The following is a 40692-nucleotide window of genomic DNA, read 5'->3' on the forward strand; positions in this document are numbered from 1 at the left end:
GAGTTTTTATCTTTTTGTAAGGAAGAAAGGGGATAGATAAAATGTTGGAAGCAGGGAGCTTGAAGATGGGAGTTACTGTCAGCCTACATATTAATTAATTTCCAGCTTCAGCCGTTCCAACAAAGGCTTATGCTACTCCTTTTATTTTTACACTAGTTTTAGCGGCCTCGATTTTCTTATTATTTCTAAGCTCACGCTTCATTTTACGGTAATCCCAGGGTGCAACAGCATTTACATCCTGCCAGAGACCAACTTTTCTATATTGTGCATTTTCCTGAATTTTACCTAAAGAAGCATCTTTGGAGTAAGTAAAATACCACCATCCCATTCCTGCTTTGATAAGTTCTTTGGAAAGGTATTTGCCGTCATCATAATAAACCTTTGCAATAGATCTCCCATAACGGTCCGTGTTCGTCTCAACAAAGCTTACTGTTTTCCCAAATACCTGGGCAGAAGTAAACTGTTTTGCATTTTTCCCAAATGCCTGTCCACTTTCAGGACAATCGACTTCAGCCAGTCTGAGTTTTTTTTGCTGGTTCCCTTTTAACAGTAAAGTAATGGTATCTCCGTCTGAAATTTTGATCACTTTTCCGGTAGTCTGTGAGAATAGGAATACAGGGAAAAGCAGGTACGCCAACATTAATCGTTTCATTCGGCAAATATAGGGATTAGTCGTCATTACAAATTAAAAAACCTCGCGTTTTGCGAGGTTTTTTTAATATTGAATTAAGTTATTTGATTTTTTTTCACCTCAAAGTTGGGAGACTTTGTGGAGCGGAATATTAAACAAGAAATTATTATTTATCTAAACCAAATTTATCTTCATAATCAAATCTTTCAATTTTATCAGAATTTTTAATAACTACCTCTAAAGAGCCTTTTGGTTTTAATATCGAATCTCCAACAGAAACCTTATCCCACCAGTCTCTATAAACCACTATACTATCTTTATTGCCATACACCAAGAATGGTATATTGTGATTTTCATGATTTACATACTTTTTGCTAACTCTTGATTTTATTTCCTTATCTCTAATTTCATCTAAAAAACTACCTTTGTCTTTTGACGAAAATATCAATTTATATAAAAAGACTAATGCAGCAACGATTAAAATCATTAATAAATTTTTATTTCTACTCATTATTTCGAACTTTTTGTAACCTCTTTAACAAACCTTGTTTCGGTTCTTGACAATGAAACCCCAAATCACTGCCTATTTTTCTGGACAATCGACTTCAGCCAGTCTTAGCTTTTTTGATGATTGTCTTTTAAACAATAAAGGTTATCTCCCTCTGAAATTTTGATTACTTTTCCGGTAGTCTGTGAGAATAGAAATATCGGAAAAAGTACGTACAGCAGCATTAATGTTTCGTGGGGCAAAGATAATAGTTATAAAGAATAAAATACCACAAGCATCCTCTCTAAAAGGTAAAACACTCATCATCAGAGGTAAATTTTATAGTAATCAGAATTTCAATTTTCACCAGTTAAACGGCATCGCTACATAGGTGTTTTCAAAAATATTCAAAGGTAAAGTTTCTGCTGTTTTTAAAAAGCCTTCACTACTCCTAACAATACATATTTTAATTAATTCACGCCGATGGTGATAGCCATTTAAGATTAATGCATGAATTCCTTCTCCATATAAAATCTTGATAAATGCTCTAAATTTATCAACTCTATTTGCTAATTCCAGAAAGGCCAAATCGAAATCAGCAAAAGATATATTTTCATCTGTCACAATTTGAACAAAACGCTGCCCAGTATCATACGCTGTGAGATGATTAAATTTTTCATCAGCAGTAACAAGATCCGTTTCAAGGCAATCTAGATACACTTTTCTATCAGTTGATAGGTAGTTCTGAATATGCAGCTTCGCTTCCTGTAAGATCTCAATATCATTTCTCCTGAACGCCCTTTTCCACTCATCAATTTTTATTAAAATATCTGTATTTGCATATTCCCATAAAAACGAATAAACTTTTTGATCAGGAAAAAAATTCCCCATTTGAATTTCATCTTCGCGATTATAAAACAACCAGAAACTTTCGTACTTCAATTCACTATGCTTAAAAAAACTTGACAGGTAATAAGCATTGATATCTTTATATTTCTTCATAAAAATTTAATGGAATTTTTCTGCAAACCCTTTTGGTAGCAACAATTATACTTCCCAATAACCAATATGTATCGGCACTGATGAATGGGTCTTCTTAAAATCATCATATTCAAAAGAGTGAAAGTAAAAATCTTCAATATTGACCTCAATTTCATTAATTTTAATTTCCAGATGTAAAAAAAATGTGAAAAATTCTTTTATAAAATCATTGATATTAATGTCTTTACTCTCATCAGTATATAACCCTCCATTTATTTGATTTTCAGAATAACCACCTCCCCAAGACACTGATTTATTTTCTATAAAAGCAATAAAACCGTCGATGATACTCTCCGACAGATTTTCATGAAATAAAATTGTAAACTCAAATATATCCTTCATTATTATTTTGATCAGTATATAAAGTTGAAATATCAAAAGGAAGCTTAATAGATCTGATATCCGAATTTCTTATTTTCCTAAAAATAATATCAGAGCCAATGAATAATGATTCTGTTTTCAATAAAAAAACATGATCATTTTTATTATTCTTTTCAAAAATCAGATTAACAATGTTCCAATCATTTGTAGTGAGTTTCTTTTTCTCTATTACATATCGAATCTGCTGAGACGATACTTCATCTATTTTTACACAGTAATATGTTTTTTCTCCATTATTAAAATCTTTTTGAATACAATTAAAAATATAAATATCATTTTCAAATAAAGTAACTGATGTTATAATATCGTCATACCAGTAAAGTATATATAATTGAGTAATAATCATTTCGCTTTTTTTCACCAATATTAATGTTGTACAGAATTGATTTTAATAGTTTTAAAGACTTTTAAAAACAGTTCTTTATTCTCTTCACTCAAATCATTGACAATAATTGCCATTTTATTTTTGTGGACATCTACACTGTCAAAATGGATTCCGATAAATCCTTTATCCATTTTCTTAGGCATCATAATCTGAGCCCTGTGCCGATTGATGGTATCGTAGTAATAATAATTAACGTTATAGATCCCGTTTCTATAATCCCTATCGGAATTATCAGACAAATAAGCATTCAGTTCTACATTGTTCTTAAATTTTTCAAAAATTTCAGGCTCTGCAACAACCATATAATTATCCTCTTCAAAAGGCTTATAATCACCATAATAAATATATCCAATGTGCTTATTCCGTGTGTTGATACTAAACACCTGAGAATCTTCGGCAGGTTCTTTCTTAACTATAAATGATTGGGGCAAACTAAGGGATATATTGGCGATTTTATGGGTTACAAATTCCTGATTTTTACAACAGGAAAACAATATAATCAAAAGACAGTTTAGCAGAAAAAAAACATATCCGGTTTTTAGATTTACATTTTTAGAACTCATTGTATAATTTTCTGTTCAGTGTATTGAAAATTTCTTTTTAATCAGTGACATTTCATCTATCAGATCTGCTTTATATAAGTCAATAAGAACATTTTGAACTGAAGGATAATTGTGGGATTTTGCATCAAAATAATAGGCGATTTTTTCAAGAAATACATCTTCATGTTCTTCTAAATACTGTTCAATTTTATCAGTCAGTTCATCATCTAGATAATTCTCCGGAGATTTCACATAAAACCCCCAATTATTGGAATCATTTTGAAAAGTCTTTTCCAATACGGGAATATATATTTTATAAAATTCTTCTTTTTTCATTTCCTCTTATTTTAAAACGAACTACCATAAACAAACGGTTCACATCTTAAAAATGAAATAAAGGAGAAAAAAAATGAAAATTTTTTCATCATTTTTAAAACAATATAAGTCAATGGTTATTAACAGGGTAAAGGTAATTAAAAAGTTTTTACAAAAATTTAATTGAAAATTATTCTTCATTTTATTTTTTTATTTGAAAAAATATTATACCTTTGCAACCGCAAAAACGAAGTAAATATCGTTACTGATGACACCCTCGGGGCGTAGCGTAGTCCGGTCATCGCGCCTGGTTTGGGACCAGGAGGTCGCAGGTTCGAATCCTGCCGCCCCGACTGTTTTAGTAGTTTTCTCAAAATTACTTAATGGGTGCGTAGCTCAGCTGGATAGAGCATCTGCCTTCTAAGCAGACGGTCAAAGGTTCGAATCCTTTCGCGCTCACTTAAAGAGACAACTATTTGATAGTTGTCTCTTTTTTTATACCCATAAAAATCTTGACCCAAATTTTACTATTAGGACATTTAGCAATATCTATCTTTAAATAGCCGCGCTGCATTTAGCCACAAATTGCTCAAACTTCCGATCCGTATTTCTCATGACCGGTCCATGACCGAAGCAGATAATGGCTGGGTTCAGTTTTGCTAACTTCTGGAGCGATTTGATGTTGAGCTGCTGATCCGAGGTGAATATATTTGGCGGAAGCCACAGACCGGTCGCTGTCGTGAGCAAGTTCATATTTGTCGCCACATCTCCTATTATCAGTACACCATCTCGCTCACGGAATAAAGAAATATGACCTGCCGAATGTCCGGGTGTCTCTATTACCCGAAAGTTTTCGATTCTATCGTTTTCAACGATTGTCCGTTCGACTTTATGTCCCTGACCTGCCCAGTATTTTTGCTGAAGCTTTGCTACCCAATGTTGCGGAGTTGGATAGTCGTTGGTTACCATACCCGTTTCGGTCCTAAAAACTTCGTCGGGATGCAGAGTAAGGGTATCTCGAACTCAGCACATATCTGATCGCTGCAGCCCTGGTGATCTGCATGCGCATGCGTCAGTATATGTTGATAAACGGGGATTTTCTTGAGAGATTTCTTTACAGTGGTATACGAACTTCATATTCCGGAGTCTACCAATACACCTTCGATAATATAGCAGTTGATACTGTTTCGTGGCATCACTGAAATCTGGAACACTTCGGGAGCAATTTGACGTAACATCGTTTTTTTTGTTTAAAAAAATATTGACCGATGGGCAATGGAATATATTACATTTCACTGAATGATTTACGACACACGTATCAGATGTCTGATTATTTTGATAGGAAAATATTTTAATGAGGAGCTGAAACAGAATAAAAGTGATGACATTTCTTAAAAAAATCCGGATATACCACACCTGGTTGTCAATAACAACCATAAATAACGTCAATACAACTATAAGTTTTGTGTTTTTTTCGATTCTGTAAATGCATCTAATATACCTTTGTAATACCAAAAAAAGAAATATAGCAGCTATGTTAAATACAAAAATAATTGGCAATAGAATTGCCGTAGCTCGAAAGAAAATGAATATGTCTCAAGCCCAGCTTGCCCAGCGCCTGTTCATTAGTCCTCAGGCGGTCGGAAAGTGGGAACGCGGAGAATCAATGCCTGACATCATTACTTTAAGCCGTCTCGCTGAAATTCTAACCGTTGATCTTAATTATTTTTCAGAAGGCTTAGAACCTATGACTGATGAAATAACACCCGTTGAACTTTCAGAAAAAGAGCCGGCTGAATTGGCGTCACCTGTTGCTGTACAGTCATCTCCCGAAACGAAGGAGAAAAAACTTAACTGGGATATGTCAGGTGGAAACTGGGTGGATGCTGACTTTTCCGGATTGAAAAATCTTCATGAGAAATTCAGCTCTTCCAATATGCAACGCTGTAAGTTTATCGATTCAAATCTATCAGGTCTTCTTTTAAAAAATAATCATGTTGATAACTGTGATTTCTCAAGTTCTGATATCAGCAACAGTCAGTTTCAGAACTCCCACTTAGTGAGTAATCTGTTTAATGACACCTTACTTAAAGAAGCTGAATTTTCAAAGAGCTATATAAAGGGTTGTGATTTCTCGGATGCCAATCTTACCGGGATGAGACTTCAAAAAAGCAGTCATGTTGAAAGCAGTGGATTTTCAAATTCCGACATCAGTAGCGGACATATTCAGAATTCCAGCTTAGCCAGCAATATATTTAATGACTGCTGTCTGGAAGAAGCTGAATTTTCAGGAAGTCATATCAAAGGCTGCGATTTCTCTGGATCGAAGTTTACCGGAGCGAAATTTAAATCCGGATCCTTTGTGGATAATACCATAGAAGATGCAGTTTGGAACCGCACTTCTTTTATTGGAATGCAGCTTGAGGATATAATTTTCGAAGGTTCTTTGGAGGACTGTTATTTTGAAAACTGCACCTTTAAAAAGGTGACATTCCAGAATTCAACTCTTATTAACACTTTCTTTAAAAACAATAGTTTGAAACGCATCCAATTTATGGGCTGTAAAGTGGATAAGATAACATATGCTTTTTTGAAAAATGGGAAAGCAGATATGGCTGAGATCACATTGTTAACACCTTAAAAGGAAATAATTATGTTACAAAATGAAATTGCCATCTCGGTGCAGGGATTGAAAAAGTCCTATAAAAATATCCCTGTATTGACAGGAGTAGATTTTGAAGTAAAAGCAGGCAGCATTTTTGCCTTGCTTGGCTCCAACGGAGCAGGTAAAACAACAATGGTCAAAATCCTCACAACGCTGCTAAAACAAGACGCCGGAACTGTTATGGTAAACGGATTTGACGTTACCTTACAACCAGACAACGTGCGGCATTCCATTAGTCTGACGGGGCAGTCTGCAGCCGTAGACGAAATATTGACCGGACAGGAAAATATGGTTATGATCGCCAAGCTGAGACATCTCAAAAACCCACAAAAAGTTGCAGGCGATTTGCTTAAACGCCTCGGGCTGACCGATGCTGCTAACCGAAGAGCATCAACTTATTCGGGAGGTATGCGCCGCAGACTTGATATCGCCATGAGCCTTGTAGGAAAATCAAAAATTATTTTCCTCGATGAGCCAACTACCGGACTTGACCCTGAAGCCCGTATTGAAGCGTGGAAAATTATAAAAGAGCTTGCGGGCAGCGGTACTACGATATTCCTTACCACCCAGTATCTGGAGGAGGCTGAACAGCTTGCAGATCATATTGCCATTCTCCATAAAGGTCAGATCATTGTGAGCGGAACTCTAGATGAGTTAAAAAAGCTCTTTCCACCCGCAAAAGTTGAATATATTGAAAAACAGCCCACATTAGAGGAAATATTTCTTTCAATTATCGTATAAAAAAGAAAATAATGGAAACGAATAAGAACTATTTTTTCACAGATATGAGTGTTATGCTTGGACGGTCTATGCGCCATGTGACCCGAAGCGCCGATACGATCATTACAGTCACGATCATGCCGATTGCGCTAATGCTGGTGTTCGTCTATGTGCTGGGAGGCGCCATAAAAACCGGGTCGGATAATTATGTAAATTATCTATTACCAGGTATCCTGATTATTGCTATTGCAAACAGTATAGGATATGTATCTTACCGCTTGTTTAATGACGTACAACGGGGAATATTTGAGCGATTTCACTCCATGCCTATAGCATGCTCGGCTGCAATATGGGGACATATAATGACTTCTTTAGTCTCTAACCTGATTTCACTTGCTGTAATTGTTATTGTAGCGCTCATTATGGGCTTCCGCTCGCCGGCAGGAATATTGTCATGGCTTGCCATAGCTGGCATACTGATATTATTTATGCTAGCCTTGGCATGGATTGCAGCGATTGCCGGATTATCTTCAAAATCGGTGGATGGTGCAACTGCAATTGCCTATCCCATCCACTTCCTACCGCTAATTAGCTCCGCATTTGTACCAACAGAGACTATGCTGGGGCCAGTACGCATTTTTGCGGAAAATCAGCCCGTGACATCAATAGTGGAGACTATCCGCGCTTTACTTTCAAACCAGCCGGTAGGTAATAATATATGGATTGCCCTTGCCTGGTGTTTAGGAATTATGGTCGTAGCTTATTTCCTTGCGATGCGAGTGTATAAAAGGGTATAAAAGATTGTTTGTAGTTTATTTCATTCCAGTCAGTTAAATACTGTTAGCAGCATGGTAAAAAAAAATACAATTTACTACGCCTTTAGTAATTACATTGTAAAAATTGACTTATTTTGCAGTAAAACATATTATGACCGGACAAAGCAGCTCAGATTTTCATAAAAAGATCACTCTCGCTGGATCATTAATTGCCATAGGTATTGTATTTGGGGACATTGGGACCTCGCCTTTATATACCTTAAATGCTGTTTTTCACCATAAAATTATAACTGAAGTTATTGCGCTTGGCAGTTTAAGTTGCATTTTTTGGACGCTTCTTTTCCAGACCACGATAAAATATGTACTCATTACTCTGCAGGCTGATAATAAGGGCGAGGGAGGGATTTTTTCTTTGTATGCTTTAGTCAGAAGATACAGCGGAAAATGGCTTGTATTTATTGCTATGGCTGGGGGTGCCTTTTTAATGGCAGACGGAATTATTACCCCACCAATTTCTGTAGCATCTGCAATAGAAGGTGTTCAGGCTGTTGTTCCCGGTTTTAATACGGTTCCTGTAATTATTGGGATTTTAATTGCATTATTTATTTTTCAGCAATTTGGAACGGATAAAATTGGTAAAGTATTTGGGCCTGCAATGGTTATCTGGTTTGGATTTATTGGTATTCTAGGCGCAATGGCACTCAGTGATAATTGGGGTGTTTTAAAGGCATTAAACCCTTATTATGCTTACCAAATGCTGGTCAATGAACCAAAAGGATTCTGGCTTTTGGGAAGTATCTTTCTTTGTACTACCGGTGCTGAAGCGCTCTATAGTGATATGGGACATGCTGGGAGAAATAATATAAGAATTTCCTGGATCTTTATAAAAATTGCTTTGGTATTGAGCTATGCCGGGCAAACAACCTGGCTTTTAAATCACGTGGGTGAAGAAGTCGGAAACCTAAGTCCTTTTTACCATATTGTTCCACCATCCATATTCTGGCTGGCTTTAGTAATTGCAACCCTTGCAACTATTATTGCTTCACAAGCCTTAATTAGTGGTTGTTTCACTTTAATTAACGAAGCAATAAGATTGAATATCTGGCCAAAACACTTAGTATTATTTCCGAGTAATATAAAAGGTCAGTTATACATTCCGGCAATAAACTGGTTTCTGATGTGTGGTTGTGTAGGAATGGTATTATACTTCAAGGAAAGTACTAAAATGGAAGCTGCATTTGGGCTCAGCGTTACCCTTACCATGCTTATGAGTACGGTACTGATCAATGCTTATCTGAGGATAAAAAGAGTTCCTATGATACTGAATATCCTTATTACAGGTATCTTTTTAACAGTAGAAATAAGTTTCTTAATCGCCAACCTACAGAAAGTAAAAGACGGCGGTTGGATTACTTTGATCATTGGTTTCTCATTATTCAGTATTATGTATATCTGGTGGAGAGGAAGACAAATAAAATCAGAGATACAATCTTTCGAAAAGTTAGCGGATCATATTCCTACACTTAACAAACTGAGCACGGATGAAAATATACCAAAATATGCTACAAATCTTGTATATCTTACAACAACGAATTCCGAAAAAAAAATCGAAAAAACGGTTATTGATTCCATATTAAAAATTGGCCTGCCTAAACGTGCGGATATTTATTGGTTTGTTCACGTCAATATTCTAGATGAACCTTACGCTCAGAAATATTCTGTTGATACTATTATTAAAAATGATGTTTATTTTATTCAGTTTGACTTGGGATTCCGTGAGGAACCAAGAATTGGTTATTATTTCAAACAGGTAGTCAATGACATGATTGAAAAAAATGAAATTGATGTCACAGATTCTTTAGAACAGGTATATCAACAAAATAAAATAGGTGATTTCAAATTTATCATGATGGATAGTTTTCTTTCTTATGATAACAAAATGCCCCTGTGGAAGAACTTTGTCATGAAATCCTATTACAATTTAAGACATCTGTCTATAAAAGATCATATCAATTTTGGACTAGATAAAAGTCATTTAGAAGTAGAACAATATCCACTGGTTGTGGTTCCTTTTGTTCAGAATCATTTAGAAAGAAAAGAAAATTAATTTATCCAGCAGGAAGACCATTGCGACAATAAAGCGTATTTGAAATGAGGGTGAGAAATTAACAATTTCAATACTATCAAAATGTAAAAAGAAAGCTGAATATATTAGAAGACCAACTTCTGAAAATAGAATTGAATGAAACTACTTCCCTCTGATAGAAAGTTATCACAGATAAGGATGCTGATTTTAGCTTTACCATAACGAAAATTCATAAAACAAAGTTCATTATGTAGGTTTACCTATTAGTTATTTCCACCTCTATAAAAACTATTTATTTTGGTAAGTAGCAACTAATAGTTAACAAAACAAAAAAGGCACTTTTTAAAGTGCCTAAATTTTTCTTCTTTAAATTCATCTATGTTTGTAGAATACGCTTTCGCTGAAATGGCTTCTGTTTATTTGATAAAACATCCCTACAAACTACAAAGCTTGTACTATTTTTCACCAAGGAAAAGCATTTAAATTAAATCATTTGTTTATTAAAATAATAGCTCTACAGTTGTACCAACAGGAATACCCTGAGTGACGGGAACTACCGCACCATTAGAATAGGCATCGTGTAATGTATATTATGCAGGAGCCGATTTAGCAAATGTTATCCAATTGGGACTTGAAGGAGTGCCATAGTTTACATAGAAACCTATATCCATTGGCGTGCTTACATTGGTATTAAACACTATTAAACTCAGCCAAAAGGTTACATAGTTAGTTTTAATTAGTAGTAAAGAAACATTGATTAAGAATCAATAAAAATCTTTTTGTGCTTTAATTCCTTGTAGCCTTTATGGCTCAACTATACACTTAATCATGTTTGGGTAGGATTGGATTGTTCCAGTCCTATTTTTTATACCCTTTTTATACAATAAAAAAACCGCTGCTGCTGCAACGGTTTAATTTATTTTAAGGAAATAGTATTATTTTAACTTATAAGAACTTCCGTTCCAAAGATAAGTTTTAAAAGAGCTTTTCTTCTTCTCTCTGTCTTTCTCATCCACTTCCATGTCTTCCACTTTTAGGATAAATGCGTTAGAAATTCCTCCTTTATCATTAGGAAAAACATATTCTTCACTGTGATAAAAAGCTCCGGCATCACCTACATTCATTAATTGTGGAAGGGTAATCAGTTTTTTATCCTTAAAAAGAACATACTGATCATAGCTTGCGATTCCGCAGGCTTCTCCGGAAACCATTGCTTTCAGGGTAAATTCAACATTCTGCAGTTTGTGGCTGCTTTCTATATTGAATGCCGCTGAACTCAACTCCTCTCCTCTTCCTGTATCAAAATATACCTCATCAATGAGTGTATTTCCTTCCATTACTTTTATTCCGGCAATGTTCTGTTTTTCGGTCTCATTGGATTCTTTATTCTTCCTGTCAATCGTTTTGGAAAGTCCAAAGAGAAAATCATATCCGTTTTTATTACGGTACCCTACACAAAGATTACCACCCCAGATATATCCTTCCAATATATTCTCTCCTTTCTGATAAGAGATTTTATACCAATTGGCCGCTCTTTCTCCCAATTTCAGGACAGTTTCTTCTTTTTTAAGAATCACCACCTGCTGATTGGTCTGCAATGAATCTACAATCTGAGTATTGACTCCTGGATACAGCCTCACGCGGGTCCAGTCTGTAAAGATTTTCTGCGTCTTATTTTCTTCAAAACCAAAGATTCCATCAGCATATACTTCATTTTCCTGCGCTGTAAAAAACTGCAGCATCAGTAAAAATAAAGCTGTCCATAAAGTTTTCATATTCGTATTTTGTTTTTTGTGTGTTATTTTTCAAGCAGAAGACTTACCCATTCTTCACGCTGTAGCTGCTTTTTCAGTTCCAGTCCGCTTTCTTTACATACTTCAAGAATATCATCTACGTCAAAGAAACACAGTCCTGAAAGTAATAGTTTTCCACCGTCATTCAATACTGAAACATAAGTCGGGATATCTGAAATAAGGATATTTCTGTTGATATTGGCTAAAATAACATCAAAATTTTCTTTTCCTAAATTTTCAGCAGTTCCCTGTTCAATATCTAATTCAACACTGTTTCTTACTGCATTTTCTTTTGAGTTTTCTACCGACCATTCATCAATATCGATTGCTTTTGTATCTCCTGCTCCCTGCTGTTTCGCATAGATTGCCAGTACAGAAGTTCCACATCCCATATCCAATACCTTTTTACCATGGAAGTCAATATCCATCATTTGCTGGATCATCAGGTGGGTGGTAGGGTGATGTCCTGTTCCGAAAGACATTTTAGGCTGAATGATAATTTCATGCATTCCAGGTACCGATTCATGGAATTCGGCTCTGATCAATACTTTATCATCAATATTGATTGGAGAGAAATTCTTTTCCCATTCTTCATTCCAGTTGATATTAGGCATTTCTTCGAAAGAATATTCGATTTTTACGTTTTCATTTTCAAAAATCGGAAGTGCTTTCAACTGCTCTTCCTGAAACAATTCTGTCTGGATATATCCTAAAATTCCGTCAATTTCTTCTGTAAAGCTGTCAAAACCTATTTCTATAAGTTCCGCCATTAAAATCTCATTCCAAGGCTGCAATGGAGAAATTTTGAAATTGAATTCTAAATAATTTTGCATGTGACTAATTTGCTGCAAAAATACTAATGTTATTACGGTTAAAAAAATGATAGCGTAATTTTTGGCTGAAACCGGGGATTTTTATGCTTTTTATCCCGCAGATAATACAGATTTTTTGAATTGCAGGGAAATTCTAAGTTTTGGCTAATGCCTAAAATGGAAACGTAAAAAAAGAAAGCGGGCTCCCTTCGTCTACGCTCAGGATAATAGCCCGCTCCTATTGATTTTTATTATTCAAGGTAGACTAACAATGCTCTGCTGATAACATTAAACTCTAAACCTTGAACTTTAAATTTTTAACCTCTTATGGATTCGTAGAGAAAATTGATCCGTTTGCAATCAGTGCTCTTCTGTTCATTTTAAGAATATCTCTTACCCATTCTGCGAAGTCTTCCGGCTGTAATACTTTATCAGGATTTCCATCTGTAAGACCTCCCTGGATGCTCATATCTGAAGCGATGGTACTTGGAGTCAAAGTAATTACACGGATGTTTTGTTTTCTCCATTCTGCCATCATAGATTGTGATAAAGATACTACTGCAGCCTTTGAAGCGGCGTATGCAGACATATTCGGACCACCTTTCAGACCTGCTGTAGAAGCTACATTTACGATATCACCTTCTCCTTTAGCTTTCATAAACGGATGAGCTGCTTTCGCTGCGTAATATACTCCAAACAGATTGGTTTTAATCACCTGCTCCCATGTTTCAGAAGGCATTTCTTCAATACTTCCGAAGTCTCCGATCCCTGCATTGTTGATTAGGATATCAATACCACCCAATTGTTCTGCTAAAGATTCAATTCCAGCTTTTACCTGAATTTCATTGTCTACAGAAAAAACTGCGTATGCTGAGTTTACGCCTAGTTTTTTGATTTCTTCAACCGTCATTTTTAGGTTTTCCTCATTTCTTCCTGTAATGGCAACGTTTACTCCTTCATTGGCCAAAGCAAGTGCTACAGCTTTCCCCAATCCTCTTCCACCACCTGTTACGATGGCATTTTTTCCGTTTATATTCATAGTAATAATACTTTTCTTTATACAAAGTTACGAAAGAACATTTTTATGAAATGGTTAAAACACGGATTTAATAGTTTTTTAATGGTTTGGAAAGGCAATTGAAACTTATATTTTCTTAAACCACAAAAGTCACAAAAGTTTTTAGACACTTAAGTTTTTAAGCTATTCGCTTTAAGTATAAGAAGTACACTTAAGTTTTATGAAAATCTACGATTTTCATTTTATATAAACTTTTATGCAGGATCATTACTCTTTTAAATTATTCTAACCATTAATAACCTTTTGTGACTTTTGTGGTTTCCATGAACCTCAGCAAAATAGAAGCCGATCTGTTGGATCGGCTTCAAAATCTAAAAAAGGTATAGTAAAAAAAATAAAAACTTAAGGAATCTGAATTGAATTCTGAACTTCAAATTCTTCTGAAGCGGTAAATTCGTTTCCATACATATCAACAGCCTTCACCTCAACTTTATGTTTTCCTAATGATAATTTTTTAGGAAAGTCTGCTTCCCAGATGTGCTTTGACATTTCAGGATTGGAAGGTCTTCTTCCCGGAAGAATTTTCTCTGTAGAATCCCATTTGAAAACAGAAAGCGCAAAATTCGGGTCTATGGTTTCATCATATTCCATTGCTTCCCATTTTCCATTATCTATTCTGTATTCTACTTTGTCTTTTTTGCTTCCCATGAAGAAATTGGCCAACACTTTTGCAGAAGTTCTTGAGGAAGGAATTACTTTTGGGATATATAGCTTAATTTGATAGTCTTCCGGTTTGCCGGCTGTTCTGTATTTAACTTTATATTGATTGTCTGTAAAACTGATGAATGAATATCCTTTTGCTGTTCCGTCTCTCATGGTAGAAGTAGGAAGGCCGGCATCATCCGGTGTTCCAGAATACCAATCGCCGCAAGTAGTTCCTACGTTATATTCATGCAATTCCTTGATTCCATTCCAGCCTGCTTTTTTCCCATAGAAAATCTGCTGTTGGATGTGTGTATGTGCTGATAGAAGCAATACATTCTGGAAAGGATTTAAGAAATCAAATAGTTTCTGACGGTCCGCATTTCTGAAGCTGTCTTCATTGCTATGTTCCAACGGAATATGGAAAGAAATGACAATCAGTTTACTTTTATCAACCAGTTTCAGATCGTTTTCAATGAACTGAAGCTGATCTTCACGGAATCCTCCCCAATATCCTTTTCCATCTCTCGGATCCGGATAAAGAATATCATCCAGAATGATGAAATGTACATTACCATAGTTGAAAGAGTAATTGGCCGGACCAAAATTCGACTCAAATGTTTCATCGGAAAGACGGTCTTCTTTCGCATCATAATTCATGTCATGATTTCCCATTACATTATACCAAGGAAGTCCTACTTCTTTCATAACGTCTGCATAAGGTTTCTGAAGACTTAAATTATCTCCTACCAAATCTCCCAGACTGATTCCCAACACTGCATTTTTCTTAGTGTTCTTCACTTCATTTACAATTCCTCTTTTGAAGTAATCAAGTTCTTTTTCTGTGTAAGGCTGTGGATCTCCAAAAACAAGGATATCAAAGTTTTTATTTTCATTTTGCTTATAAAGTGGGAAGTTGAGTTCTTTGGGAAGATCTCCTGTAGCAGCTACTCCTTTGTATTTGAAATCTGCAGGAGAACCTTTTGGTTTATGATGGTAATAAAACTGAGGTAAGTTGTTCGCATTTAAAGCAGTCTGATACCCTGAAGGTTTGATCACAAAAATAGTCTGATCTTCCTGAACCAGCAGGCTGTATCGTCCGTTTTTATCCGTAAGAACTACCTGAGCTCCGTTAGAAACGGCTACACCTTCAATTCCTTTTTCGCGGTTTTCTTTCTTTTGATTTTTGTTACTGTCTTCGTATACAAATCCGGAAACAGAAGTTTGTGAGAATGCCATTGCTGAAACAAACAGGCAAGGCATGATACATTTTATATTGATACTCATTATCTTTTTAATTTTTAAATTATTTTAATCTTTAAATCTCAAATTATTTATTCCACCACATTTTTACGTTGATATTGTCACCTCCCATAGATTGTACGGCTGCGTTATAATTATCCGTATTCATCACTTTTGTGGTGGTAGGATACATAAATCTTACAGGCATCTGTCCTCCGTTCTGAAGCCCTCCGTTGTTAGGAAGTACCGGCAGTTTTGTACGTCTGTATTCGTACCATTGCTGATGGTCTACAAAAAACAGGGAAATATATTTCTGAAGCATTAGCTTTTGTAAAGAACCGTCGTAAGCTACGTTTGCATTGCTGAAGTAATTGGCTGGAACTGTTGCTCCCCACTGTTCAATAATAGATTTTACTCCGGTTTCATAATAGGTCTGCTGATTTCCTGCAATAATTCCTTTGTTAACCAATTCTGCCAGAATAAACTGAACCTCAGAATAGGTCATGATTAATATTTTTAAAGGTGCTTTCGCCAGATTCTGATTAAGGTTAGAAGGCTGGTAGTTGAAAGCTGTTCCTAAAGCATATCCTGACGGAGCTCCTTTATATCCAAGATCTTCCCCGGTAGTTGCTTTCGCTTTCGTAAAAAACATACTCAGCCTTGGATCATTATTATCTTTCATAGCATTTACAAAAAACTCACCTGCTGATCTGTAAGCTGTAAAATCCTGAGGGCGGGCAATTGGCGGCAAATATGGAGATACTCCTGAAAGTGGCAGCACTGCACTATCCGTATTATTTTGAAAAACAGGATATTGTGCAGGATTATTGATAATCTCCTGAATTCTTTCATGCACATTTACTTCACCGTTTCTGCTTAAAATTCTCGTTAATAATCTCAATGAAAGAGAATTACAGAATTTCTTCCATCCTAAGATACCGGTCTGGCTGTTGGTATTGGCATTGTAAAACAAATCTGTTTCTGCTAATGCCTGGTTTGTGTTGAATAGTGAATTGGCTGTTTTCAGATCATTTAAGAGCTGAATGTAGATGTCCTTCTGCTTATCATATTTCGGTCTTAAAATATTTTCTTCAATCTTCACTGCTTCAGATAAAGGTACATCACCGAAAGCATCAGTGAGGTTGGAAGCAATCCATGCATTCAGGACCATTGATATGGCCAGATAATTATTATTCTGTTCTTTCTCAGCATATTTCCTAAGATCACTTACCTGCTTAAGCCATTTATAAGAGGTATTCCAGTATCCGTTACCACTTTTTTCGTCCATATAATATCTGCTGTAGGTATTTCCTTCATTCGGAAAGTCTAAAGCAATCTGCATGATATCAAAAGTGAAATCATCTGCTCTGTTATAGCCATAGCTTCCCATTTCATACTGGATGGGAGCAAGAAGACTTCCCACAGAAGGATCTTTTATTTTGCTGGTATCTGTATTGATTTCTTCAAATGTTCTGTCGCAGGACTGAAGCATAAAAACAGAAACAGCCAATGTCAGATTTATGATTATTTTTTTCATTTTTAACGATTTTAGAATTTAAGATTTAACTGAAACCCAACTGTTCTTGCAGTTGGAAGCTGCCCCATCTCTACTCCCGGAGTAATGGTTGCATTATCCAGCGTAGCGACTTCAGGGTCAAACAATGGGAACTTCGTCCACATCCAAAGATTTTTTCCGAAAATAGCAAGAGTAAGATCATCCAGACCCAGAGATTTTATGGTCTCTTTCGGGAAAGAGTAAGCGATTCTTGCATCTCTCAGCTTAATAAAATCTGTGCTGAAGCTGTTGGTTTCCACATTGGCTCTTCTATAGTAATCTCCATAATAAGAAGATACCAGTACTCCTTTTATATTCGGGCTGAAAGATCCGTCAGGATTCTGAACAACACCGTCTCCTACAATCATTCCACCAGGATTATCTCTTCCCGGAAGAGTAGATTTCAGTTTACCCTGTTCGGACATTTTATGATGCGACTGAGAATAAGCAATTCCACCATACTGACCGTCAAACGAGAAGCTGATCGTAAAGTTTTTGATCTTGAAATCATTCTGAAGACCGGCTCTCCATTTCGGGAATGCATTTCCTACTTTTTCAATATCTGCAGGTCTTCCCGGAAGTCCGTTGTCTCCGTAAATTACTTTTCCGTCCGGAGTTCTTAATAATTTAAATCCATACATGTCTCCAAGAGAACCACCCACTTCCATTTTATAGAAGACAACATCTCCTACGTTGGACACGATTCCGTCAAATCCTTCAGGTAAAGTCATCACCCTGTTTTCGTTGGTAGACCAGTTCCCGCCTACTTTCCATGAGAAGCTTTCACCTTTCACAGCTAAGATATCAGCTGAAAGTTCAAGTCCTCTGTTTCTGATTTTCCCTGCATTGATCACTCTTTTGGAATATCCGCTTTCAGAAGGCAGTGAAACAGGAATAATCTGGTTTTCACTCATGTTCTGATAAGCGGTAAGATTAATATTCAACCTATTCTTGAAAAGGCTGAAATCCATACCTGCTTCAATATTGGTATTTTTTTCAGGTTTAAGGGAAGGGTTATTGAAAGTAGTAGGCGCCACCACACTTCCGGTAATATTACTTGCTGTATAGTAGTTATCCAAAAGATAAGGATCACTGTCTATCCCTACTTTCGCCCATGAAGCTCTCAGTTTCCATAAATTCAGATTATTACTTTTCAGGTTAAAAATATCTGATAGAATGAAACTGGTACTCACTGAAGGATAAAAGAAGGATCTGTTTTGCTTCGGAAGTGTAGAACTCCAGTCATTTCTTCCGGTAACGTCCACAAATATTTTATTGTCATATCCCAGCGTTAGTAATCCATAAACACTGTCTACATGTTTGTCTCTTGGTGCCGGATATTTAACCGGAATTGAAAGCGCATTGGTAAGGCTGTATTCGCCGGCTGTTTTCAATCCTATTGCCTGATAATCTGTCATCAGGTATTCATTATAACGGATACTTCCTCCTGCAGAGGCAGAAATACTGAATTTATTCCAATCTGCTTTGTAAGAGAATAAAAGGTCGTTGTTATATTCCTGATTTTTGATAAACTGTTCTCTGTAGAAACCTTTCAGATAGTTTGCAGAACTCCATGGTCTTTTGGTTGTTCTTTTTTCATTCAGAATTTCAATACCTGACCTCAGCATTACACTGAAATTCTTATTAAACTGATAATCTGCCGTAATGTTTCCTGTAATGGTCTTTTTTCTGACCCCATTCAACATTTCGTAAGCGATCATATATGGATTGTCAATAAATGAGCTGAAAGGATGGATTTGGTCAACCTGTTCCTGACCCGGTTTCCAGATGGGCTTATACCATTCCAGATCCACATTGGGATTTTGGAAGATCATGAAATAAGAGATCGACTGGTTGTTATATCCCGTCGCAGGAAGGTTATCACTGGAAGTAGTATTATAAGCAAATTTTGTAGAGATTTTTAATTTTTGGGTAAGCTGATGGGCAAAAGACAGGGCAAAATTGAATCTGTCAAAGCCTGTATTCGGCATCATCCACTCATTATTAAGATAGGTAAGTGAAGATCTGAAACTTGTTTTGTCATTTGAGCTTTCTACTGAAATGCTGTTTGAGTAGGTAGAACCTGTTTGCCAGAAGCCTTTAATGTTATTTTCATAAGGTCTCCACAATTGTCTTTCCTTACTTTGTCCCAATACATTGGGGTCATATTGAAAATAATACTGTCCGGCGAATTTAGGTCCGAAAGCACTACTTGTACCTCCTGTACTTGGTCCGTCTGCGGAAAGGCCATAAGAATAGTAAAAGTTTCCTGCCGTATTGGTTGCCAGAGTTCCCTGTCCGTATTCATACTGGTAGTCCGGCCATTTCAATACGGAATCAAAGCTTGAGGAAGAATTGAAGGTTACTCTCAGTTTTCCGTTTTTCGTTTTTCCGGATTTTGTAGTGATCATTAAGGCTCCGTTGGCGGCACGGGATCCGTATAATGCGGCTGCAGAAGCTCCTTTTAATACCGTTACAGATTCAATATCATCCGGATTGATGCTGTTTAATCCGTTTCCGAGATCAATAGGAACATCTCCTCCGGAACCTGCTCCGTATGCTGCAGTACCAGAACCTGTGGTAGAATTCCCCAATGGAACGCCATCCACTACAATAAGAGCATAGTTATGATCCATCATAATGGATTTTTCTCCTCTCAAAGTAATTCTGGAAGTTCCAAGCGGCCCTGCTCCTGCAGTCTGAATTTTAAGACCTGCCACTTTCCCCTCCATAGATTGTGCCCAGTTGTTATTTTGGGTTTCTTCAAATGTTTTGGCATCTACTTTCTCGGCAACATACCCCAAAGCTCTGTCATGTCTCTTGATTCCCAAAGCAGTTACTACTACTTCATCAAGTCCTTTAACTGTGTCTTTTTTAGCTTTCTGCTGAGCTGCCAGATTAACACTGACGAATCCCAACAGTGACAAAACTAACAGTTTTTGTGTCTCTTTACGCATTTCCTTTTTGTTTGCGCAAAATTAAAACGACATTATAAGGATGACCTTAACACAGTTTTAACGTTTCTTAAAAAAACATTAAACCATATATTAATTCAGCCTTAATAACATTACATAAGAATCTAATTAATAAACACTTAAGTAATTAAGTTTTTTTAATACCAGTTTACAAGCCTATTTACGTATCTTTATTGTCTTTCCTTGAGATAATACCACACAAAATACATATTTATTTGATTTACAATATAATAAATCAAATTTAATCATACTGTTTTTTATTTACCCCTTAAAAAAGAACAGTCTGTCTCTTTATAAGGGACAGACTGTTTAAATTGTTGATTACTGGCGAATGGTTGAGAAGGTTTTGTAAACCACCCCTTCAAAAATTCTTTGAATTTTCACCACCCCTCCGGAAGAGGGGAATATTTTGCCCTTCATTTGTACTATTTGTGAAGGATTTTCAATTACTATTTATTCTTTAACTGATCAGGAATATTGGTTGTTACAAACCCGATTCCTTGTTTTTTCAACTCATCGTATACAGCAACATCATTTACTGTCCATGAATTGGTAATTAATCCTAATGCCTTTGCTTCAACAATCCAGGTAGGGTTTTTCTGGAAAACACTATAGTGATAATCCATACCATCCAATCCTTCTTTTTTGATCTGTTCAGGAGACAGCTCACCGTTCAGGTATTGTACTTTAAAGGAAGGTACCAGCTTTTTGATCTCTTTACAGATATTAAGGCTGAAAGAAATAAACTCACTCTGAGATTCCAGCTTCATATCCTTGATCATCTTGATTGTTTTCTGTGTGATCTCATTTTCAATTTCCGGAGTCTTGGCTGGTTTGATCTCAACGATCAGCTTCAGAGCTTTATCTTTTTTTCCCTGTTTCAAATAATCTTTTAACGTAGGAAACTTTTCTCCATTGGATAATTTCAATGCTTCCAATTCTTTGAACGTAGCTTCTGAAATTTCCATCTTACCATGATGTTCATCGTGATTGATCACCAATACACCATCTTTTGTCATTCTTACATCAAATTCAGACCCATAAATTTTTAATTTCTGAGCATTTTCCAATGATTGAAGCGAGTTCTCCGTTGTAGAAGGCTGTGTCTGGAAATATCCTCTATGGGCAATGATCTGGGTTTGTGCTTTCATCATAACTGTACTTAAAACTGCTAACCCTAAGATAAAATTTTTCATAATATAATTTAGATAATTTAAAAAAGTCCTGAAACTTTCTGATAAAGGTAGGTATTAAAATATGGAAACCACAAAGACATAAAAGATTTTAAACTAATAGTAAGAAGAGTCATTTATATATCTTTTATGTCTTCAGTGGTTAAAAAAGATAATTGTTTAGAAGGAATACTTCGCACCAATCTGGATCTGATATGGATTTCCGGACATAGGAACCAAACCACCTCCACTTACGTTTTTGGCATACTCATACTGCATGGTATCCTTATTAAACCTGGTTACTTTATACAAAGATGTGTTTGTGTATGAATTGTTGACTCCCCATTCTTTGTTAAGTAGGTTCGCCACATTGAAGATATCTACAGAAAGTTCAAAAGCTCCTACTTTATCAAGTTTTATTTTCTTCGCTACACGGACATCCCAAACTCCATAGAAACCATTCTTACCTCCGTTACGTTCTGCAATTTTACCATTATACTCGTTGATATAATCTTTCAGAGCCTGTCCTACCTGCGGATCATCCAAAATAGATTTGGTAAGATTCGGGAAAATAAAAGCAAGGTCATTGGAATCTACGAAGTCACCATTGATATTTCCTCCTGTTGTAGCAGAAAAACGGGTACCTCCAATTCCTGAATATCTGATTCCTAATGTAAATCCGGCAATGGTAGGAGAGTTACCATAGATCACCACTTTATTACGAAACTGGTTGTCAGAATAAGTCATTCTTAAGTCTCTCGGATCACTCTGAATCATCGTAGATAATGTTGCAGAGTTCGCTACATTTCCGTTGTAAGAAGTATTGTCTTTGATATCAGACCATGTATAACTTGCCGTGATTTCTCCATCTTTCCAGTAACGGTAACTCGTATCTATTACGAAGGAGAACTGGTTTACTTTACCATCACTTGCCAATTCCAATACTCTTCCAAAGTTGTTATTGATTCTTCCTTGTTTCCAGTCGAAACTTACACTGTTATTGGCATTATTGGTAATAGCACCTGTAGGAATGAATACACCTCTTCCTCCCTCATTAGCTAATGTAAAGAACGGATTCGCCACCATGTTTCTGTCATAGTAATAGTAATTATTTCTACCTAATGCCATATATCCTGCAATTCCGGCTCTGAATCTTTCATTGAAGAAATGGGTATAAGAGATATTCGCTTTATAAACGATTGGAATTTTTGCATCTTTACCGGTATAGTTGATGGTTGGAATCTGCTTCTGAGAAAGTGAAGGCACCGAATTGTAATCGTTTCTATAACTGTTGAAATCCGGGAACGGAACATCTTTACCCGTTACATCCACTGTAGCCAAATGTTTCCCATCAAATACAAGATTGTTGATGATCATGTAATTGTTGATATCCGAAGAGAAAATTCCGGCACCGAATTTAAGGAAGTCTTTATTTCCTTCATTGATATTCCAGTCAAACTGAAACCTCGGCTGGATCACAAATGATTTGATCTGATTATCAGTTCTGATTCCCATTTCATCAAACAGTTTCTGATTGAATTCCGCTTTCGGGTAACCTCCGTAATCTAATCTTAAACCGGCCATTAAATCAAGACCTTTTGCCACTTTCGTCTGAAACTGCCCATAGACACCAAGATTCCAGATATTTGATCTTACAGACGGATCCTCCATCAAAGGAACTTCTCTGTAGAATCTGTAAGGAGTCATTGCATCAAAGTTACCCATTCCCTGGAAATGGAATCTTCCGTTCACTTCACTTCCGTACACAGATTTTGCGGTTGTATACATCAAATCGGCTCCGAAAGTATATTTTACTTTATCTGTATTGTAGTATAAGTTGTCAACAATCTGGAATACATTATTTCTAAAGCTTTCCTGTGCAAAACGGTGCCCTCCAATCTGAATATTGGTAGATCCGGCACTTGAAGCTACACCCTCAACAATCGCTCTAGGAACAGGTTTCCCTAGCTGATTGTTTTGATAACTGTCCTGAAAAGTATAAAGATACTGCGCCTTTAATTCATTGGTTAAATTAGGCCGCAGGTTTGATCTTAAGGTTAACAATAAACTGTTATCAAGGTTTTTGTCGTTTCCGTAAGATTCAAAGAAATTGATATTGGTATTATCACCCAAACCATTTTTATTAAGGTCGTAGGTGAAGTTATTTCTCAGGGTCAATAAGTGCTTCTCATTAATCTGCCAGTCTAAACGTACAAATCCTGCATCCGAGTTTCTTACTTTGTCAAAACTTCCAAACTGAGGACCGCTTCCCACTCCATATTTTGCTCTTGCAATATCTACAAACTGATTAAGAGTCTGCGTTGTTGTATTGAATCTCTTCTCATCATCCGGAGATTTGATATCGGCAATTATCAAAGGTCTTGAATCCAGCTGATGATCCCAGGCTACGAAGAAATGTAATTTATTTTTAATGATCGGTCCACCCAATGAAAAACCGAACTGAGAAGTAGAGAAATCGTTATCTCTTTTATTTCCCCTGATGTCATATGGGCTGGAAAGCCAGTTGGTTCTTAAATATTCCCAGGCACTTCCTGAAAATTTATTGGTTCCTGATTTTGTAACGGCACTTACCGTTCCTCCTCCACTTCTTCCCAATGTCACATCATATTGATTGGTTGTAATTTTGAATTCACGCACCGCTTCAATGGAGATGGAGAATGGCGCACCGCTTCGGCTGGTAGTAGCTCCTGCAGAAGTAGGGTTTTTCGCCGTCATCCCATCAATGGTAAAATTGGTGGAAGATCCTAGCTGTCCGGAAAGGTTTCCGCCTTTTCCGCTCAATGGTGACAGTTCAGCAAGGTTGGTAAAGTTTCTTCCGTTCACCGGAAGCATACTGATATTTTTAGCAGAAATTGCTGTAGCAGCTCCAAGGTTTCCGATCTTGTTTTTAAGGTTTCCGGTAATTTTTACTTCTTCAATTTGTTTCTCGTTACCAAGATCCATATTTACGGTAACCTGATCTCCGAAGTTCACATTGTAACCTTCTTTTTTATCATCATTTACAATAACTGTATAAGGGCCCCCAAGAGGAATTTCCTTAAAAATATACTCCCCTTTTGAGTTTGTTTCCGTTTCCGTTTTGAATCCTGTAGACTCATTCACGATCGTTACTTTCACTTTTTCCTGAGCCGTACTTCCCGGTCCGGTAACTTTCCCTACAATAGAAGCCTGCGTGGTCTGTGCATACGCCATTGTCCCAAGCCCTAAAAACAATAATCCCAGTACAATCTTTACTTTTTTCATTTCTTCCGAAGATCTTTATGATTAATTTTTTGATGTTCGCCAGGAAACCTCTTTGATTTTCATGTTAATAGATCACGTTGAGGTTTCTTTCAATCAGATGTGCAAAGGTATTTTGACTTTAATGGCAGGGTGTTTAAGAAAGCTTTAACATTTTTTTAATTAAATCAGAACGTTATGTTAAATTACTTTAAACAAATGTTTTATTTCCTACAAAACCAATCTGTTAAGGCATATTACGTATTTTTAATTTTCCTGTACTATTTAATTCTGTTATTTTTTAAATGCAATTACTTTAGTTATTTTTGCTCAAAAGATAGAAACCAATGTCTGAAAACATTCAACAAAAGATAGAACAGCTCCGCAAAGAGCTTCACCAGCATAACGACAACTATTATCAACTGGATACTCCTACCATTACGGATTTTGAATTCGACATGCTTCTGCAGGAACTTCAGGATCTGGAGGCCAAGTACCCGGAATTTTATGATGAGAACTCGCCTACGGTACGTGTAGGGGGTGGTGTTACCAAAGTCTTCCCTACCATTCAGCATAAATTCAGAATGTATTCTCTGGACAATTCTTATGATTTTGACGACCTGGAAGACTGGGAAAAAAGAATCATCAAAACCATTGAAGATCCGGTAGAGTTTGTTGCTGAACTAAAGTATGACGGTGCATCCATTTCTATTCTTTATGAAAACGGAAAACTGTCACAGGCTGTTACCCGTGGAGATGGTTTTCAGGGAGACGAAATCACTCCGAATGTACGTACCATTTCAGACATTCCTCTGACTTTAAAAGGTGATTTTCCGGGTCAGTTTTTTATGCGCGGAGAAATTTATCTGACCAGAAAAAACTTTGATAAAATTAATAAGCTTCGTGAGGAAGAAGGTCTTGATCCTTTCATGAATCCCAGAAATACAGCCAGCGGAAGTTTGAAAATGCAGGATAGCGCTGAGGTAAGAAAGCGCGGACTTTCTTCTGTACTGTACCAGTTCATTTCTGATGAAGTTCCTGCAGAAACACATTGGGAACTCCTTCAGAAAGCACAGAGCTGGGGCTTCAAAATTTCTCAGCAGGCAAAATTATGTAAAACCATGGCTGAGGTACAGGAGTTTATCACATTCTGGGATACAGAGCGTCATAATCTGCCTTTTGAAATTGATGGTATTGTTTTAAAGGTTAATTCATTACAGCAGCAGAGACAGCTTGGTTATACTGCCAAATCTCCCCGCTGGGCAATGGCTTATAAATTTAAAGCTGAAAAGGTAGAAACAGAGCTTCAAAGTGTATCTTATCAGGTGGGAAGAACGGGTGCCATTACGCCTGTTGCTAATCTTAAACCTGTTTTACTGGCCGGAACTATCGTTAAGAGAGCTTCTCTGCATAATGAGGATATCATCAAGAAACTGGATCTTCATGAACATGATTTCGTCTATGTAGAAAAAGGAGGGGAAATTATTCCAAAGATTGTAGGGATAAACACTGATAAAAGAACTGAAGATAGCAAAGAAGTTGACTACATCAAACATTGCCCGGAATGTGGAACAGAATTAGTAAAAATTGAAGATCAGGCCATCCATTTCTGTCCGAACGAACTTCACTGCCCGCCACAGGTGGTTGGAAGAATGATTCACTATGTTTCCAGAAAAGCTTTGAATATTGACAACCTTGGAAGTGAAACCATAGAACAGCTATACAGAGAAAAACTGATTGAAAATCCTGCCGATTTCTATGTTTTAACGAAAGAGCAGCTTCTTCCATTGGAAAGAATGGCTGAGAAATCTGCCCAAAATATTATTTCAGGAATTGAGAAATCTAAAGAAATTCCTTTTGAGAAAGTATTATATGGAATTGGGATCAAGCATGTGGGAGAAACAGTTGCCAAGAAACTGGTCAAAAACTTCCCAACTATTGAGGAATTAAAGAATGCAACTGTTGAAGAGCTTTGCCAGGTAGAAGATATCGGGGGCAAGATTGCAGTAAGCATTGTTGAGTTCTTCCAGAATTCTGAAAATGTACTGATGATCGAGCGTTTAAAATCTTATGGTGTGCAGCTTGTAAAAGGAGAAAGCACGAATGAAGTACTATCCAATGTTCTGGAAGGAAAAACTTTCCTTTTCACCGGAAAATTATCATTATTCACCAGAGAATCTGCTGAGGAAATGGTAGAAAAGCATGGTGGAAAAAATATTTCTGCTGTATCCAAGAACCTCAACTATCTTGTAGTAGGTGAAAAAGCCGGAAGTAAGCTAAAAAAAGCGCAGGATATCGGAACAATTACAATTCTGGATGAGCAGCAATTTCTGGATCTGATTGAGAAATAACAATTATTTTTAATAATTATTTACTAAACCATTAAGATATTCCTCTTAATGGTTTATTTTTGTTTTCAAATCACAACAAATAACCATTAACTAATAATACATGAAAAAAATCTACCTCATCATTTCTATGATCATTTTTGCGATGTTTCAGGCACAAAATGTGAATATCCCTGATCCGGCTTTCAAAAACTTTTTATTAACGGCTGATTACAGCAATGGCTATGCAAAAGATCAGTATGGAAGCAGTATTCCCGTTGATACCAATAATGACGGTATTATACAGCAAAGTGAAGCTAATAATATTGTAAAGCTGTCTGATCTTTATTATGGAAACAGAGTATATATTCAGTCTATCGAAGGGATTAAAAGCTTTACTAATTTAACAGATCTGTATCTATTCGGGACTTCTGTATCTGCGGTTGACGTAAGTACGATGACTAAACTCATTGCTTTAGCAATTAACTATAATTCACAATTAACTTCTCTGAATATTGCAGGTTGTACATCTTTAGCAACGATGTCTTCCGAGCATAATAATATTACGAGCTACAACCTGCAGAGCAATTCATTAAAAAGTCTGCTCATTAACAATTTGAATTCTGCTCAGCCTATCAATGCTATTAATGTAAGTCTTTGTCCTAATTTGAAATCTTTGGAGATCAATAAAACTAATGTTCAATCATTAGATTTTAGTAATATGAGTAATCTGGAATGGCTTCAAATCAGAAACAGCTCTTCAACCAATAATATAAATTTGACCGGTTGTACGAATTTGAATAATCTGGGAATTTATAGCTGCAATGCTTTAACAACACTTCAGTTACATAATTTACAAAATTTAGATACGGTATATCTTTCACAAAGTCCGATTTCCACATTATCTCTGGTCGGTACAACGAACATAGAATCTCTCGGGTTACAGTCTACAGGTTTAACAGCTATAGATCTTTCCATTTTTCCGGCTTTAAGACAGTTTAGTACTTTAAATAATAGTCTTACAACACTGGATTTAAGTATGAATCCTTTATTGGAAAATATAACGATTTATGACAATGCACTTCTGAAAAATATTAACCTGAAAAGCGGAGGAACTGTATTGAACGTCACATCTTGGTTTCATATTAATAATAACAATCCTAATCTTAAATATATCTGTTGTGACAATGATGATTTAGCACCGATCAGTAATTATCTATCTTCGAACTTTCTCAATACTATAAACTTAAATTCTTATTGCTCATTCACACCGGGTGGTACTTATTATAAAGTTAATGGTACTACAAAATATGATATTAACAACAATGGCTGTGATCCCAATGATGTTAGCAAATCTTTTCAAAAATTTTCGATTACGAGCGGCTCTGCTTCCGGAAACATGATCGCTGATTCGTCAGGAAATTATTCTATTCCCTTACAGGCAGGAACTCATACGATTACCCCGATTTTAGAGAACCCGACCTATTGGACGATATCTCCAAGTACTTTAACAGTAAGCTTTCCGGCACAAACAAGCCCATTGACTCAAAATTTCTGTTTAATGGGCAACGGAACGCACAATGATCTTGAAGTCTTAATCATCCCTGTTACAGCTGCTATTCCGGGATTTGACACAAAATATAAAATTGTTTACAAAAACAAGGGAACAGTTACCCAATCAGGAAATATTGTTTTCAATTTCGATGATAACCTTATGAATTTCCTGAATGCAACAGTTTCTCCCAATACACAGTCTACAGGCATTTTAACATGGAATTTCACCAATCTTCTTCCTTCAGAGTTGGAAGAGATCACGGTAGTTTTAAAACTAAATACCCCAACACAAACTCCACCTTTACATGGTGACGATATTCTTCATTACACGGCTCAAATCAATGGTGCAACAGATGAAACACCTTTAGACAATAATTTTACACTAAACCAAGTGGTTGTCAATTCTCTTGACCCGAATGATAAGACTTGTCTGGAAGGAACTACTATTACGCAAACACAGGTTGGAGATTATGTGCATTATCTGATCAGATTTGAAAATACAGGAACCGCAAATGCACAGAATATTGTTGTAAAAGATGTTATTGATACTTCTAAATTTGATATATCAAGTTTAGCTGCATTGAACGGAAGTCACAATTTTGTAACAAGAATTACCAATCCAAATACGGTAGAATTCATCTTTGAAAATATCCAACTACCTTTTGATGATGCGAATAATGACGGGTATGTTTCGTTTAAAATTAAAACAAAATCTACCTTAAATCTTGGAGACAGCTTTAGTAATACTGCAAAAATCTATTTCGATTACAACCACCCTATTGTAACCAATACGTACACAACAAGCGTTCAAAATGTGTTGGCTACAGCAGAAACCAATAAGGAAAACACTATTATTTCTATTTATCCGAATCCGGTAAAAGATGTCTTAAACATTAGATTTAAGCAGGAGATCATCAAAGCTGAAATCTATGATACAGCCGGAAGAATTATCAGTTCATTAAGCGTAACAGGAAACTCAATCCCTGTTTCTGAACTTACTAAAGGAAACTATATTCTAAAAGCTTTCACAAAAGATAAAGCAATTATTCAGAAGTTTATTAAAGATTAAACTTACACAATCTTATAAAAAAGGCTGCGAAAATTATTCGCAGCCTTTTTATGTTTTTCGAATCTGTCTCAAAATTCATATTTCACTTAAAAACAATAATAGTATATGGAGAACTTTCTCCTGTCTTTGGAAGAATCAGCCCTATATGTTCTTTATTCTTGTAGTAATCTATATAAGGCTCTTTTGTAATGATTTTACCTTTCTCTGTTTCCTAAGAACATCTGTTTATGCTTCTCTCAGCAAAGCTTTCCGGAACAGTAAAATTTCCTTCTGATTCAGTCCATTCAAGGAAATTGTGCGTTTTGTATTCAACATATTGTCAGGATAAAGAATCAGTTCAACATAGTTTTCATAGATATGAAACTCCCTTAAAACTTCTGACTTTCTGGTATTTCTGCGATCTGATCCAAATCTGAGATTAACACAGTTTCTTGGAACGATATAAAAATCTTTTGGAAACAAAAACATAGAATTCTGATTCATGAAAATTTCAAAACTACACCATTGAAACCTTTTATTATAACTAAGTCCTCCTTTACTCACCGTAACAATAGTACCACGGATATTTTTAAACTCCACCGCATCCGGCTGTTTATACTTTTCGATAATTTTTTTGTTCCGTATAAAAAAGAAAACGCCTGAAATAGTAAAAAATGCCAGAATGCCTAAAGGCCAATAGAAAAAAGGATCCATTAATTTAAAAGTAGAACTACAAGTTTTTAATTAAGAAAATCAGATATTTTCTTATTCAAATATATAACAATAACTCTTATGAAACCGGCAGTCTGAAATAAAACGTGCTTCCATTATTCAGAGAACTCTTCACTCCTATTTCTCCGTGTTGCTTTTCAATAAAATTCTTCGAGATTGCTAATCCCAGTCCTGTTCCATTCTGATGTTCTCCGGGAACCTGAAAATAACGGTCAAAGATCTGACGGTGATATTTTTCATCAATTCCGCTTCCGGTATCAACAATACTGAACTGAATGAACGAGTTCTGTTTTTCTACTACAATCTGAATATTTTCATCCTGAAAAGAGTGTTTCACAGCATTGGTAAGAAAGTTATTCATCACCCAGACTGTTTTATCAAAATCGGCAGTTACCGCATCACTTTCTTCTAAAAGATATTCTGTACTAATGGTGATATTTTTCTGTTCGGCAAGCTTTTCAACATTCTTTACAGCAGTCTGTACAATTTCTTTAGGAGAACATTTTTCCACGGTCAGTCTGATATTTCCCGATTCTACCTGAGAAAGATTAAGCAATTCTCCTGTGATATCCAGTAAACGCTGCCCATCTTCATTGATGCTTTTCAATAATTCCTGCTGCTGCTCATTCAGTTCCCCAAACTTTTGATTTCCAAGGAGCTGAACGCCCATTTTAATAGCAGAAATCGGAGTTTTCAATTCATGGGAAATCGTTGCAATGAAATTGGTTTTAGCAAAATCCAGTTCTTTAAAAGGGGTAATATTTCTCAGCAAAATTACCTTTCCGATATATTTTTTCTCCTTTTCACCTGTTTTTACAATATTGATGGGAACAATATCCTGTTCAAAATAGTTTTCTTTATTATCACGGACAATCTTAATCGGGTCTTTTACCGGATGGTCAATATTTTTCAGCAGTTCGCGCATCAGATCGTTGTTGATGGCTACTTCATGAGCCGTTTTACCAATGATTTCTTCTTTATGGAGATTGGTGATCTTCAATGCTTCATCATTGATCATGTAGATAAAATGATTCTCATCCAGGCCAATCACCGCATCATGCATATTGTTCACCAATGTTTCGATCCGTTTTTTATCCATCAATTGCTTGGAAAGTGTACTGCTTTCGTACTCCTGAAGTTTCTCCGCCATCGTATTGAATGAATCTGCCAGACTGCTGAACTCTTCACTTCCTTTGAAATGCACCCTCTCATTATAGTTTTTATCAGCAATCTGTTTGATACTGAAGGTTAACTGATTGATTGGCTCTGCAATAGTTTGTGGTAAATTGAAAAGCAGAATAAAAGCAATCAGGAAGCACACTGTTCCTAAACTTACGATCCAGAACGTGGCATTTTCTGCTGTAATGATGGCGATATCACTCTTCCGTTCTATGCCTTTCATATTTAAAGACATGATCTTCGCCAGATCCTCGCGGATTAGTTTTTCTTTATGGATGTCCGGTGCTTTCAGATAGCTGCTGAAATGCATATTGAGGTTCTGGGTAGCTTCTTTTTCTCCAAATTCTGTAAGATTTTTTTCCTGTAATTTATTATTTTTCCTAAAATCTGCTATTGCAACGGTACTGTCTGTACTGATATTATCCAGTGCCAGAAGCATATTCTTGGAAAATTCCAGACTGTTGTAATTGGCGGTAAGAATCTTTTCAGTATCAGATTTTAATTTATTGATGTATACAGAACCTATCACTGAAAGCAGAACGATCAGCAGAAATAAAAGGCCAACGCCTAAGGTAAGTTTCGTTTTAAGTTTCATTATTTTTATGATAAAATAATAATATCTATCTGTCTTTCATTCAGCCTGTTCATAAGGGTATAGATCCAGCTGTAGCCCAGCATTCGCTGCCAGAAACTGGCATGAGGTTTCCCAATGCAGACCGTTGTGATATTATGGGCAATCACATATTCCAGGATTCCGTTATGAACACTGCTTTCTTTGATCCGGACTACTTTGGCGCCTAATTCCTGTGCTAAATTAAAATTATTAATTAAATACCGCTGCTTATCCAGGGCAATTTTTTCCGGATTTTCAGAAGGTTTCTGAACGTACAAAACAGTCCATGGACTGTTATAGTAACTGGCTAATCTCGCTGTTTTCCGGATAATTGTTTTGGCAATTTTCTCATTACTGCTGATGCAGGCCAGAAATTTTATAGGTTTAAAATTTTCAGTTTTAATTTCTGTTTCTACCTTCCTTTCCACATGGGTAGCCACTTCTTTTAAAGCCAGCTCACGAAGCTGGAGAATATGCCCACTTTGGAAGAAATTGCTGAGTGCGGTCTGAATTTTTTCTTTTTTATAGATTTTTCCCTCTTTTAAACGCGTCAGTAGCTCATCAGCCGTAAGGTCTATATTCACCACTTCATCTGCAAGTGCCAGTATCTTATCCGGAACCCGCTCTGCCACTTCTACTCCTGTGATTTTCTTTACTTCTTCATTCAGGCTTTCGATATGCTGGATGTTCATGGCACTAATGACATTGATCCCATTATCAAGGATTTCCAGGACATCCTGCCATCTTTTTTTATTTTTAGATCCTTCTACATTGGTATGGGCCAGCTCGTCTACCAAAACGACTTCAGGATGTTCATTAATGATAGCTTGAAGATCCATTTCTTCAAGGTTTTTTCCTTTATAAAAAACCGATTTTCTTTCAATTTCAGGAAGTCCTTCTACTAGTGCCACGGTTTCTTCCCGACCATGGGTTTCTATATAACCAACCTTTACATCAATGCCATTTCGCAAAAGAGAATGCGCTTCCTGAAGCATACGGAAAGTCTTTCCTACACCTGCACTCATCCCGATATAAATTTTGAATTTTCCTTTACGGGATTTCTGGATAAGTTCTAAAAAATCTTTTGCTGATGACATTGATTTTATTCTTTTTAATTTTATTTTAAACACGTTCAACTGTGGTTAAACTGATCACTAAAACCAGGCTGCAAGACTTGTTGTGATGAAGAAATTTCCTTTTCTAAATTCATCATTTTTTGCAAAAATGGCATCTTTAGCAGTAAAACCTCTTGCCTCTGTACGGAAAACCACATTTTTAAAGATTGCATAATCTACATTGAGAGAATATCCGAAAGTCTGAAATCCATTGGGAGTTTCTGTACTGATAATCACACCGTTTTTATCATTGTAATATTCTAATCTTCCTGCCAGTGCCCATTTGTTGTCTAATTGATATTTCATTAATACATTGGGGCTGTACCAGATATTATACTGCTCGCTTCCTTTTGACTTCTGTTCTGCTCCGATATCAAATCCTAATACCGCTGAAAACTGATCTGTCAGCTGAAAACTTCCATACAAATCATGGAAATAGCGCATTCTTTTATCATCCTTTGCTTTATCATTCCCGATGAACGAGCTGCTGTTCAGGGTAATTTTATCATTGGGTTTATAGGTCACCTGATGTCCGAAAGAAATACTCTGATTTCCTTCAGGCTTGGCAATTCTCTGCCAGCCATTCAAGACCAATCCGCTTAAAAACCATTTCCCATTATCTGAGATATAAGAAATTTTGGCACCCGTTTCAAAATAAGGAGAATTTTCTGCTGCAAAACTTCTGGTCAGATTAATATTATCCTTTCCTATGGCACTTTCCCAGCCGATATGAGACGGCATGATCCCTGCATCAATCCACAGGTTTTTATTTTTAGAAATTTTGATTCCGATATTCGCTTCATTTACATAGCGCAGAGCATCTTGTTCAGCTGCCATATTATCCTGGGCATAAGTTCCGGCCATTAAAGCTACATTGGCACGGAGATTTTCACTCTGATAGTTGGCTTTAACCAATCCCAGATTAAGATTTACTTCATTATGTCTGTTATATGAGTATAAAAAGTTTTGACGCATATGATTGCCCGGCTCATTAAAATCATAGGTATAAAAGAGTTCTGCATAAGCGGAAAATGTCACTTTATTCCCTGTTTTCAATGAATCTGATGATTGGGCTTTTGAGAAAAACATTCCCAATATGGCACCTATAGCTAAATATTTTTTCACTTTTATTAAGGTATGTTAATTATGTCAGGGTTTAAAACCTTGACATGATTATCGGTTATTAAATTTATTATTTTAATTGATCCAAAGCGATATTAAGCTTCAGAACATTTACTTTGGATGGTCCGAAAAGCCCTAAAAACGGCTTTTCAGTTTGATTATTGATTAAATTTTTGATCTGTTCTTCAGAAAGGCTTCTCACTTTTGCGATTCTCTTTGCCTGGTACAAAGCTCCTTCTTCAGAAATATCAGGATCCAGACCGCTACCACTTGCCGTAACAAGTTCTACAGGAACTTTAGTATTTCCCATTTCAGGGTTCTTCATTTTTAAAGTATCTATTCTTTTTTGTACAGTTTCCAGATATTCTTCATTGCTTGGCCCTTTGTTGCTGCCACCACTTCCTGCTGCATTATAATTGACAGAAGAAGGACGCCCATGAAAGTATTTTTCAGATTTAAATTCCTGTCCGATATTGGCATAAAATTTCTGCCCTTTATTATAAACAATTTCTCCGTTTCCTTTGTTGGGAAGTATTTTAGAACCTCCGTATACAATTGCCAGATAAATACCTGTAACCACCAGCATTACAAGAGTTAATCTGAATGCTGAAACAATATGATTTTTCATTTTTTAAATTTTAATAAAATAAACTGATTACCAGATCAATCATTTTGATCCCAATGAACGGAACAATTACTCCACCCAGACCGTAGATCAAAAGATTTCTTCTCAATAAGGCACTTGCACCAATTGGCTTATAAGCTACCCCTTTCAACGCCAGCGGGATCAGAAATGGAATGATCACTGCATTGAAAATAACCGCTGATAATATGGCTGTTTCAGGGCTGTGAAGATTCATAATATTCAGCTTCTGAAGCGAAGGAATAAAAGTGATAAAGAGCGCAGGAATAATGGCAAAATATTTTGCAACGTCGTTTGCAATACTGAAAGTTGTCAATGTTCCTCTTGTCATCAGCAGCTGCTTCCCGATTTCCACAATTTCGATCAGCTTTGTTGGGTCATTATCGAGATCTACCATGTTTCCGGCTTCTTTTGCTGCCTGTGTTCCGCTGTTCATTGCTACTCCTACATCTGCCTGAGCCAGCGCCGGAGCATCGTTTGTACCGTCACCCATCATGGCTACCAGCTTCCCTTCCTGCTGTTCCTTTTTGATGTAATTCATCTTATCTTCAGGCTTGGCTTCAGCAATAAAGTCGTCTACTCCAGCTTTTTCTGCAATAAATTTTGCTGTTAAAGGATTATCTCCGGTTACCATTACCGTTTTTACGCCCATTTTTCTCAGTCTCTGGAAACGCTCCTGAATTCCTGTTTTTATGATATCCTGAAGTTCAATTACACCCCATACTTTTTCATTAACGGCTACCACCAGAGGAGTTCCTCCATTTTCAGAAATTTTGGTTACTGCATCCTGGGTTTCTTTTGGGAAGATATTCCCGGCTTTTTCAGTCAGTTTTTTTATGGTATCATAAGCTCCTTTACGGATTCTTGTTTCTTCAAAATCGATCCCTGAAGTTCTGGTTTCTGCTGTAAAATCAATATAAGTAGGATTAGGAACCAATAAATCTTCAGATTTCAAAGCACTTAATTCAATGATTGATTTTCCTTCCGGTGTTTCATCAGCTACAGAACTTAGTGCAGAAGCTTTAATAAATTCTTCAAGCTGAATTCCGTTTGCAGGATGAAACTGGGTTGCTTTACGGTTTCCGATAGTAATTGTTCCTGTTTTATCCAGCAGCAGAACATCAATATCTCCCGCTGTTTCTACAGCTTTACCACTTTTGGTAATCACATTCGCTCTCAATGCTCTGTCCATCCCTGCAATCCCGATTGCAGAAAGCAGACCTCCGATTGTTGTCGGAATAAGACAAACGAAAAGAGATATAAATGCCGCAATGGTAATCGGAGTCTGCGCGTAATCTGCAAAAGGCTTTAAAGTAAGGGTAACAATAATAAATGTAAGGGTAAATCCTGCCAAAAGTATAGTTAATGCGATTTCGTTAGGTGTTTTCTGTCTTGATGCTCCTTCTACAAGAGCAATCATTTTATCAAGGAAGGATTCTCCCGGTTTTGTTGTTACTTTTACTTTAATTCTGTCTGAAAGAACTTTTGTGCCTCCTGTTACAGAGCTTTTATCTCCTCCTGATTCACGGATTACAGGCGCACTTTCCCCGGTAATGGCAGACTCATCAATGGTTGCAAGACCTTCAATAATCTCACCATCCATTGGAATCTGATCTCCAGCTTCACAAAGGAAAATATCACCTAAAGTCATTTCAGCAGACATTTTCAACACTGTTTCTACCTGAAACCCGGGTTTATTATCAACCACTAATTTGGCTGGAGTTTCTTCTCTTGTCTTTCTGAGAGTATCAGCCTGCGCTTTTCCTCTTGCTTCTGCTATAGCTTCTGCAAAATTCGCAAACAGAACGGTGAAAAATAAAATAATAAATACTAAAAAATTGTAGGAAAAACTTCCCTGGCTTTTATCACCAGTAAGACTGAACATGCTCACAATGAACATGACAACTGTTCCGACTTCCACCAGGAACATTACTGGATTTTTAAACATAATTTTCGGATTCAGCTTTACGAAGGACTGCTTGATCGCTTCATTTACCAAATCTCTCTGAAACAATGTTTGTGACTGATTTTTCATTTTTTGAAAGAGTTTATATCATTGTAAATCAATAATCACCATTAAGGTCTGCCAAATAATAAGGATAGATATGGATAATATTAAGTGAACGTTTCAGTAAGTGTCAGACTAGCTTCCTCAAACTTTTCAGCATCCTTAATGGTTAATATTGATTGTAATTTTTAATGTTCACATTTATTTTGAGAAATACTGAATCTGCTCTGCAATAGGACCCAAGGTCAATGCAGGGAAGAAAGACAGTGCTGCAATCAGTAGAATCACTGCCAGTGTCATAAATCCGAAAGTAGCCGTATCTGTTTTCAGCGTTCCTGAGCTTTCAGGGATATATTTCTTCTGTGCCAATAGTCCTGCAATCGCTACCGGTCCTATAATCGGGATGAATCTTGACAGTAACAGGACAATTCCTGTTGAGATATTCCACCACGGCGTATTATCTCCAAGTCCCTCGAATCCTGATCCGTTATTGGCTGCAGAAGAAGTAAATTCATAGAGCATTTCACTGAAGCCATGGAAACCTGGATTATTCAGTGTTTTTGCTCCAAATTCTGGTAGATAGGCCGTTAAAGCTGTTCCCGCAAGAATTAAGAAAGGATGAAATAAAGCCACAATCATAGCGATCTTCATCTCCTTGGCTTCAATCTTTTTCCCCATAAATTCAGGAGTCCTTCCTACCATCAGACCACTGATGAATACAGCCAGAATGATAAAGATGAAATAGTTCAGAATTCCGACTCCACAGCCTCCGTAGAAACAGTTGATCATCATCGCAAGCAGCTCATTCATCCCCGAAAGCGGCATTGTACTGTCATGCATAGAATTCACAGATCCTGTGGAAATAACCGTAGTTGCGATACTCCAATAACCAGATGAAGCACTTCCGAAGCGTATTTCTTTGCCTTCCATTGCTCCCAGACTGTTGTCTGTTCCCATTTGTGTAATCAGAGGATTTCCTCCTGTTTCATTCACAACATTCGGAATGGTAAGAGCAAGAAAACCGACTGTCATTACGGTAAAGATCACCCATGAAAGCTTTCTTTTCTTCAGATAAAAACCCAGTGCAAATACCAATGCAAAGGGAATGATCATTTGAGTGACCATCTCTGTCATATTGGTTATATAATTAGGATTTTCAAGCGGATGTGCTGAGTTGGCTCCAAAAAACCCACCTCCATTAGTGCCTAAATGTTTAATGGCAACAAATGCAGATACAGGACCTCTGGAAACATCAGCTTTCTGACCTTCCAATGTAATCATATGATCCTTTCCTTCAAAAGTCATCGGACTTCCATTGATAGAAAGAATGAAAGCTACAATTATACTTATTGGAACCAGAATTCTGATCATTGATTTTGTGAAAAAATCGTAGAAATTCCCTAATTCTGTGCTTGTTTTTTCTTTAAAAGCTTTGAAAAGAACTGCCATTGCCGCCATCCCTGTTGCTGCTGTTACAAACTGTAAAAACATCAGATAAAGCTGGCTCAGATAGCTTACTCCCGTTTCTCCCGAGTAATGCTGTAAATTACAATTGACTAAAAACGAAATAGTCGTATTAAAAGCCAGATCGGGTGACATATTCGGATTCCCATCAGGATTTAAAGGAAGCCAGGCCTGGTTCATTAAAAGAAGAAAACCAATGATAAACCAGATCAGATTGATCGCCAGCATGGCATACATATTCTGTTTCCAATTCATCTGACGGGAAGGATTGATTCCCGATATTTTATAAATTAACTTTTCAATGGGTTCAAAAACCGGATCAAGGAAAGTCTTTTTGTATCCATAAACATTAGCTATGTATTTACCTAAAAATATTCCGATAACTAACGTGACAGCAAACATTGCTATAATGCCTAAAATTTCTGTATTCATGACCAATTAAAATTTTTCAGGTTTAATTAAAACATAACAGATATACACAAAGGCAAGTATTGAGAGGAAAAATAAACTCCACATAATTTATATTCTATCAAAAAATTCAACTGATTTATATAAAAGCCAAAACAACACTGCAAAAAGCAGAATTAAACTTATAAGCATCATATCTTAATCATTATGGTTAAAAGAGTCAGTAATACATACGATACAATCAGCAGACTAAAAGTTGAATGCTCCCGTTTTTTAAACGTTTTTCTTGAAATTGTCATTTTAAAATATTTTATTCAGAGACTATATGCCAAAAGAAAGTCCATTCTGAAAAACAATCGAGTAAAAATCTATATATCAACACATTAACCTAAATAACCAAACTATATAAAAACAGAAAAGCCTATCAAAATGATAGGCTCTTTATTAAAATGATAAAAGATTTATTTCAATCCATATTCTTCAAGCTTTCTGTACAGCGTAGCAATACCGATCTCTAGTAAACGGGCAGCTTCTGCTTTATTTCCTTTTGTGTACTGTAATACTTTTTGAATATGTATTTTTTCCAGTGAACGAATGCTTAGCGAATCACTTTCCGGAACTGCTTTCTCGGAATAATGAGGAAGGCTTTCAGCATCAAGAATATTGTTATCCATTAAAATCAAACTCCGCTCTACAGCGTTTCTCAACTCACGAATATTTCCTTTCCATTCATTTACTTCTAGCGCTTTATAATAGTCCGGACTCACCTGAACAGAGGACAAGTGAAGTTTATGAGAAAAAAGATCAATAAAGTTCTTCGCAAGTACTTTCAGATCTTCTTTTCTATTGCGCAGAGACGGAAGACTGATTTCAAATACATTCAATCTGAAATAGAGATCTTCTCTGAAGTTTCCCTGCTTTATTTCAACCTCCAGATCTCTGTTGGTAGCCGCAATCAATCTAAAATCAGACTTTGAAACTTTCGTCTCACCCATTTTGATAAATTCCCTGGTTTCCAGAACTCTGAGCAGCTTAGCCTGAAGTTCTATCGGCATCTCACCAATTTCGTCCAGAAATAATGTCCCTCCATTTGCTTCTTCAATCAACCCTTTTTTATCCTTTATCGCCCCTGTAAAAGCCCCCTGTTTATGGCCAAAAAGCTCACTTTCCAAAATCTCTTTACTAAATGCTGAACAGTTGATTGCCACAAAGCTGTTTTTATTTCTGTCACTTCCTTCATGAATAGCACTGGCAAAGACTTCCTTACCCGTTCCTGTTTCTCCTGTAAGAAGCACAGCAGCATTCGTTAAAGCCACTTTTTCTGCTAATTTCTTAGCCTGCAGAATTAAAGGTGATTTACCCAGGATCTGATCAAAACCTTTCGTAATAACCTGCTGGACCATTCTAGATTTATTATCCTTTACCTTTTCAAGGGCTTTATACACCAATGGTATAATTTTCTCATTATCATCTCCTTTCACCAGATAATCGTAAGCGCCATTCTTCATGGCTTGTACTGCATCCGTGATATTTCCAAATGCAGTCATTAGAATAATTTCCAGCTGAGGATATTTGCTTTTAATAGACTTTATCAGTTCTACTCCAAAAGCATCAGGCAGACGGACATCGCTTAAAACAACATCAAAATCATATTGCTCCAGCATTGTCATCGCTGAACGTGCTGTAGAAGCTTCTTTTACATTAAAATTTTCTTGGGAGAGGATCATTCCCAGTAACTTAAGGAGTTTGATCTCATCATCGATGATCAGAATGTTTCCTGACATTATAATTATTTTTGGAAAACTAATACAAACTTATTGAATTTATTCGAGTAAAACTGGTTTCTACAAGGAAATAGTTTAGTGAACAACTGGTGATATTTTTGGAGCCTTCTCCCGCTATCCATTCATACTCCTCACGCCAGGCTGCCCTGCGCTGCAT

31 protein-coding genes, 2 tRNA genes and 1 pseudogene (1 of these 34 cut by a window edge) are annotated in these 40692 nt (G+C 36.4%); 9 read left to right on the plus strand and 25 right to left on the minus strand.

The genetic code is table 11. The features are described from left to right. Positions 1-40, plus strand: the end of a protein-coding gene (locus tag ACTJIP_RS22780) for an ABC transporter permease (RefSeq protein ID WP_440705126.1). Its footprint begins 746 nt before the window's first position; the window shows 40 of its 786 coding nt (coding positions 747-786); its start codon lies off the left edge, out of view; its stop codon occupies positions 38-40. An 87-nt stretch (positions 41-127) separates the two neighbouring features. On the opposite strand, the gene ACTJIP_RS22785 is transcribed toward ACTJIP_RS22780, so the two are convergent. The 7 genes from ACTJIP_RS22785 to ACTJIP_RS22815 all read right to left on the minus strand — a co-directional run bounded on the left by ACTJIP_RS22785 (position 128) and on the right by ACTJIP_RS22815 (position 3803). Further along, the gene (locus ACTJIP_RS22785; protein ID WP_440705127.1) at positions 128-652 is read right to left on the minus strand and encodes a thermonuclease family protein; all 525 of its coding nucleotides are present in this window, start codon (positions 650-652) and stop codon (positions 128-130) included. Between the two features lie 145 nt (positions 653-797). After that, positions 798-1142, minus strand: a complete 345-nt coding sequence (locus ACTJIP_RS22790; RefSeq protein WP_440705128.1) for a hypothetical protein — start codon at positions 1140-1142, stop codon at positions 798-800. Positions 1143-1481: 339 nt separating this feature from the next. Then, positions 1482-2120 (minus strand): hypothetical protein, encoded by a 639-nt coding sequence (locus ACTJIP_RS22795; protein WP_077415783.1) that lies wholly within the window; start codon positions 2118-2120, stop codon positions 1482-1484. A 45-nt stretch (positions 2121-2165) separates the two neighbouring features. Continuing rightward, positions 2166-2501 (minus strand): hypothetical protein, encoded by a 336-nt coding sequence (locus tag ACTJIP_RS22800; RefSeq protein ID WP_077415784.1) that lies wholly within the window; start codon positions 2499-2501, stop codon positions 2166-2168. Beyond that, entirely contained in the window at positions 2485-2901 is a 417-nt protein-coding gene (locus ACTJIP_RS22805; RefSeq protein WP_175627224.1) for a hypothetical protein, read from the minus strand. Before ACTJIP_RS22805 ends, ACTJIP_RS22800 begins: the two co-directional genes overlap by 17 nt. A gap of 5 nt (positions 2902-2906) precedes the next feature. Beyond that, positions 2907-3356: a hypothetical protein gene (locus ACTJIP_RS22810; RefSeq protein WP_139348502.1), complete on the minus strand. Its 450-nt coding sequence runs from the start codon at positions 3354-3356 to the stop codon at positions 2907-2909. Between the two features lie 147 nt (positions 3357-3503). Next, positions 3504-3803, minus strand: coding sequence for a hypothetical protein (locus ACTJIP_RS22815; RefSeq protein ID WP_440705129.1), 300 nt, complete (start codon positions 3801-3803; stop codon positions 3504-3506). 257 nt (positions 3804-4060) lie between these two features. Between ACTJIP_RS22815 and ACTJIP_RS22820 the strand changes: the two genes are divergently transcribed. Beyond that, positions 4061-4135: transfer RNA gene (locus tag ACTJIP_RS22820), tRNA-Pro, on the plus strand. A gap of 32 nt (positions 4136-4167) precedes the next feature. After that, positions 4168-4241, plus strand: a tRNA-Arg gene (locus ACTJIP_RS22825). Between the two features lie 96 nt (positions 4242-4337). On the opposite strand, the pseudogene ACTJIP_RS22830 reads toward ACTJIP_RS22825, so the two are convergent. Beyond that, a pseudogene (locus tag ACTJIP_RS22830) lies at positions 4338-5020 on the minus strand (MBL fold metallo-hydrolase). A 296-nt stretch (positions 5021-5316) separates the two neighbouring features. Here ACTJIP_RS22830 and ACTJIP_RS22835 point away from each other — a divergent pair. The 4 genes from ACTJIP_RS22835 (at position 5317) to ACTJIP_RS22850 (ending at position 10050) form a co-directional block, all read left to right on the plus strand. After that, positions 5317-6423 carry a pentapeptide repeat-containing protein gene (locus ACTJIP_RS22835; RefSeq protein WP_077415792.1) on the plus strand — a complete coding sequence of 369 codons (1107 nt, stop codon included), beginning with the start codon at positions 5317-5319 and terminating at the stop codon, positions 6421-6423. A 12-nt stretch (positions 6424-6435) separates the two neighbouring features. Continuing rightward, positions 6436-7188, plus strand: coding sequence for an ABC transporter ATP-binding protein (locus ACTJIP_RS22840; protein ID WP_077415794.1), 753 nt, complete (start codon positions 6436-6438; stop codon positions 7186-7188). Positions 7189-7199: 11 nt separating this feature from the next. After that, the gene (locus ACTJIP_RS22845) at positions 7200-7964 is read left to right on the plus strand and encodes an ABC transporter permease (RefSeq protein ID WP_440705130.1); all 765 of its coding nucleotides are present in this window, start codon (positions 7200-7202) and stop codon (positions 7962-7964) included. A 103-nt stretch (positions 7965-8067) separates the two neighbouring features. Next, positions 8068-10050: a KUP/HAK/KT family potassium transporter gene (locus ACTJIP_RS22850; RefSeq protein WP_317043604.1), complete on the plus strand. Its 1983-nt coding sequence runs from the start codon at positions 8068-8070 to the stop codon at positions 10048-10050. 914 nt (positions 10051-10964) lie between these two features. On the opposite strand, the gene ACTJIP_RS22855 is transcribed toward ACTJIP_RS22850, so the two are convergent. The 8 genes from ACTJIP_RS22855 to ACTJIP_RS22890 form a co-directional block, all read right to left on the minus strand. Continuing rightward, positions 10965-11804, minus strand: coding sequence for an SH3 domain-containing protein (locus ACTJIP_RS22855; RefSeq protein WP_077415800.1), 840 nt, complete (start codon positions 11802-11804; stop codon positions 10965-10967). Positions 11805-11827: 23 nt separating this feature from the next. Continuing rightward, the gene (gene prmA / locus ACTJIP_RS22860; RefSeq protein WP_077415802.1) at positions 11828-12655 is read right to left on the minus strand and encodes a 50S ribosomal protein L11 methyltransferase; all 828 of its coding nucleotides are present in this window, start codon (positions 12653-12655) and stop codon (positions 11828-11830) included. Positions 12656-12959: 304 nt separating this feature from the next. Beyond that, the gene (locus ACTJIP_RS22865; protein WP_077415804.1) at positions 12960-13673 is read right to left on the minus strand and encodes a 3-ketoacyl-ACP reductase; all 714 of its coding nucleotides are present in this window, start codon (positions 13671-13673) and stop codon (positions 12960-12962) included. Between the two features lie 381 nt (positions 13674-14054). Beyond that, positions 14055-15617: a calcineurin-like phosphoesterase C-terminal domain-containing protein gene (locus tag ACTJIP_RS22870; protein ID WP_440705136.1), complete on the minus strand. Its 1563-nt coding sequence runs from the start codon at positions 15615-15617 to the stop codon at positions 14055-14057. A gap of 67 nt (positions 15618-15684) precedes the next feature. Continuing rightward, entirely contained in the window at positions 15685-17133 is a 1449-nt protein-coding gene (locus ACTJIP_RS22875) for a SusD/RagB family nutrient-binding outer membrane lipoprotein (protein WP_077415806.1), read from the minus strand. An 11-nt stretch (positions 17134-17144) separates the two neighbouring features. Then, positions 17145-20108 carry a SusC/RagA family TonB-linked outer membrane protein gene (locus ACTJIP_RS22880; protein ID WP_180565281.1) on the minus strand — a complete coding sequence of 988 codons (2964 nt, stop codon included), beginning with the start codon at positions 20106-20108 and terminating at the stop codon, positions 17145-17147. A gap of 467 nt (positions 20109-20575) precedes the next feature. Further along, the gene (locus ACTJIP_RS22885; RefSeq protein WP_440705131.1) at positions 20576-21322 is read right to left on the minus strand and encodes a glycerophosphodiester phosphodiesterase family protein; all 747 of its coding nucleotides are present in this window, start codon (positions 21320-21322) and stop codon (positions 20576-20578) included. Positions 21323-21478: 156 nt separating this feature from the next. Beyond that, positions 21479-24562, minus strand: coding sequence for a TonB-dependent receptor (locus ACTJIP_RS22890; protein WP_180565280.1), 3084 nt, complete (start codon positions 24560-24562; stop codon positions 21479-21481). Positions 24563-24885: 323 nt separating this feature from the next. Here ACTJIP_RS22890 and ligA point away from each other — a divergent pair, with 323 nt between their 5' ends. Then, positions 24886-26889: an NAD-dependent DNA ligase LigA gene (gene ligA / locus ACTJIP_RS22895; RefSeq protein ID WP_440705132.1), complete on the plus strand. Its 2004-nt coding sequence runs from the start codon at positions 24886-24888 to the stop codon at positions 26887-26889. 100 nt (positions 26890-26989) lie between these two features. Then, a complete protein-coding gene (locus ACTJIP_RS22900) occupies positions 26990-29488 on the plus strand; it encodes a DUF7619 domain-containing protein (RefSeq protein WP_440705133.1) in 2499 nt (832 codons plus the stop codon). 225 nt (positions 29489-29713) lie between these two features. On the opposite strand, the gene ACTJIP_RS22905 is transcribed toward ACTJIP_RS22900, so the two are convergent. The 9 genes from ACTJIP_RS22905 to ACTJIP_RS22945 form a co-directional block, all read right to left on the minus strand. Continuing rightward, a complete protein-coding gene (locus ACTJIP_RS22905) occupies positions 29714-30181 on the minus strand; it encodes a hypothetical protein (RefSeq protein WP_180565278.1) in 468 nt (155 codons plus the stop codon). 76 nt (positions 30182-30257) lie between these two features. Continuing rightward, a complete protein-coding gene (locus tag ACTJIP_RS22910; RefSeq protein ID WP_077415824.1) occupies positions 30258-31973 on the minus strand; it encodes an ATP-binding protein in 1716 nt (571 codons plus the stop codon). Between the two features lie 5 nt (positions 31974-31978). Then, positions 31979-33088: a histidine kinase gene (locus ACTJIP_RS22915; RefSeq protein ID WP_047383121.1), complete on the minus strand. Its 1110-nt coding sequence runs from the start codon at positions 33086-33088 to the stop codon at positions 31979-31981. Between the two features lie 57 nt (positions 33089-33145). Then, positions 33146-34231, minus strand: coding sequence for a porin (locus ACTJIP_RS22920; protein ID WP_228408743.1), 1086 nt, complete (start codon positions 34229-34231; stop codon positions 33146-33148). Between the two features lie 67 nt (positions 34232-34298). Continuing rightward, positions 34299-34856 (minus strand): potassium-transporting ATPase subunit KdpC, encoded by a 558-nt coding sequence (kdpC, locus tag ACTJIP_RS22925; RefSeq protein WP_077415826.1) that lies wholly within the window; start codon positions 34854-34856, stop codon positions 34299-34301. A gap of 10 nt (positions 34857-34866) precedes the next feature. Then, positions 34867-36906, minus strand: coding sequence for a potassium-transporting ATPase subunit KdpB (gene kdpB / locus ACTJIP_RS22930; protein ID WP_077415828.1), 2040 nt, complete (start codon positions 36904-36906; stop codon positions 34867-34869). Between the two features lie 174 nt (positions 36907-37080). Then, positions 37081-38775, minus strand: coding sequence for a potassium-transporting ATPase subunit KdpA (gene kdpA / locus ACTJIP_RS22935; protein WP_440705134.1), 1695 nt, complete (start codon positions 38773-38775; stop codon positions 37081-37083). A 6-nt stretch (positions 38776-38781) separates the two neighbouring features. Beyond that, complete coding sequence (locus ACTJIP_RS22940) at positions 38782-38859, minus strand: potassium-transporting ATPase subunit F (RefSeq protein WP_077415921.1); 78 nt, start codon at positions 38857-38859, stop codon at positions 38782-38784. 353 nt (positions 38860-39212) lie between these two features. Continuing rightward, positions 39213-40535 (minus strand): sigma-54-dependent transcriptional regulator, encoded by a 1323-nt coding sequence (locus tag ACTJIP_RS22945; protein WP_440705135.1) that lies wholly within the window; start codon positions 40533-40535, stop codon positions 39213-39215. Positions 40536-40692: the final 157 nt, after the last annotated feature.

Origin of the sequence: Chryseobacterium sp. 22543 (assembly GCF_052044565.1) — a bacterium.
In the GTDB taxonomy this organism is placed as follows: Bacteria; Bacteroidota; Bacteroidia; order Flavobacteriales; family Weeksellaceae; genus Chryseobacterium.

Coding starts and splice junctions, on each gene's coding strand:
- ACTJIP_RS22785 (WP_440705127.1), bottom strand. CDS start 652: ATGAAACGATTAATGTTGGCGTACCTGCTTTTCCCTGTATTCCTATTC.
- ACTJIP_RS22790 (WP_440705128.1), bottom strand. CDS start 1,142: ATGAGTAGAAATAAAAATTTATTAATGATTTTAATCGTTGCTGCATTA.
- ACTJIP_RS22795 (WP_077415783.1), bottom strand. CDS start 2,120: ATGAAGAAATATAAAGATATCAATGCTTATTACCTGTCAAGTTTTTTT.
- ACTJIP_RS22800 (WP_077415784.1), bottom strand. CDS start 2,501: ATGAAGGATATATTTGAGTTTACAATTTTATTTCATGAAAATCTGTCG.
- ACTJIP_RS22815 (WP_440705129.1), bottom strand. CDS start 3,803: ATGAAAAAAGAAGAATTTTATAAAATATATATTCCCGTATTGGAAAAG.
- ACTJIP_RS22835 (WP_077415792.1), top strand. CDS start 5,317: ATGTTAAATACAAAAATAATTGGCAATAGAATTGCCGTAGCTCGAAAG.
- ACTJIP_RS22840 (WP_077415794.1), top strand. CDS start 6,436: ATGTTACAAAATGAAATTGCCATCTCGGTGCAGGGATTGAAAAAGTCC.
- ACTJIP_RS22845 (WP_440705130.1), top strand. CDS start 7,200: ATGGAAACGAATAAGAACTATTTTTTCACAGATATGAGTGTTATGCTT.
- ACTJIP_RS22855 (WP_077415800.1), bottom strand. CDS start 11,804: ATGAAAACTTTATGGACAGCTTTATTTTTACTGATGCTGCAGTTTTTT.
- prmA (WP_077415802.1), bottom strand. CDS start 12,655: ATGCAAAATTATTTAGAATTCAATTTCAAAATTTCTCCATTGCAGCCT.
- ACTJIP_RS22865 (WP_077415804.1), bottom strand. CDS start 13,673: ATGAATATAAACGGAAAAAATGCCATCGTAACAGGTGGTGGAAGAGGA.
- ACTJIP_RS22870 (WP_440705136.1), bottom strand. CDS start 15,617: ATGCCTTGCCTGTTTGTTTCAGCAATGGCATTCTCACAAACTTCTGTT.
- ACTJIP_RS22875 (WP_077415806.1), bottom strand. CDS start 17,133: ATGAAAAAAATAATCATAAATCTGACATTGGCTGTTTCTGTTTTTATG.
- ACTJIP_RS22880 (WP_180565281.1), bottom strand. CDS start 20,108: ATGCGTAAAGAGACACAAAAACTGTTAGTTTTGTCACTGTTGGGATTC.
- ACTJIP_RS22885 (WP_440705131.1), bottom strand. CDS start 21,322: ATGAAAAATTTTATCTTAGGGTTAGCAGTTTTAAGTACAGTTATGATG.
- ACTJIP_RS22890 (WP_180565280.1), bottom strand. CDS start 24,562: ATGAAAAAAGTAAAGATTGTACTGGGATTATTGTTTTTAGGGCTTGGG.
- ligA (WP_440705132.1), top strand. CDS start 24,886: ATGTCTGAAAACATTCAACAAAAGATAGAACAGCTCCGCAAAGAGCTT.
- ACTJIP_RS22900 (WP_440705133.1), top strand. CDS start 26,990: ATGAAAAAAATCTACCTCATCATTTCTATGATCATTTTTGCGATGTTT.
- ACTJIP_RS22905 (WP_180565278.1), bottom strand. CDS start 30,181: ATGGATCCTTTTTTCTATTGGCCTTTAGGCATTCTGGCATTTTTTACT.
- ACTJIP_RS22910 (WP_077415824.1), bottom strand. CDS start 31,973: ATGAAACTTAAAACGAAACTTACCTTAGGCGTTGGCCTTTTATTTCTG.
- ACTJIP_RS22915 (WP_047383121.1), bottom strand. CDS start 33,088: ATGTCATCAGCAAAAGATTTTTTAGAACTTATCCAGAAATCCCGTAAA.
- kdpC (WP_077415826.1), bottom strand. CDS start 34,856: ATGAAAAATCATATTGTTTCAGCATTCAGATTAACTCTTGTAATGCTG.
- kdpB (WP_077415828.1), bottom strand. CDS start 36,906: ATGAAAAATCAGTCACAAACATTGTTTCAGAGAGATTTGGTAAATGAA.
- kdpA (WP_440705134.1), bottom strand. CDS start 38,775: ATGAATACAGAAATTTTAGGCATTATAGCAATGTTTGCTGTCACGTTA.
- ACTJIP_RS22940 (WP_077415921.1), bottom strand. CDS start 38,859: ATGTGGAGTTTATTTTTCCTCTCAATACTTGCCTTTGTGTATATCTGT.
- ACTJIP_RS22945 (WP_440705135.1), bottom strand. CDS start 40,535: ATGTCAGGAAACATTCTGATCATCGATGATGAGATCAAACTCCTTAAG.